The 55,504-nt window shown below is 64.6% G+C and carries 55 protein-coding genes, 1 tRNA gene, 1 pseudogene and 1 riboswitch (1 of these 58 cut by a window edge); of the genes and pseudogenes, 32 read left to right on the top strand and 25 right to left on the bottom strand.

The annotated features are described in order from the left end of the window. Positions 1–836 carry the 3' portion of an aminotransferase gene (locus JQ633_RS30965; protein ID WP_211989300.1) on the top strand. It extends 334 nt beyond the left edge of the window, so 836 of the gene's 1,170 nt are visible here — the last part of the coding sequence; the start codon falls outside the window, past its left edge; its stop codon occupies positions 834–836. A gap of 6 nt (positions 837–842) precedes the next feature. After that, entirely contained in the window at positions 843–1,952 is a 1,110-nt protein-coding gene (locus JQ633_RS30960; protein ID WP_211989298.1) for a polyamine ABC transporter substrate-binding protein, read from the top strand. Between the two features lie 119 nt (positions 1,953–2,071). On the opposite strand, the gene JQ633_RS30955 is transcribed toward JQ633_RS30960, so the two are convergent. The 6 genes from JQ633_RS30955 to JQ633_RS30930 form a co-directional block, all read right to left on the bottom strand. Further along, positions 2,072–3,007 (bottom strand): lipid A biosynthesis lauroyl acyltransferase, encoded by a 936-nt coding sequence (locus JQ633_RS30955; protein WP_211989295.1) that lies wholly within the window; start codon positions 3,005–3,007, stop codon positions 2,072–2,074. A gap of 21 nt (positions 3,008–3,028) precedes the next feature. Beyond that, positions 3,029–4,309 (bottom strand): beta-ketoacyl-ACP synthase, encoded by a 1,281-nt coding sequence (locus tag JQ633_RS30950; protein WP_211989293.1) that lies wholly within the window; start codon positions 4,307–4,309, stop codon positions 3,029–3,031. 27 nt (positions 4,310–4,336) lie between these two features. After that, the gene (locus JQ633_RS30945) at positions 4,337–5,518 is read right to left on the bottom strand and encodes a beta-ketoacyl-ACP synthase (protein ID WP_211989291.1); all 1,182 of its coding nucleotides are present in this window, start codon (positions 5,516–5,518) and stop codon (positions 4,337–4,339) included. Continuing rightward, entirely contained in the window at positions 5,518–6,003 is a 486-nt protein-coding gene (locus tag JQ633_RS30940) for a 3-hydroxyacyl-ACP dehydratase FabZ family protein (protein WP_211989289.1), read from the bottom strand. The genes JQ633_RS30945 and JQ633_RS30940 overlap by 1 nt, the downstream gene beginning before the upstream one ends. Before the next feature lie 9 nt (positions 6,004–6,012). Then, a complete protein-coding gene (locus JQ633_RS30935; RefSeq protein WP_195789506.1) occupies positions 6,013–6,312 on the bottom strand; it encodes an acyl carrier protein in 300 nt (99 codons plus the stop codon). A gap of 203 nt (positions 6,313–6,515) precedes the next feature. Then, positions 6,516–6,854 (bottom strand): hypothetical protein, encoded by a 339-nt coding sequence (locus JQ633_RS30930; protein ID WP_211989444.1) that lies wholly within the window; start codon positions 6,852–6,854, stop codon positions 6,516–6,518. A gap of 342 nt (positions 6,855–7,196) precedes the next feature. Here JQ633_RS30930 and JQ633_RS30925 point away from each other — a divergent pair, with 342 nt between their 5' ends. Next, positions 7,197–7,823: a ParB-like protein gene (locus tag JQ633_RS30925; RefSeq protein ID WP_211989288.1), complete on the top strand. Its 627-nt coding sequence runs from the start codon at positions 7,197–7,199 to the stop codon at positions 7,821–7,823. A gap of 33 nt (positions 7,824–7,856) precedes the next feature. Here the strand turns inward: JQ633_RS30925 and JQ633_RS30920 are convergent, their stop codons facing one another. Next, on the bottom strand, positions 7,857–8,435 hold the full coding sequence (locus JQ633_RS30920) for a peroxidase-related enzyme (RefSeq protein WP_211989286.1): 579 nt from the start codon (positions 8,433–8,435) through the stop codon (positions 7,857–7,859). A gap of 99 nt (positions 8,436–8,534) precedes the next feature. Next, the gene (locus tag JQ633_RS30915; RefSeq protein ID WP_211989285.1) at positions 8,535–10,298 is read right to left on the bottom strand and encodes an ATP-binding protein; all 1,764 of its coding nucleotides are present in this window, start codon (positions 10,296–10,298) and stop codon (positions 8,535–8,537) included. Positions 10,299–10,833: 535 nt separating this feature from the next. On the opposite strand from JQ633_RS30915, the pseudogene JQ633_RS30910 reads away from it, so the two are divergent. The 9 genes and pseudogenes from JQ633_RS30910 to JQ633_RS30870 form a co-directional block, all read left to right on the top strand. Continuing rightward, positions 10,834–12,582 (top strand): annotated as a pseudogene (locus JQ633_RS30910) (putative bifunctional diguanylate cyclase/phosphodiesterase); the annotation flags it as partial. Between the two features lie 147 nt (positions 12,583–12,729). Then, positions 12,730–13,686 carry a catechol 2,3-dioxygenase gene (locus JQ633_RS30905; protein ID WP_211989283.1) on the top strand — a complete coding sequence of 319 codons (957 nt, stop codon included), beginning with the start codon at positions 12,730–12,732 and terminating at the stop codon, positions 13,684–13,686. Between the two features lie 153 nt (positions 13,687–13,839). Then, a complete protein-coding gene (locus JQ633_RS30900) occupies positions 13,840–14,346 on the top strand; it encodes a DUF1801 domain-containing protein (RefSeq protein WP_211989279.1) in 507 nt (168 codons plus the stop codon). 111 nt (positions 14,347–14,457) lie between these two features. After that, positions 14,458–15,666 carry a cytochrome P450 family protein gene (locus JQ633_RS30895; RefSeq protein WP_211989278.1) on the top strand — a complete coding sequence of 403 codons (1,209 nt, stop codon included), beginning with the start codon at positions 14,458–14,460 and terminating at the stop codon, positions 15,664–15,666. Positions 15,667–15,804: 138 nt separating this feature from the next. Then, positions 15,805–17,079, top strand: a complete 1,275-nt coding sequence (soxC, locus tag JQ633_RS30890) for a sulfite dehydrogenase (protein ID WP_211989277.1) — start codon at positions 15,805–15,807, stop codon at positions 17,077–17,079. A gap of 34 nt (positions 17,080–17,113) precedes the next feature. After that, the gene (locus JQ633_RS30885; protein ID WP_249159777.1) at positions 17,114–17,611 is read left to right on the top strand and encodes a c-type cytochrome; all 498 of its coding nucleotides are present in this window, start codon (positions 17,114–17,116) and stop codon (positions 17,609–17,611) included. Between the two features lie 165 nt (positions 17,612–17,776). Further along, positions 17,777–18,076 (top strand): BA14K family protein, encoded by a 300-nt coding sequence (locus JQ633_RS30880; protein WP_211989275.1) that lies wholly within the window; start codon positions 17,777–17,779, stop codon positions 18,074–18,076. A 160-nt stretch (positions 18,077–18,236) separates the two neighbouring features. Next, positions 18,237–18,509 carry a DUF3551 domain-containing protein gene (locus JQ633_RS30875; RefSeq protein WP_211989274.1) on the top strand — a complete coding sequence of 91 codons (273 nt, stop codon included), beginning with the start codon at positions 18,237–18,239 and terminating at the stop codon, positions 18,507–18,509. Positions 18,510–18,661: 152 nt separating this feature from the next. Beyond that, positions 18,662–18,877, top strand: a complete 216-nt coding sequence (locus JQ633_RS30870; protein WP_211989273.1) for a hypothetical protein — start codon at positions 18,662–18,664, stop codon at positions 18,875–18,877. 46 nt (positions 18,878–18,923) lie between these two features. Here the strand turns inward: JQ633_RS30870 and JQ633_RS30865 are convergent, their stop codons facing one another. Next, positions 18,924–19,169, bottom strand: coding sequence for a DUF6894 family protein (locus tag JQ633_RS30865; protein WP_349631633.1), 246 nt, complete (start codon positions 19,167–19,169; stop codon positions 18,924–18,926). Between the two features lie 235 nt (positions 19,170–19,404). On the opposite strand from JQ633_RS30865, the gene JQ633_RS30860 reads away from it, so the two are divergent. Together JQ633_RS30860 and JQ633_RS30855 are read left to right on the top strand one after the other, a co-directional pair. After that, positions 19,405–20,136: a Crp/Fnr family transcriptional regulator gene (locus JQ633_RS30860; RefSeq protein WP_249159766.1), complete on the top strand. Its 732-nt coding sequence runs from the start codon at positions 19,405–19,407 to the stop codon at positions 20,134–20,136. Positions 20,137–20,144: 8 nt separating this feature from the next. Next, positions 20,145–20,375 carry a DUF6894 family protein gene (locus JQ633_RS30855; RefSeq protein WP_211989270.1) on the top strand — a complete coding sequence of 77 codons (231 nt, stop codon included), beginning with the start codon at positions 20,145–20,147 and terminating at the stop codon, positions 20,373–20,375. A 3-nt stretch (positions 20,376–20,378) separates the two neighbouring features. Here JQ633_RS30855 and JQ633_RS30850 read toward each other — a convergent pair whose 3' ends face one another. After that, the gene (locus JQ633_RS30850) at positions 20,379–20,687 is read right to left on the bottom strand and encodes a hypothetical protein (protein WP_211989268.1); all 309 of its coding nucleotides are present in this window, start codon (positions 20,685–20,687) and stop codon (positions 20,379–20,381) included. Between the two features lie 558 nt (positions 20,688–21,245). Between JQ633_RS30850 and JQ633_RS30845 the strand changes: the two genes are divergently transcribed. Both JQ633_RS30845 and JQ633_RS30840 read left to right on the top strand, forming a co-directional pair. Continuing rightward, complete coding sequence (locus JQ633_RS30845; protein WP_211989266.1) at positions 21,246–23,726, top strand: penicillin-binding protein 1A; 2,481 nt, start codon at positions 21,246–21,248, stop codon at positions 23,724–23,726. A 258-nt stretch (positions 23,727–23,984) separates the two neighbouring features. Then, a tRNA-Gln gene (locus JQ633_RS30840) sits at positions 23,985–24,058 on the top strand. A gap of 38 nt (positions 24,059–24,096) precedes the next feature. On the opposite strand, the gene JQ633_RS30835 is transcribed toward JQ633_RS30840, so the two are convergent. The 5 genes from JQ633_RS30835 to JQ633_RS30815 all read right to left on the bottom strand — a co-directional run bounded on the left by JQ633_RS30835 (position 24,097) and on the right by JQ633_RS30815 (position 31,574). Then, positions 24,097–26,076, bottom strand: a complete 1,980-nt coding sequence (locus tag JQ633_RS30835) for a serine hydrolase (protein WP_249159765.1) — start codon at positions 26,074–26,076, stop codon at positions 24,097–24,099. Positions 26,077–26,123: 47 nt separating this feature from the next. Further along, complete coding sequence (locus tag JQ633_RS30830) at positions 26,124–26,516, bottom strand: hypothetical protein (RefSeq protein ID WP_211989265.1); 393 nt, start codon at positions 26,514–26,516, stop codon at positions 26,124–26,126. 121 nt (positions 26,517–26,637) lie between these two features. Next, positions 26,638–27,207 (bottom strand): invasion associated locus B family protein, encoded by a 570-nt coding sequence (locus JQ633_RS30825; RefSeq protein WP_211989264.1) that lies wholly within the window; start codon positions 27,205–27,207, stop codon positions 26,638–26,640. A gap of 57 nt (positions 27,208–27,264) precedes the next feature. Continuing rightward, positions 27,265–30,411 carry an efflux RND transporter permease subunit gene (locus JQ633_RS30820; RefSeq protein ID WP_211989262.1) on the bottom strand — a complete coding sequence of 1,049 codons (3,147 nt, stop codon included), beginning with the start codon at positions 30,409–30,411 and terminating at the stop codon, positions 27,265–27,267. After that, positions 30,408–31,574: an efflux RND transporter periplasmic adaptor subunit gene (locus JQ633_RS30815; protein WP_211989260.1), complete on the bottom strand. Its 1,167-nt coding sequence runs from the start codon at positions 31,572–31,574 to the stop codon at positions 30,408–30,410. Before JQ633_RS30815 ends, JQ633_RS30820 begins: the two co-directional genes overlap by 4 nt. A gap of 189 nt (positions 31,575–31,763) precedes the next feature. Here JQ633_RS30815 and JQ633_RS30810 point away from each other — a divergent pair, with 189 nt between their 5' ends. The 7 genes from JQ633_RS30810 (at position 31,764) to JQ633_RS30780 (ending at position 38,491) form a co-directional block, all read left to right on the top strand. After that, positions 31,764–32,225 carry a MarR family winged helix-turn-helix transcriptional regulator gene (locus tag JQ633_RS30810; RefSeq protein ID WP_211989258.1) on the top strand — a complete coding sequence of 154 codons (462 nt, stop codon included), beginning with the start codon at positions 31,764–31,766 and terminating at the stop codon, positions 32,223–32,225. A gap of 267 nt (positions 32,226–32,492) precedes the next feature. Continuing rightward, positions 32,493–32,732, top strand: coding sequence for a hypothetical protein (locus tag JQ633_RS30805; RefSeq protein ID WP_211989256.1), 240 nt, complete (start codon positions 32,493–32,495; stop codon positions 32,730–32,732). Positions 32,733–32,934: 202 nt separating this feature from the next. Beyond that, a complete protein-coding gene (locus JQ633_RS30800) occupies positions 32,935–35,472 on the top strand; it encodes a TonB-dependent receptor (protein WP_211989255.1) in 2,538 nt (845 codons plus the stop codon). 1 nt (position 35,473) lies between these two features. Beyond that, positions 35,474–36,163: a Fe2+-dependent dioxygenase gene (locus JQ633_RS30795; protein WP_211989254.1), complete on the top strand. Its 690-nt coding sequence runs from the start codon at positions 35,474–35,476 to the stop codon at positions 36,161–36,163. Between the two features lie 3 nt (positions 36,164–36,166). Continuing rightward, positions 36,167–37,219, top strand: a complete 1,053-nt coding sequence (exbB, locus tag JQ633_RS30790) for a tonB-system energizer ExbB (protein ID WP_211989252.1) — start codon at positions 36,167–36,169, stop codon at positions 37,217–37,219. Positions 37,220–37,222: 3 nt separating this feature from the next. Continuing rightward, complete coding sequence (gene exbD / locus JQ633_RS30785) at positions 37,223–37,684, top strand: TonB system transport protein ExbD (protein WP_211989249.1); 462 nt, start codon at positions 37,223–37,225, stop codon at positions 37,682–37,684. 12 nt (positions 37,685–37,696) lie between these two features. Next, positions 37,697–38,491 (top strand): energy transducer TonB, encoded by a 795-nt coding sequence (locus JQ633_RS30780; protein WP_211989244.1) that lies wholly within the window; start codon positions 37,697–37,699, stop codon positions 38,489–38,491. 265 nt (positions 38,492–38,756) lie between these two features. Here the strand turns inward: JQ633_RS30780 and JQ633_RS30775 are convergent, their stop codons facing one another. The 4 genes from JQ633_RS30775 to JQ633_RS30760 form a co-directional block, all read right to left on the bottom strand. After that, positions 38,757–39,977: an ABC transporter substrate-binding protein gene (locus JQ633_RS30775; protein WP_211989243.1), complete on the bottom strand. Its 1,221-nt coding sequence runs from the start codon at positions 39,975–39,977 to the stop codon at positions 38,757–38,759. A 344-nt stretch (positions 39,978–40,321) separates the two neighbouring features. Then, on the bottom strand, positions 40,322–40,732 hold the full coding sequence (locus JQ633_RS30770) for a hypothetical protein (RefSeq protein WP_211989435.1): 411 nt from the start codon (positions 40,730–40,732) through the stop codon (positions 40,322–40,324). A 96-nt stretch (positions 40,733–40,828) separates the two neighbouring features. After that, positions 40,829–41,509, bottom strand: a complete 681-nt coding sequence (locus JQ633_RS30765; protein WP_211989242.1) for a site-2 protease family protein — start codon at positions 41,507–41,509, stop codon at positions 40,829–40,831. An 82-nt stretch (positions 41,510–41,591) separates the two neighbouring features. Then, positions 41,592–42,506 carry a DMT family transporter gene (locus tag JQ633_RS30760; protein ID WP_211989241.1) on the bottom strand — a complete coding sequence of 305 codons (915 nt, stop codon included), beginning with the start codon at positions 42,504–42,506 and terminating at the stop codon, positions 41,592–41,594. A 91-nt stretch (positions 42,507–42,597) separates the two neighbouring features. On the opposite strand from JQ633_RS30760, the gene JQ633_RS30755 reads away from it, so the two are divergent. From JQ633_RS30755 to JQ633_RS30730, 6 genes are all read left to right on the top strand, one after another. Then, on the top strand, positions 42,598–43,467 hold the full coding sequence (locus JQ633_RS30755; protein ID WP_211989240.1) for a LysR substrate-binding domain-containing protein: 870 nt from the start codon (positions 42,598–42,600) through the stop codon (positions 43,465–43,467). Between the two features lie 33 nt (positions 43,468–43,500). Continuing rightward, positions 43,501–43,580, top strand: a riboswitch (ZMP/ZTP riboswitch). A 16-nt stretch (positions 43,581–43,596) separates the two neighbouring features. Continuing rightward, positions 43,597–44,460 (top strand): bifunctional 5,10-methylenetetrahydrofolate dehydrogenase/5,10-methenyltetrahydrofolate cyclohydrolase, encoded by an 864-nt coding sequence (locus JQ633_RS30750; protein ID WP_211989238.1) that lies wholly within the window; start codon positions 43,597–43,599, stop codon positions 44,458–44,460. 219 nt (positions 44,461–44,679) lie between these two features. Further along, a complete protein-coding gene (locus JQ633_RS30745) occupies positions 44,680–45,009 on the top strand; it encodes a PadR family transcriptional regulator (protein WP_211989236.1) in 330 nt (109 codons plus the stop codon). Further along, on the top strand, positions 45,006–45,578 hold the full coding sequence (locus JQ633_RS30740; RefSeq protein WP_211989234.1) for a DUF1700 domain-containing protein: 573 nt from the start codon (positions 45,006–45,008) through the stop codon (positions 45,576–45,578). Before JQ633_RS30745 ends, JQ633_RS30740 begins: the two co-directional genes overlap by 4 nt. Positions 45,579–45,605: 27 nt before the next feature. After that, a complete protein-coding gene (locus tag JQ633_RS30735) occupies positions 45,606–46,721 on the top strand; it encodes a serine hydrolase domain-containing protein (protein ID WP_211989232.1) in 1,116 nt (371 codons plus the stop codon). Between the two features lie 146 nt (positions 46,722–46,867). Next, the gene (locus JQ633_RS30730) at positions 46,868–47,161 is read left to right on the top strand and encodes a hypothetical protein (RefSeq protein WP_211989230.1); all 294 of its coding nucleotides are present in this window, start codon (positions 46,868–46,870) and stop codon (positions 47,159–47,161) included. A gap of 101 nt (positions 47,162–47,262) precedes the next feature. Here the strand turns inward: JQ633_RS30730 and JQ633_RS30725 are convergent, their stop codons facing one another. After that, positions 47,263–47,676 (bottom strand): hypothetical protein, encoded by a 414-nt coding sequence (locus tag JQ633_RS30725; protein WP_211989229.1) that lies wholly within the window; start codon positions 47,674–47,676, stop codon positions 47,263–47,265. A gap of 236 nt (positions 47,677–47,912) precedes the next feature. Between JQ633_RS30725 and JQ633_RS30720 the strand changes: the two genes are divergently transcribed. Beyond that, a complete protein-coding gene (locus JQ633_RS30720) occupies positions 47,913–48,281 on the top strand; it encodes an SANT/Myb-like DNA-binding domain-containing protein (RefSeq protein ID WP_249159764.1) in 369 nt (122 codons plus the stop codon). Positions 48,282–48,359: 78 nt separating this feature from the next. Here the strand turns inward: JQ633_RS30720 and JQ633_RS35275 are convergent, their stop codons facing one another. Beyond that, positions 48,360–49,274: a right-handed parallel beta-helix repeat-containing protein gene (locus tag JQ633_RS35275; protein WP_249159763.1), complete on the bottom strand. Its 915-nt coding sequence runs from the start codon at positions 49,272–49,274 to the stop codon at positions 48,360–48,362. A gap of 350 nt (positions 49,275–49,624) precedes the next feature. Between JQ633_RS35275 and JQ633_RS30710 the strand changes: the two genes are divergently transcribed. Further along, positions 49,625–50,506: an AraC family transcriptional regulator gene (locus JQ633_RS30710; protein ID WP_211989434.1), complete on the top strand. Its 882-nt coding sequence runs from the start codon at positions 49,625–49,627 to the stop codon at positions 50,504–50,506. A 375-nt stretch (positions 50,507–50,881) separates the two neighbouring features. Here JQ633_RS30710 and JQ633_RS30705 read toward each other — a convergent pair whose 3' ends face one another. Beyond that, the gene (locus JQ633_RS30705; RefSeq protein WP_211989224.1) at positions 50,882–51,958 is read right to left on the bottom strand and encodes a hypothetical protein; all 1,077 of its coding nucleotides are present in this window, start codon (positions 51,956–51,958) and stop codon (positions 50,882–50,884) included. A 924-nt stretch (positions 51,959–52,882) separates the two neighbouring features. On the opposite strand from JQ633_RS30705, the gene JQ633_RS30700 reads away from it, so the two are divergent. Beyond that, positions 52,883–53,098 carry a dodecin family protein gene (locus tag JQ633_RS30700; protein ID WP_211989222.1) on the top strand — a complete coding sequence of 72 codons (216 nt, stop codon included), beginning with the start codon at positions 52,883–52,885 and terminating at the stop codon, positions 53,096–53,098. An 87-nt stretch (positions 53,099–53,185) separates the two neighbouring features. Here JQ633_RS30700 and JQ633_RS30695 read toward each other — a convergent pair whose 3' ends face one another. The 3 genes from JQ633_RS30695 to JQ633_RS30685 all read right to left on the bottom strand — a co-directional run bounded on the left by JQ633_RS30695 (position 53,186) and on the right by JQ633_RS30685 (position 55,015). Beyond that, the gene (locus tag JQ633_RS30695) at positions 53,186–53,413 is read right to left on the bottom strand and encodes a hypothetical protein (protein WP_211989449.1); all 228 of its coding nucleotides are present in this window, start codon (positions 53,411–53,413) and stop codon (positions 53,186–53,188) included. 351 nt (positions 53,414–53,764) lie between these two features. Beyond that, positions 53,765–54,232, bottom strand: coding sequence for a peptidoglycan-binding domain-containing protein (locus JQ633_RS30690; protein WP_211989220.1), 468 nt, complete (start codon positions 54,230–54,232; stop codon positions 53,765–53,767). A gap of 306 nt (positions 54,233–54,538) precedes the next feature. After that, a complete protein-coding gene (locus tag JQ633_RS30685) occupies positions 54,539–55,015 on the bottom strand; it encodes a hypothetical protein (protein WP_211989219.1) in 477 nt (158 codons plus the stop codon). Positions 55,016–55,504: the final 489 nt, after the last annotated feature.

Below are 55,504 nucleotides of genomic sequence, written 5' to 3'. Positions count from 1 at the left end.
ACGAGGTGGTGTGCTTCCAGCCGGTCTACGATTCCTATCTGCCGATCATCCGCCAGGCCGGCGGCATCCCGCGGCTGCTCCGGCTGGAGCCGCCGGAGTGGCGGCTGAACGAGGAGATGCTGCGCAGCGTCTTCAACCACAAGACCAAGGCGGTGCTGTTCAACAACCCCCTGAACCCGGCCGCCGTGGTCTATCCGCGCGAGGACCTCGAATTGCTGGCGCGGTTCTGCCAGGAATTCGACGTGGTCGCGATCTGCGACGAGGTCTGGGAGCACGTCACCTTCGACGGTCGCGAGCACATTCCGCTGATCACCATTCCCGGCATGCGCGACCGCACCATCAAGGTCGGCAGCGCCGGCAAGATCTTCTCGCTGACGGGGTGGAAGATCGGCTTCGTCTGCGCCGCGCCGCCGCTGCTGCGCGTCGCCGCCAAGGTGCACCAGTTTCTCACCTTCACGACGGCGCCGAACCTGCAGGCAGCCGTGGCCTACGGCCTCGGCAAGCCGGACGACTACTTCATCAACATGCGCAAGGATATGGCGCGCAGCCGCGACCGCCTGACCAAGGGACTGGAGAGCATCGGCTTTCCGGTGCTGAAGTCGCAGGGGACCTACTTCCTCACGGTGGACCTGTCGCCGCTGGGGCTCAACGAGACCGACACGGAATTCTGCTGGAGAATCGTGCAGGATTACAAGGTCGCGGCTATTCCCGTCTCGGCGTTCTACGAGCAGGATGCGGTGACGTCGGTGGTGCGGTTTTGTTTCTCGAAGAGAGATTCGACGATCGACACCGCGCTGGAGCGCCTGTCGGACGCCGTCCACCATCGCAAGAGGTAGGCCGGAATGGGCAAGCAGAACGGCCGTCTCGTCAGCCTCATTGGTGCGGTCGCCGCGGTTCTGCTGGTCTCGGCTCCCGCCGGTGCCGAGGAGCGCACGGTCAACTTCTACAACTGGTCGAACTACGTGGCGCCGGGAGTCCTCGAGGACTTCACCAAGGAGACCGGCATCAAGGTCGTCTACGACACCTTCGATGCAAACGAGACGCTGGAGACGCGGCTGCTAGCCGGCAAGTCGGGTTACGATGTCGTTGTGCCGACCGGCTATTTCCTGCAGCGCCAGATCACCGCGAAGGTGTTCCTCAAGCTCGACAAGGCGAAGCTGCCGAACCTCGCCAATGCCTGGCCCGTGGTGATGAACCAGCTCGCGACCTACGACCCGGGCAACACCTACGGCGTCAACTACATGTGGGGCACCACCGGCATCGGCTACAACGTCAAGAAGGCGGAGCAGATCCTCGGGCGGGATGCGAAGATCGACAGCTGGGACATGGTGTTCAAGCCGGAGAACCTCGCCAAGTTCAAGGATTGCGGTATCCACATGCTGGATTCCGCCGACGACATCCTGCCGGCGGCGCTGAGCTATCTCGGCCTCGATCCGAACTCGACCAAGCAGGCCGACCTCGAGAAGGCGGCCGATCTCGTCGGCAAGATCAGGCCCTATGTGCGCAAATTCCACTCCTCCGAATATCTCGGCGCGCTGGCGTCGGGCGAGATCTGCTTCGTGGTCGGATGGTCCGGCGACATCATGCAGGCGCGCAGCCGTGCGGCCGAGGCCAACACCGGCATCGAGATCGGCTATACGATCCCGAAGGAGGGCGCGCAGATGTTTTTCGACAATCTCGCGATCCCTGCGGACGCGAAGAACGTCGCGGAAGCCTATGAGCTGATCAACTACCTGTACCGCCCCGAGATCGCGGCGAAGAACTCGAACTTCCTGTCCTATGCCAACGGCAATCTGGCGAGCCAGAAGCTGATCGATCCAAAGATCCTCGGCGACAAGAATATCTACCCGGACGAGGCGATGCAGAAGAAGCTGTTCGTGATCACAGCGCGCGATCCCGCGACGCAGCGGATCATCAACCGGCTCTGGACGCGGGTGAAGACGGGGAAGTGACGCGAAGCGTCATTCCGGGATGGTGCGCCAGCACCAGACCCGGAATCTCGAGATTCTCGGTGCGCAATTACGCACCTGAGGGTTCGATGCTTTCGCATCGCCCCGGAATGACGGGGCTCTCACCGCCACCTTCGGTGCAGCCAGAGCCATTGATCCGGATATTCGCGAACCCAGCCTTCGACGACGTCGGTGACCGCCTGCATGGTGCCCTGGATGTCGACCTGGCCGGACGCATCGAACACCGGCTTCACCTCTTCGGAGACCTCGCCGCGGAAGCGGCCGTCGGGCAGGCGGATGATCCTCGTGCCGTGGATCGGGCAATCGACCTGCCGGCGCAGCCGCGCCAGCAGCGGGTTGGCGGTGGTCTTGCGGCCGAAGAAGGTGACGGGAACGCCGTTGGTGAGATACTGATCGACCAGCATCGCGACGTGCTGGCCCTTCTGCAGCGCCTGCGCCAACTTCAGCGGCGCATCGCGGCCGGCCGGCACCAGCGTGCCCATCTTGACCGCGCGGATGCGTTCGATGGCGCGGTCGGCGGCTTCGATGTTCGGGCGGCGGAACAGGATCGTGGCGTCGAGCCCGTGCGCGACCGCGGCGAGCGCGGGAAGCTCCCAATTGCCGAGGTGCGCGGCAAAGAACAGCGCGGGCTTGCCGTCATCGCGCAACTGGTCGAACAACTCCTTGCTGCGCCCGGAGAATTCGACGCGGCCCGGCCTGTCGGGATCCGCGGGATCATGATCCCAGATGTGGTCGAGATTGGCGAACTCGGCGCCGAGACGCCCGAGATTGTGCCAGACCCCGGTGAGAATGGTCTCGATCTCCTCCGGTGACTTCTCGGGGAACGCCGCCCTGAGGTTCTCGCGACCGATGCGATCTTCGCGCAGCCGTCGGCCGACAAAATGCGCGGCGCGGCCGAAGAACCTTGCGGTCGTGTCCGGATCGAAAATGCGTGCGGTTCGCAGCAGGCCGATCGTCAGTCCACCGATGGCAGCATCGGTGACGGGCTTCGCGGCGTTGCGCAAATGCGCCCTGGTGCGCAGGAGCAGACGTTTCATCGTGCGAAGCGAGGCGCTGGCTTAAGCGGGTTCGCGGGTCAGGATCAGCGAGGCGTTCTGCCCGCCGAAGCCGAACGAGTTCGACATCACGGCGGTCACCTTGGCGTCGCGCGCCTTGTTGCCGACCACGTCGAACGGGATCGCGGGATCCGGCACCTCGTAATTGATGGTCGGCGGAATCCGCTGATGCTCGAGCGTGAGCAGCGAGTAGATCGCCTCGACCGCGCCGGCCGCCGAGATGGTGTGGCCGACCATCGACTTGTTCGACGACACCGGGATGCTCGCGGTGTGCTCGCCGAACACCGCCGACGTCGCAAGATATTCCATCTTGTCGTTTTCCGGCGTCGAGGTGCCGTGCGCGTTGATGTGGTCGATCTGGTTCGGCTCCATGCCGGCGTCCGCAAGCGTCTTGCGCACGCAGCCGATTGCCGGCTTGCCGTCGGGCGCCGAGCGGGTGCGGTGGAAGGAGTCGGTTAGCTCGCCACAGCCGGCGACGACGCCGAGGATGCGTGCGCCGCGCGCGATCGCGGCATCATAGCTCTCCAGCACCAGCGTGCCGGCGCCTTCGGCCATCACGAAGCCGTCGCGGTTCTTCGAGAACGGCTTCGAGGCGCCCTGGGGCGGATCGTTCTGGGTCGAGAGCGCCGAGAGCAGGGAGAAGCGCACCATGGCTTCGGGATTGACCGAGCCGTCGGTCGCGACGCACAGCGCTGCATCGGTCTCGCCGCGGCGGATCGCCTCGACGCCGAGCTGGATCGCGGTCGCGCCGGACGCGCAGGCCGTCGACAGCGAGATCGGCGATCCCTTGGTGCCGAACGTCTCGGCGAGGTGCAGCGCGACCGAGCCGAAGGTGAAGCGCCGGTGAAAGTGAGTGAACTTGCCGCCTTCGCTGCAGGTCGCCAGATAATCGATGATGTTGAAATCGGTCTTCGGCACGGCACGCGCGACTTCCAGCCGTTGCGGCCATTCGGTCTCGATCGGGGCGACGGCCAGGAACATCGGGCCGGGGAAGTCGCCCTTGCTGCCGATGCCGGACTGCGCGAGTGCCTCTTCGGTGGCGATCTCGGCCAGGCGCTGCGACAGGCTGGTCGAGGAGAACGGCTCGACGGTGACGAAGTCGACCGCGCCGGCCATCGTCGTCTTCAGGCTGTCGATCGGGAAACGGGTCACGGTCTTGATGCCGGACTCGCCCGCGGTCAGCCGCTTCCAGTTGTCGTCCTTGCCGGCGCCGAGCGACGTCACGATGCCCATGCCGGTTACGACAACGATCGGCCGGCCGAATTTATCGCGTGCTGCTGCCATGGTGTCCCCGTCGATAAATAGTCGGATCTACTCGGCAGCCTCGACCAGCGCCATGCCTTCGCCCTGCCAGTGTCCGACCCCCATCACGACAATCTGGGTGGGCGCGCCGGGCTTTTCAACCTCGAAGCCGGCCGGATCGTTGCCGGGGTAGAGCTTGCCGCGCGAGATCGACAGCGCCGCGAGCGCGAGCCCGAGCGGAAACTGCGCTTCCATCGTATGGCCGAAGGTCGTGCCGGGGGCGCGCACGGCAAGCCCGGGATGCTGCTCCAGGAAGGCGCGCTCCTCCGAGGTCGCCGGCTCGGCGCCGGTCGCACCCGTGATCAGGACCGCATCGTCGCCGACCCCGAGCTTGGGCCACATCGCCTGCAGCGATTTGGTCACCGCACCCGGCTCCTTGCGCCGGGCGAGATCGGCAACCACCTTGGTCAGCCTGGCGAACGGCTTGGCGCCGCGGGCTTCGGCATGCTCGCGCGATTCCATCACCAGGAAGGCACCGGCGGAGCCGATCGCAAAGCCCGGATTGTTCCGGCGCGACCAGATCGAGCTGTGCTGATTCTTGAGCGCGAAGTCACCGAACGCGTAGAGCATCAGCAAATCGCCGCGATCGCCATTATGGGCGGCGCCGACGAGCGCGATGTCGCTCTGGCCGGCTCCGATGCGCGCGACCGCGATCCGCGCCGCGTCGATGCCGGAGGCTTCCTCGCCCATGAAGGTACGCGAGGTCCCGCACACGCCGTGCACGATCGCGATGTTGCCGGCGAGCAGGTTCGACAGCTGCGCCAGGAACAGCGTCGGGCGCAACTCGTTCATCAGCTTCTCGTTGAGCAGGGCGGGCGGCAGCTTGCCCTGCGCGTCGGCGTTCATGATCGCCATGTCGACGGTGAGATCACGCTCGCCGCCGCCGGCCGCGATGATCATGTCCATCCGCGACAGGATTTCCTGATTGCCTTTGACGCCGGCGGAATCCAGCGCGAGCCCGGCAGCATAGGTGCCGATGCGCTGCCAGGTTTCCATCTGGCGCTGATCGCCCTTCTTCGGGATCTGGGCGTCGAAGCTGACCGGACCGATCGGATGGATCACGTAGGGCGCAAGGCGTGTCTCGTCGGCATTGACGCGCTTGTCGCCGAGCGCTTCCCAATGCGCATCCAGCCCCTCGCCGAGCGAGGAGAGCAGGCCGATGCCGGTAATCCAGACTTCCTTCTCAGCCATTACTCATTGCCTGCTGCGGAAAGCGCCTGCTGCGGAAAGCCGATCCTGGTGGCCATCGCATCCATGTGCACGCGCAAATCCGGGCTGGGGAACGGGACGTGGCGGAACGTCAGCTCGGCGTTGCATTTGACGTCCTTGCCGATGCGGACCTTCGCCGAGGTCACCGCGAAGCCCGAACCCTCGTGCTCGATCTTCGCCTCGATCGTCAGCAGCGAGCCGGGCGGGACGAAGCCGCGCATCTTGGCTTCCCTGACCATGGCCAGGAAGGGCATGCGCTCGAACTTCGTGAGGCCGAGGATCAGCCAGCCCGAGCTCTGCGCCATCGCTTCGGTGAGCAGCACGCCAGGCATGATCGGATAGCCCGGGAAGTGTCCCGAGAACACCGAATGGCACTCCGGCGGCACGTCCGCCTCGACCACGATCGTCTTCGTGTCGAGGTTGAGGTCGACGATCCGATCGATCAGCTGAAACGTTTCAAGCTTCATGGCGGGCGATTACGAGCCCGTGCCCGCGCCCGCGTTCTTGGCCGCGACGAGTTCGTCGATCCGGTCGGCGAGATTCTTCAACACGAAGTACTGCTCCGTCGTCGCCTTGCCGTCGTTGACCTCCTGGGTCCACTTCTCGAGCGGCATCTTGATTCCAAAGGCCTTGTCGATGGCGAATGCTATGTCGAGAAAGTCGAGGCTGTCGATCCCCAGATCGTCGATAGCGTGGCTCTCCGGCTTGATCGTGTCGCGCGGGATATCGCACGTCTCAGCGATAATGTTGGCGATCTGCTCGAATGTGGAAGACATCATTAAGCCTTTGATATATTGAAGGTTATTCCGGGTAGGCTCAGGAGGACGCGGGCGCTTCGCCCCGGAATGCCCTGGTTCTGGTGCCGGAGTCGTGTGCCCGTATATCGGAGCGGGGCCGTTAGTTCAATGGAGCTTGGCCGGTCCGGCGGGACGGCTGGGGGCAGCCTTGGGGGCAGCCCTGGGGACGGGGTTCCGGCCGGCTAGGTGCGCGGCATCACAGTAATCTTCGCGCAATCCCGGCGGCCCATCAGCACGCAGTCCTGAGTCTTGCGCAGGTCGGCGATGCTCATGGCCAGCCAGATGCCGATCGCGGTCAGCGCCACGGTGAAGGCGAAGGCGGCGATGTTGGCGAGCATGCGCTGACGGAAATCGTCCGGCTCCTCGCGCGGCTTCTCGTAACGGGAGAGGTCGTTGGCGACGGAGGCGGGCTGTGGCCGGGCGGGCTCCTCGCGCTTGCCGGGCGGCTGCGCCGAGGTACGCGGCCGGAATTTGAGCACCACGTGCTCGCTATCCGTGGAAATTGGCCGCTGGGTTTTCACTGCTGTCAGTCCGGTCGCCTCGTCATGATGTTTAGCATGTTCGCTGCGCTTCACACCTAAAATCTTGGTGCGCGCGGAGGTGGTATTCATATCGCTCGCGTGTCCCGCGGAACTGACCGTCGTCGACATCGAGATCGCCGTCGTGTCACGCGGCATCTCGCTGCGTGGCCATGCCGTGGTTGGCTCGACTTCGCGCATGCACAGTTTGCGCTGCAAACGCCGGGAGCTGCTTGTCGTTCGAACACGACTCGCGGAGGTGCGGGCTGGCGCTCTTTCACCCGTCCGTGGCCTCATGTCATAGTGGAACTCATTCCGGCATGCCGGTGGAAGGGAGCACACATCATGGCCCATACGCGCGAGCCCTATGTCAAACCGGTCCCGATCCTGTCGCTGCGGCCGACGCAGATGACGGTCGGCATGCAGGAGGTGAAGGAGAAGCGGCGGCGCTGGCGCGAGCACAAGTCGGACAAGAAGCGCGCCGAGCTGCTCGGCAAGCACATGATCCCGGTGGTCCATGGGCCCGATGACCGTTACTACGTGGTCGATCACCATCACATGGCGCGTGCGCTGCACGAGGAGGGCGTCAAGGACATCCTGGTCACCGTGATCGGCGACCTCACGATGGTCGAGCGCGACGTGTTCTGGGGTGTCATGGACAACAAGCGCTGGGTCTATCCCTACGACGCCAAGGGCGAGCGCCGCCATTTCCGCGACATTCCGAAGTCGATCAAGGATCTCAAGGACGATCCGTTCCGCAGCCTCGCCGGCGAGATGCGGCGGGCCGGCGGCTTCGCCAAGGACACGACGCCGTTCAGCGAATTCCTGTGGGCCGATTTCCTGCGCCGGCACATCCCGCGCAAGACCGTGGAGAACAGCTTCGCCAAGGCGCTGGAGAAGGGCCTGGCGCTCGGCCGCAGCAAGGACGCGGTCTACCTGCCCGGCTGGTGCGGGCCGGCGTCGGACGACTGATCCGCAGCCGCTTTCCGGGCTGCGGGAAGCGCGCTATTTCGGCTGCCGCCCGAGCATGTAGAACTCCTCGTTCGGGCGCATCGCGGTGACGTTCGCGAGCCGGTTCGAGAGCGCGAAGAAGGCCGCGACCGCGGCGATGTCCCAGACGTCGTCGTCGCTGAAGCCGTGGGCCGCGAGCGCGGCGAAATCCGCCTCCGAGACTTCCTCGGCGGCGCGGCTCACCTTCATCGCGAAGTCCAGCATCGCGCGCTGCCGCGGCGTGATGTCGGCCTTGCGGTAGTTGATCGCGATCTGGTCAGCGACAAGCGGATTCTTGGCGCGGATGCGCAGGATCGCGCCGTGGGCGATCACGCAATACTGGCACTGGTTGGCGGCGCTGGTCGCCACCACGATCATCTCGCGCTCGGCCTTGGAGAGGCCACTGTCCTTCTCCATCAGCGCGTCGTGATAGGCGAAGAACGCGCGAAACTCGTCCGGACGATACGCCAGGGTCAGGAAGACGTTTGGCACGAAGCCGGACTTCTCCTGCACCGCCAGGATGCGGCTGCGGATGTCCTCGGGCAATTTATCGAGAGCGGGCGTCTGGAAGCGCGTTGCGGCGGGCTGCGTCATGACATGGTTCCGGCATGCCGCGGAAGCGCGGCGTTACGCGAGACCATAGTGGATGACGGTGCGGGCGCAAGGCGCAGTGGCGCCTTGCCGCGATGGGGCTCAGCGCAGCGGCTTCTTCAGCAGCGAGAAGCGATCCGGATCGAGCCCCAGCGAGGGCTGCAGCATCGGGGCCTCTGCCGGTGCCATGGTGCGTGGCGGCGGCGGTGGCGGGTTGAAGCCCCGGTCGTTGAGGCCGGGATCGTTGGGCGAGTCGCGATGCGAGGTGGCGCCGCGCCAGCGTTCCAGCACGGCGCTGACGAAATGCAGGTCATGGCCGGCGGTGACCGAGGGCACCGTGGCGATGGTGGCTTCGCCGCGCGGCAATTGATGAGGCGGCACCTCCTTGAAGCGCAGCCGCGTCGGCAGCGCGACGCCTTCGCCGAACGCCAGCACCTCGCGGGTGCCGAGCGAGGGCACGAACGACAACAGGTTGGCGGCGGCGTCCGAGACCGCCGAGCGCAGCAGCGCCTGGTCGCGGTCGTTGGCGAGGCGCATCGTGAACAGTGTGTTGCACTGGGAGATGATGGTGGCGTCGAGCTCGGCCGGGCGCTGGGTGATGAGGCCGAGATAGACGCCGTATTTGCGGCCTTCCTTGGCGATGCGCGATACCGCCTTGCGGGTCGGCCCGAAGCCGATGTTGCGGTCGGCCGAGGCGTAGCGGTGCGCTTCCTCGCAGACGAACAGCATCGGCGAGACGCCGTCGCTCCACAGCCCGAAATCGAACGCCATGCGGCACAGCACCGACACGACGGAATCGACGACTTCGACGGGGAAGCCGGCGAGCTGCATGATGGTCATCGGCCTGCCGTTGGCGGGCAGGCGGAACAGATAGCTGATCACCTCGGCCATGGTGTCGCCGCCGACATTGGCGTTGTCGAACATGAAGGCGTAGCGCGGATCGTTGCGCACCGCATCGATGCGCGAGATCAGCTTGTGATAGATGATGCGCGAGGAGCGGTTCTCGAGCTTGCCCATCCGCTCGTCGATCAACGACAGCAGGTCGACGAGGCGATAAGGCACCGGAGTGTCGACGGTGTAGCCGATCTGCTTGGGATCGACACGCTTCAGCCCGAGGCCGACCCGGTCGGAGTTCTGGTACTGGGTATAGATGCCCTTGGCGATCGGGATCACTTCGGCGAGGATGTCGAGCTCTTCGGCAACGCCAGGACGGCCGCCGAACAAAACGTCGACGATCTCTTCGAAGTTGAAAAGCCAGAACGGCAGCTTCAGGTTTCGCGGATTGAGCACCTGGGCGCGCTCGCCGAAGCAGCGGCCATATTCGTTGTGCACGTCGAGCAGGAAGATGCGCAGGTTCGGGCGCGATTTCAGGATCTCGTTGAGCAGCAGCGACACGCCGGTGGATTTGCCGACGCCGGTCGAGCCGAGCACCGCGAAGTGCTTGGAGAGCATTTCCTCGACGTCGACATAGGCGATCACCGAGCGGTCCTGCTGCAGCGTGCCGACATTGATCTGGTCCGAGCCGCTCGGCGCGTAGACCGTGCGCAGCTCCTGGTTGGTGATCAGCTCGGTGGCGTCGCCGATGGTCGGATAATGGGTGACGCCCCGCTGGAATTTCGGCCGATCGCCGCCGAGGATCTCGCCGAGCAGGTCGACCGAGGCGGTCGCGATATACTCGTCCGAGGGCGGCAGGTTCTCGCACGACACTTCGGTGATCATGGCGACGATGACCGAGCTCGCGCAGCGGATGCTGACGAACCGGCCGACGGTGGCACGCATTTCTGAAAGCGGCATTTGTCCGCCGGCCAGCAGCCCCACCCGGGCCTGCGAACCGCGCACAGAGATCACACGTCCAAAGGAAGTCACGCTATGGCCTGGTTCGTTTCTGGAAAATGTCCGGACCAATATGCCCGGCCGGGGTTGGAAAAACCGTTAAATCGCGGCAGTTCCGGATCGGCTAAATCTACACCTTCCAAGTGACGATTTGTTTCTGTAGCGCGGCGAACCATTGCGACTTCGTGCGCTTCCGTGGCCAAATCGTCGCTTTCCGGCACGGCTTTGGATATTTCCGGACGTGTCCGTTAACGCCGAATTCACCATGTCCGAGGAGAGCGTTCGTCAGTCCGTAAGTCTGCGGACGTGACGCGCGATCGCTTGCGCCAAGTACCCTGGTATCTTGTAACCGATCGTTCACTGCAAGTCGTAACGCCCTTTCCATTTGTGCCGCGTAACGATGCCGCGCCCCGGGGAGACCAGCGTGAGTATCGAACAACGCAATGCATCATCCGCGAGCGCCGAGATCGGCTCGTCCAAGGGGCTGGCCTTCGGCGCGGGCCTGTTGGTGGGAAGCCTGCTCGGCAGCGCGTCGGCAAGCCTGAGCATGCGCGAAGGCCTTTTGATGTCGGCCGTGGTCGTTCTCGCCGTCATGATCCTGCTGCTTCTGAAACGGCATCAAGTCTCGGACGAGCGGCTGGTCGTCGAACGCCGCAACCTCGAGACTGCGGTGAACAATATTCCGCAGGGGCTCGTGCTCTACGATGCGTCCGCGCGCATCATCATCTGCAACCGGCCCTATATCGAGATGTTCGGGCTCTCGCCTGACGTCGCCAAGCCGGGCTGCACTATGCAGCGGCTGATCGCGCACCGTCAGGAGACCGGCTCGTTCGACGGCGATGTCGACGCGTTCTGCAACGCCATCATCAACAACGTCCGTCTCGGCAAGGGCACGCGTCAGCTGACGGAGGCGCCGGGCGGGCGGGCGATCGAGATCGTCAACAAGCCGCTGCGCGACGGCGGCTGGGTCGCGACCATCGAGGACATCACCGAGCGCAGCCGCACCGAGAAGAAGATCGCCCACATGGCGCATTACGATGCGCTGACCGAGCTGCCCAACCGCGTGCTGTTCCGCGAGCGCCTGGAGCAGGCGCTGCAGGCGGTCCGGCCCGGCGAGCAGGTCGCCGTGATGTATATCGACATCGACGAGTTCAAGAGCGTCAACGACGCGCTCGGCCATCAGATCGGTGACGAGGTGCTGCGGGCGATCGCCGATCGCCTGCGCTGCTGCGTCGGCGATGGCAACGTCGCGGCGCGGCTCGGCGGCGACGAGTTCGCCGTGATCCAGACCGCGATCCGCAGCCAGACCGAGACCATGCAGTTGCTCGCTGCGATCTATCAGGAGATCCGCCGGCCGGTCGACTGCACCGGACATCTGATCTCGACCGACGCCAGCATCGGCATCGCGATGGCGCCCGGCGACGGGCTCGATCTCGATCAGTTGCTGCGCAACGCCGACCTCGCGCTGTACGGCGCGAAGAGCGACGGCCGCCGCACCTACCGCTTCTTCGAATCCGGCATGGATGCGCGGGCCAAGGCGCGGCGCAGCCTCGAGTTGGAGCTGCGCCAGGCGATCGCCGACGGCGGCTTCGAGCTGCACTATCAGCCGCTGCTTCACCTCGAGCATGACAAGATCAGCTGCTGCGAGGCGCTGCTCAGGTGGCGGCATCCCGAACGCGGCACCATCTCGCCGGCGGATTTCATTCCGGTCGCCGAGGAAACCGGCCTGATCAACGAGCTCGGCCACTGGGTGCTCCACACCGCCTGCCGCGAGGCGGTGAACTGGCCGGACAATGTTCACGTCGCGGTCAACGTGTCACCGATCCAGTTCAAGAGCCAGACGCTGGCACTGAACGTCGCCGCGGCGCTGGCAGCGTCGGGACTTGCCGCCTCGCGGCTCGAGCTCGAGATCACCGAGGCCGTGCTGATCCGCGACGACGATGCCGCGCTCGACATCCTGCATCAGCTGCGCGAGCTCGGGGTGCGGATCGCGCTCGACGATTTCGGCACCGGCTATTCCTCGCTGAGCTATCTGCAGCGCTTCCCGTTCGACAAGATCAAGATCGATCGCGCCTTCATCGAGGACCTCGGCGGCACCGGCGCCTCGTCGACCATCGTCCAGGCCGTGGTGAACATCGCGGCCGCAAGCGACATGACCACCACGGCCGAAGGCGTCGAGACCGAGCAGCAGCGCAACATGCTGCGCATTCTCGGCTGCACCGAGATGCAGGGCTATTTGTTCAGCCGGCCGGTGGCGGCCGCCGACATCCGCAAGCTGCTGTCGGCGCATCGCGAGAGGTCGGCCTCGGTCGCCTGATCACCGGCGTCTCGCCGGCTTCGAGGGCTTACCCAATAATTTGTTGACGAGACCTAATCATTTGTACAGTAGTACAAATGTGCGCAACGCCGCTTGTCCGCGCGGGAATGACGCCGAGGCGGCGTCGCCGCGCAAGGAGACCGTCTGATGCAGCCGGAACCGATCTTTGATCTCGCTCACCTCGGTCATATGGAGCTGCTGACGCCGAAGCCGGACGAGAGCCTGGCTTTCTTCGTCGACGTGATGGGCATGACCGTCAGTGGCCGCAAGGGCGAGTCGGTCTATCTGCGCGGCTGGGATGACTATGAGCGCTATTCGCTGAAGCTGACCGCGTCGAAGACGTCGGGCATGGAGCACATGGCGCTGCGCGCGCGCAGTCCGCAGGCGCTCGAGCGCCGCGTCGCGGCGCTGACGGGCTCCGGCTTCGACATCGGCTGGGTCGACGGCGACATGGGGCAGGGGCCGGCATTCCGCTGCCGCGATCCCGACGGCCACGTCATCGAACTCTATTACGAGACCGAGTGGTACCAGGCGCCAGCCGAGCTGAAGCCGGCGCTGAAGAACCAGGCGCAACGCTTCCCGGCGCGCGGCGTCAACGTCCGCCGGCTCGATCATCTCAACTGCCTCGCGGTCGATATCAAGGCCAACCGCCTGTTCTTCGAAAACTATCTGGGATGCCGCACCACCGAGCAGATCGTGCTCAACGACGGTACCGAAGCTGCGATGTGGATGACGATGTCGAACAAGAGCTACGACTTCGCCTATACGCGCGACCATTACGGCAAGGCCGGCCGCTTCCACCACGTCACCTATGCGCTCGACAGCCGCGAGGAGATCCTGCGCGCCGCCGACATCTTCCTCGAGCACGGCGTGCACATCGAGACCGGCCCGCACAAGCACGCGATCCAGCAGACCTTCTTCCTCTATGTCTACGAGCCAGGCGGCAACCGCGTCGAGGTCGCCAATGCCGGCGCGCGCCTGATCCTCGCGCCGGACTGGAAGCCGATCGTGTGGACCGAGGAGGAGCGCAAGAAAGGCCAGGCCTGGGGCCTGAAGACGATCGAGTCGTTCCACACCCACGGCACGCCGCCGGTCACCGGCTAGTCGCTGGCTGCAATCCAACACCGGGATACGCGTCGATACGCCGCCGCGAATCCGTGCCGCCGATGACGACAATCCGGCGGCATCATCGATATGATCCGGTCCGAGCGCTGACACAACGCTGCGCTCGATGCGCGTACCGTTGGGAATAGTGACATGGCGGGAAAGACGCCCAAGACGCCGACGAAGAGCGCGAGGAAGACGGCAAGGAAACCGGCAAGGAAAGCCGCAAGCAACAACGCTGCGAAACGCAGCATAGCCAAGCCGCGGCTGCTCTCCGGCGGCAATCCGCAGATCGCCAAGGGTTATGGTGACGGCCCTGTGCTGGCCTATATCGCGGCGATGCCGGGGTGGAAGGGCGAGGTCGGGCGCAGCCTCGACGCGCTCATCGTGCGCGCTGTCCCGGGCTTGCAAAAGGCGGTGAAGTGGAACTCGCCGTTCTACGGCATCGAAGGTCAAGGCTGGTTCCTCAGCTTCCATGTCTTCGCGCGCTACGTCAAAGTGGCGTTCTTTCGCGGCGCCTCGCTGCTGCCGGTGCCGCCGGGCGAGTCCAAGCAAGAACATGTGCGTTATCTCGACATTCATGAGGACGACGAGGTCGACGAAGCGCAGTTCGTCGATTGGGTGAAGCAGGCCAGCAAATTGCCCGGCGAACGGATGTAAGCCAGCACGAGTGGCCGTCGGATTTCGATCGCGGCCGACGCGCCCCAGCCTTGCATGCGCGGCGTTCCACACCATGTTCGGGAGGCCCAATCGGCAGCGTGAGGTGATGCCATGGCATCGCAACCGGACTTTTCCAGCGAAACATTCAATCGAGACCCCGCCGCCGGCATCGCCGCGTTGCGCGCCCGCGGAGAGGTCGTCGAGGTGAAGTTTCCGATCGTCGGCCGGGTCTGGCTGACGACCACCTATGACACGACATCCGCCATCCTGAAGGACAGCACGACGTTCACGCTGCGCAAGGAGGACGGCGAGGTCGCCGGCCTGCGCTGGTGGATGCCGAAATCGATCGCGACCGTCGCCAACAACATGCTGACGATGGACGAGCCGGACCATACGCGGCTGCGCAGCATCGTCGACGAAGCGTTCCGCCGCCGCGCCGTGCTCGGCATGGAGCCGCACATCCGCGCCATCGCCGACGGTCTGGCCGATGACCTGTTCGCGGCGGGTAGCCGGGCCGATATCGTCCAGCGCTATGCCCGCATCCTGCCGCTGTCGGTGATCTGCGAGCTGCTGGGCCTGCCGATGGCCGACCGGCCGAAATTCATCGCCTGGGCCAATGCGATGACGCAGCTTCGAAGCCCGATCGGCTTTCTGCGCATCATGGTCTCGCTGTCGAAGATGCGGAAGTATCTCGCACAGCAATTGCAGTCGGCGCGCGAGCACGGCGGCGAGGGCCTGATCGCCGAGCTGGTGCAGGTCGAAAAGGAAGGCGGCCGCATCACGCCGGACGAGATGGTTGCCATGGTATTCCTGCTGCTCGGCGCCGGCTCGGAGACGACCACGCATCTGATCAGCGGATCGGTGTTCGAGCTGCTGAGGGATCCCGCGCGCCGCGACTGGCTTGCGGCCGATTGGGGCCGGCTCGGTCTCGCCGTCGAGGAGTTTTTGCGCTTCGTGTCGCCGGTGCAGTTCACCAAGCCGCGCTATGTCAGGCGCGACATCGAGCTCGGCGGCGTGCCGCTGAAGAAGGGCGACCGCGTGATGGCGATGATTGCGGCCGCCAACATCGATCCCGATGCGCATGACCATCCCGAACGGATGGATCTCGAACGCAAGCCGAACCGGCATGTCTCGTTCGGAACCGGAATCCATTTCTGCCTCGGGCATCAGCTCGCGCGGATCGAGGCAGCCTGCGCCTTGCAGGCGCTGTTCACGCGCTGGCCCCGCCTCACACTCGCCGTCAAGCCCGAGCAAATCCGTTGGCGCGGCCGGCCCGGCATCCGCTCGATTGCTGCATTGCCGGTCGTCGCGGGCAGTTGAGCGGATGCTGTGAGCCCGCGCCTCAGCGGTTCGTTCGAGCATGATCTGTGCGCAAACGCGTCCCGCGTTTGTCGGAGGGGACACTCGTCCGGATCATGCTCTAGGCTGTGCCGACACGAACGGCGGAGGAAAACGTCGATGGGCGAAAAGACGGGCAAGCGCGTGCGAGAGGCGTCTCGCAGGCATTTCCTTCAGGCAGGAGCTGCATTGGCCGGCGGCTCTGCGGCGGCAGGGCTCGGCGCTTCGCGTGCGCTTGCCGAATCCGGCAATAATCTTCCACCCAACGTGCCGGATTGGATGAAAGCACCCGGCGATCCCATGGGCAGCCAGCCTTACGGCGCGCCATCGGTGCATGAGAAGGGCGTCGTCAAGAACATCTCGAAGACGCTGCAGCAGTACATCTCGGCTTCGGGGCGCACGCCGCTGCAGGAGCTCGACGGCATCATCACGCCGAACGGGCTGTTCTACGAGCGCCACCACGGCGGCGTGCCGACCATCGATCCGGCCGAGCACCGGCTGATGCTGCACGGCATGGTCGACCGTCCGCTGGTGTTCACGATGGAGGACATCCGCCGCTTCCCGTCGCAATCGCGCATCCATTTCATCGAGTGCTCCGGCAATCCGGTCTACACCAAGCCCTATGGCAAGACCGCCTCCGACCTGGTCGGTCTTGTGAGCTGCGCCGAATGGACCGGCGTACCGCTCAAGATACTGCTGAACGAAGCCGGCCTGCAGCCGGGCGCCAAATGGATCGTCGCCGAGGGCGCCGACGCCGCAGCGCTGACGCGCAGCATCCCGATCGAGAAATGCCTCGATGACGCGATGCTGGTCTACAGCCAGAACGGCGAGCGGCTGCGGCCGCAGCAGGGCTATCCGCTGCGCCTGCTGGTGCCCGGCTTCGAGGGCAACATGAACGTGAAGTGGCTGCGCCGTCTCAAGGTGGTGGCCGAGCCGGCCTATTCGCGCGAGGAGACCTCGAAATATACCGACCCGATGCCCGACGGCACCGCGCGCGAATTCACCTTCACCATGGAAGCCAAGTCGATCATCACGCGGCCCTCGGGCGGGCAGAAGCTGAACGGGAGGGGGTTTTGCGAGATCACCGGGCTGGCCTGGAGCGGCCACGGCAAGATCAAGCGCGTCGATGTGTCGGTCGATGACGGCAAGAGCTGGCAGGCGGCCGAATTGCAGGATCCGGTGCTGGCGCGGGCCCTGACGCGCTTCCGCCTGCCATGGCACTGGGACGGTGCGCCTGCGGTGATCCAGAGCCGCGCCACCGACGAGACCGGCTATGTGCAGCCGACGCTCGCCGAACTGGTGGCGGTGCGCGGACTGAACTCGTTCTACCACAACAACGCGATCTGGCCGTGGCGGATCGATGCGAATGGCGAGGTGAGCAATGCGCAGGCTTGACCTCAACGCCGCGCTGCTCGCTGGCGCGATCGCGATGATCGGCGTCAATGCGCAGGCCGAAGAGCGCTTCGGCATCGGGCGGCCGGCGACGCCGGCGGAGATCGCCGGCTGGAATATCGATATCGGCCGCGACGGCGCCAACCTGCCGCCGGGCAACGGCAGCGTCGAACGCGGCCGCACCGTGTTCGCCGAGCAATGCGCGGCGTGTCACGGCGACAAGGGGCAGGGCGGTGTCGGCGACCGCCTGGTCGGCGGGCAGGGCACGCTGGCGAGCCCAAAGCCGATCCGCACCGTCGGCAGCTACTGGCCGTACGCACCGACGCTGTTCGACTACATCCGCCGCGCCATGCCGCAGAACGCGCCGCAGTCGCTCAGCAATGAGGATGTCTACGCGGTCTCCGCCTACGTGCTCAGCCTCAACGGCGTCGTTCCCGAGGATGCCGTGCTCGATGCCGGATCGCTCGCGGCGGTCAGGATGCCGAACCGCGACGGCTTCGTCTCCGATCCGCGGCCGGACGTGCATAACCACTGACGCACCGGGGAATCCGCTGCGGGCCGCCGTTATGCTGCCTCGCAGCATTGTGACCCGTTCTGCCCCTGTGCCCGAACTTGGCTCGTGACTAGATCGATTGGATGCAGGGGCGGCGCCGTCGTCTCCTGAATCCACTTTCATTTGAATGCATCGGAGAGAAGTCCTATGGCCGGATTCAAGGCTGTTGCAGCCGCTATGCTGCTCGTGGGAATGACGCTTGCGCCTGCCGCCGCCCAGATGTCTGAGCCGGCGTTTTTTGATGCCCAGAATCCCGGGCGCAGCGCCATCAACGGAGGCGCCCTGACGCCCTGGGGCGAGGCCCAGGCCGCGCAGCGCGGCAGCCCGGCCAGCGCCTATGGCGCGATGCCCCCGCCTGCTTCGCCCGTCTGTGCTCGATATCACTCATTCGATCCGGCTTCGGGGACATATTTGGGCCGTGACGGCCGGCGGCACGCTTGCCAGTGAGTTCGCCCTCCGCGGAAGCGGCAGGCGTTGTCACTGCTCGCTCGCGGGTCGATCCACGCCGGACTTGGTTATAGTGTCGCAGTTGTGAACGCCGGTCGGGCTGGATGCACAAACTGACTGTAGCTACGCTCGATAAAGAGCAAAACTCGAGGATTCGACTATGAGCCGCCTGCTTCTCATCATGTTGTCCGCCACTGCGATCTCGGTTGCGGCCGGTTCGGCTGCGTCCGCCGGCCCTCGGCACCATCATCATGAGCGCGCCGTCGCCTACGCACCGAATGATCTCTACTGCCTGCAGGGGCGCCCCTGGGGCTATCCCGGTAACTGCCAGTTCGCGACTTACCAACAATGCGCGGTGACGGCTTCGGGGACCGACGCCTATTGCGGAATGAATCCGCAATACGCCTTCGGGCCGCCGCGATACTACCGCTGAAAACCGCCCGGCTCCGCGAGAGCCTTCGCTGCACCGCGCAGGCAGCTTGAGCTGCCTGCTGGTATCGAGCGGGACGACGTGCCGGGAAGAGCATGGCAGGTCTGATGCCCTGCGAGATAGGAACGGCGGTCCAGCGGGCGCGTTGAAAGCGCATGACCGATGGTGAGTTGCGCGCCCAATCCCTCGAGATCGCGTTTTCCGTGCTCCAGAAATCAGGAGATGTCGGAGACACGCTGGAGGCGGCGCATTTTCTGCTGCACACGATCGATGACTTGATGAGCAAAGGCGAGCGGCGCCGGCTGCTGCTCTCCAACGCCGCGATCGACGCCTACCGATTGAGATATCAGCCGCTCGTTCTCGCCTCCTGATCGCTCGCGATGGCGCGGCCGGATGGCGTCTGCCGAAACAGGCTGACTAAACGGTCGTCGAGGCGAGGGCGATCTGGAAGATCTCCTCACCGGCCTCGTTCAAGACCGAAATGAAATTCTCCTCGCGCACCATCTCCGGTTTTTCGCTCCCGATCCGGTGTGCGATGAAGCTGCCGTGAGCCTTTGCGTCATCGTCGTCAGCGCAGGCGTGGCCGATCAGGTCGCGCGCGGGAAACTGGCCGGCCAGATTGAAAAAGTAGCGGGGCATGCGGGCCAACATCTTCAGGGCCACCTTGTTCCTTGGGCTGCAAGCGGCGGAGCAACATGCTCGCCGGTCAAGGCTTTTCACGATGTGATGCCGATCAGGGAACGCCGCCGGTATTCGTGGATTGCCTCATGTCACCTGACGCATGTCCGTGGGCAACGGGCGAAGATGACCTCGGCGGAAAGATATTGTCGATCATCCGCCCTTGAGAAGCTGGGGACCGCTCATTTCGGCCGCTCCCGGCTCGAATTCAGGGAAAAGGATGATGGCTGGCAATCTTTCGAAAGCACTGCTCAGAAAGATCACCGTATCGAACAAGCTCGATGAGGAGGACGTCGGATCACTCGAAAAGCTGCCGATCGAACGTCGCATGATGGGGCCGCGCGAAATCGTCGTGCGAGATGGCGAGCGGCCGACGCAATGCTGTCTCGTCGTCGAGGGGTTCATGTTCCGGGCCAAGACGACGTTCGACGGCCAAAGGCAAATCCTGTCGCTGCACATTCCGGGCGAGATCCCCGACCTGCAGAGTCTTCATCTCGGCATCATGGATCATGATCTCGTGACGCTGACCTCCTGCACCCTGGGTCTCATCCCCCACGATGTGCTGAAGCAGTTGAACAGCGTGCGCCCCAACGTGGCGGCGGCGCTGTGGCGGGAGACGTTGATCGACGCCGCGATATTCCGGGAATGGATCGTCAATGTCGGGCGGCGCACCGGCCTCGCACGGATGGCCCATCTACTTTCCGAGCTCCGCCGCCGCCTCGAGGCGATCGGCCGGGCGTCGGACGGCGCGTTCAGGCTGCCGATCACGCAGGCTGAATTGGCCGACTGCCTCGCGATGTCGACGGTGCACGTCAACAGGGTGCTGCAGGAGCTCCGGCGCGAAGGATTGATCGAGGTCGAGCGGTCCGCCTTCCGTCTGCTCGATCAGCCGAAGCTGGAGGACCTCGGTCAGTTCGACCCGCATTACCTGCATCTGACTCCCGTGACGTAGAGACTGCCTTGCCCAGGTTCTTCTTTGATCTCCACGAAGACGGCAGCGTTCTTCCGGACGAGGACGGCGTCGAACTGGCCGATGAACGTTCGGCCGAGTTTCAGGCGCGGCGCACCGCGTGCGACGTCACCAAGGACAGTTCTGGGCAGCGCGACACGATCGTGAAGGTTCTGGTGCGCGACGAGCAGGGTGCGGTGCTGGCGGTCGAGGTGAGCGCCAAGGTCAGCAGCGAGAGCTGACCGTCAGGCGACCGCCGATCCGCTGGCGTCGAGCTGGTCCGCGGTGAGCAGCAGGCGCCTGCGGATCGCGTCCTCGACCAGCGCCAGCGACTGCCTGGCTTCGCGGGACTCGGCTTCGGCGACCTGAGCGCGGAATTCGAGTGCCTCCAGCTGCTCCTGCTGGGACTCGATCCGTCGCCGCGCCTCTTCCAGCGCTCTGGCCGCGTCGCGCAGCTTGCGCTCGGTGGCGTTGATGATCTCCAGCTGGGCCTGCTCGGCGGCCTCGGCGCGCGCCTCGCTCGCGCGGGCCCGGTCCTCGATGCAGCGGAACATGTCCGCGGCCTGATAGACCAGATCGAGAGCCAGTGCGCCCGCGCCGGGGGCAGGGGGTCTTGGAAATCCCAGAACATTCTCGCCGGCCGTAAAAGGCCGTCTGAAACCGCGCGGTGCCATTCCAAATAAGCCCTTCGCGAGTCGGCTGTATGAGATCAACTTGCGGTAGTTATAGTTAACAATTTGTTAATGGTGCCATGCCCGCGCCACTATCCACCGGTTTCTGCTGGCGCCGAGAAGGGGGCGAGCGACCGCTCGTCGGATGGACTCGCCGGGCGGCAGCGCGGCGGTACGCACGCGAATCAAGAACGGGCAAAGCAGCGCCGGGCGCGGTCTCGCCGTGGCCGGATCGATCGCGTCGCCGGGGCGTTGCAGCCTGCGGAACCACTGATTTGGACGACGGCGCGAGCCGGGCTCTATGGCATAAGTTTGGCGTCTCGCCCGCTATAATTCTCCAGTGTCGAATTGCAGGTCCATGGAGCGATCGATATACCGACGCCCTATGTGGCAGTGCAGCGGGCTCAGAATGAACCACGCAATCGCCACCGGACTTCGTCAATGAGATTGCTGTTACGGTTCTTCGGATTTCTGTTCACTGCAGGGTCGATCCTGTTCCTGGCTGGCCTCGCCGCAGTGGCAGGATTGTTCTGGCACTTCTCGAAGGACCTGCCGGACTATTCGCAGCTGCAGAACTACGAGCCGCCGGTAATGACCCGCGTGCACGCGGTCGACGGCTCGCTGCTCGGCGAATACGCCAAGGAGCGCCGGCTCTATCTGCCGATCCAGGCGGTGCCGAAGCTCGTGATCAACAGCTTCCTGGCGGCCGAGGACAAGAATTTCTACGAGCACGGCGGCGTCGATTATACCGGCATGGCGCGCGCCGGCGTCGCCTATATCCAGAACTTCGGCTCCAACCGCCGTCCGCAGGGCGCCTCGACCATCACCCAGCAGGTCGCCAAGAACTTCCTCTTGACCAACGAAGTCTCGTTCTCGCGCAAGATCAAGGAAGCCCTGCTCGCGATGCGCATCGAGCGGGCCTACTCGAAGGACAAGATCCTCGAGCTCTATCTCAACGAGATTTATCTCGGCCTCGGCGCCTATGGCATCGCGGCCGCCTCGCTGGTCTATTTCGACAAGTCGGTGAACGAGCTGTCGATCGCCGAAGCCGCCTATCTCGCGGCGCTGCCGAAGATGCCGGCCAGCCTGCATCCGGTGCGCAACCGCGCGCGCGCCATCGAGCGGCGCAACTACGTGATCGACCGCCTGCAGGAGAACGGCTGGATCACCGCGGCCGATGCCGAGAAGGCGCGCAAAGAGCCGCTCACCGTCACCACCCGCGCCAACGGCGCGCACACCTTCGCCGGCGAATATTTCTCCGAGGAAGTCCGCCGCGACATCTTCGAGCGTTATGGCGAGAAGAAGCTCTATGAAGGCGGCCTGTCGATACGCACCACGCTGGATCCCAAGGTTCAGGTGATGGCGCGCAAGGCGATGGTGACCGGGCTCGTGAATTATGACGAGCAGCAGGGCTATCGCGGCGCGATCCAGAAGCTCAACATCTCCGGTGACTGGGGCGTCCAGCTCGCCGAAATCAAGTCGCTGACGGACGTCTCGCCGTGGCGCATGGCGGTGGTGCTGGAAAGCAACGACCAGTCGGCGCGGATCGGTTTCCAGCCGGGCAGGGAGCTGGGAGGCGCGATCAGCAAGCAGCGCGACACCGGCATCGTCACGCTCGAGGGCGTGCGCTGGGCGAAGAACGGATCCACCAAGGGCAGGCCGCCGACCTCGGTGGCGCAGGTGCTGCAGCCGGGCGACGTGATCTACGCCGACCCGCTGTTCAGCAAGGACGGCCAGCGTATCGAAGGCCAGTACCGGTTGCGCCAGATCCCGGAGATTTCGGGCGCGATGGTGGCGATGGATCCGCGCACCGGCCGCGTGCTCGCGATGGTCGGCGGCTTCTCGTTCGACCAGAGCCAGTTCAACCGCGCGACCCAGGCCTACCGGCAGCCCGGCTCGACCTTCAAGCCGATCGTCTATTCAGCGGCGCTCGACAACGGTTACACCGGCTCGACCATGATGATCGACGCGCCGATCGAGATCGACATGGGGCAGGGCAATGTCTGGCGCCCGGAGAATTTCTCTACCGGCCGCTATCAGGGCCAGGTCACGCTGCGCAACGCGCTGCGGCTGTCGCTCAACACCGTGACGGTGCGGCTGGCGCAGGAGATCGGCATGCCGCTGATCGGCGAGTACGCCAAGCGCTTCGGCGTCTATGACGAGCTGCCGAACTATCTGTCCTACGCGCTCGGCGCCGGCGAGACCACGGTGATGCGCATGGTCACGGCCTATTCGATGATCGCCAATGGCGGCCGCCGCGTGAAGCCGACCCTGATCGACCGCATCCAGGATCGCTACGGCCACACCATCTTCAAGCACGACCAGCGCGAATGCCTGCGCTGCGACGCGCCGGAAGGATGGAAGAACCAGCCGGAGCCGCAGCTCGTCGACCATCGCGAGCAGGTGCTCGACGCGATGAGCGCCTACCAGATCACCTCGCTGATGGAAGGCGTGGTGCAGGCCGGTACCGGCACCGCGCTGAAGGAGGTCGGCAAGCCGATCGCCGGCAAGACCGGCACCTCCAACGAGGCCAAGGATCTCTGGTTCGTCGGCTTCTCGCACGACCTCGTGGTCGGCCTCTATGTCGGCTACGACAAGCCGCGCTCGCTCGGCCGCAACGCGCAGGCCGGCCACACCGCGGCGCCGATCGCGCGCGACTTCATGAAGCTCGCGCTCGCCGACAAGCCGCCGACCCCGTTCGACAAGCCGGTCGGCATCCGCCTCGTCCTGGTCGACGCCAAGACCGGCATGCGCGCCGCTCCCGGCCAGAAGGGCGTGGTGCTCGAAGCCTTCAAGCCGGGCTCGACGCCGCCGGCCTATGACCCGCTTGCCGGCACCGACACGATCGACGGCACCCAGCAGGGCATCACGCCGGACGCCGATCGCGCCGTGATGCGCTCGGGAACGGGCGGGCTGTATTGAGGCTCGGGCTATCGTAGCCCGCATGAGCGCAGCGATATGCGGGGCCAAAGCCCCGGATGTCGCCGCGCTCATCCGGGCTACGGACTGGAGGTTGGTTGGGCATCGAATTTCGCGCCCATCGCCGCCATCAACGCTTGCCAAGTCCGGGACCAAGCAGGTAGAAGGTCGCACTTGCGCGGGACGCTGATTTGGGACGCGACCCAGTGCATCAAGATTGTCCAGACATCCAGCTAAGCTGTTGATATCGTGGATAGTTCTTGGGGAATGGTGTAACGGTAGCACAACAGACTCTGACTCTGTTTGTCTTGGTTCGAATCCAGGTTCCCCAGCCAGTTCTTATGCTCTCGAAAAGCTGAACCTTCCGCATCGGCTATTTCGGCTGCGGCGCGATCAGCGCCGCCTTCTGCGCCCACGGTCCGGGATTGAGGATCAGCCCGGAGACCTTGCCGGCCGCATCCCTGACGAACTCGATCCTGGTGCGATCGTCATCATCGACGACAAAGTCGCCGTTTGATGTCGCCAGCAGCGGCGTTGCCTTGGCTTTCTCGAATTCGAGGATCGGCCAGGCGCCGGTTGCTTGCGCGACGAGTTTGCCTTGCTCGACGCGAAGCTGGAGCTGCACCGCATTGGCGCGGCGGGCGGCTCTGACGATGCTGAGCTCGCGGGCGTGATCCTGACCTTCGTGGACGATCTTGATCCTGATCGGCGTGTTGGCCGGTCCGCGCAGCTTCGCCAGCACATCGGCGAGCGTGTTTCCCTTGAGTGGCGCGCTGTCGAGTTCGGTGATGAGATCGCCCGCGATCACGCCGGCCCTGATGGCGGGGCTGCCGGGAGTTGGCTTGTTAATCCTCAGGCCCTCCGGCTCGATACCGACATAGGCCTCGATGCCAAGCCATCCGGTGTTGCCGTCGGCGAGGCCCTGGATGTCGCGCGAACTCACCGTGTCGGCGAAATCGTAGGTCCCGGCATATTCGCCGAGCGCTTCGGAACTCAGCGTCACCGGCACCGAAGCCGGGGACGGCTGAGGGACCGTCAACGCGCCATAGGTCAGGTGAGCGATCCCCGCGGACAGCACCGCCGCGCGGCCCTTGCTGCCGGGCGTTGCCTGAACCATCTGCACGCAGATCAGCCTCTCCGCCGGATCGACCCAGAAAAACGTGCCCCAATATCCGGCCCAGGCAAAGCTTCCGGCCGCTCCCGGGATCCAGCTGTGGACGGGATCGGTGCGGATGCCGAAGCCCAGCCCGAAGGTCGTTCCGGCGCGCGCGCCGACCTCGTCGCCGCCGAAGATGCGCGTGTCCGGCGGCAGCGCGTTGGTCGTCATCTGCTGCACCGCCTGCGCGGAGAGGATGCGCACGCCGTCGAGTTCGCCGCCGTTCAACAGCATCTGGCTGAAGCGCAGATAGTCGGGCGCGGTCGAGACGAGGCCGCCGGCACCGGAAAACAGTTTTGCGGGCGTGGTGACATTCCAGATCGGCGGCCGCTCCGGCATCGGAGAATCGACGAGGCGGTCGAGCTTCTCCTTCGGCACGTCGAAGCCGGTGTCGACCATATGCAGCGGCGTGAATATGCGGCTCTGCAGGAACTGATCGAAGGGCTGACCGGACGCTACTTCGACGACCCGGGCGAGCACGTCGGTGCTCGAGCCATATTCATGGACCTCGCCGGGCTGATGCACCAACGGCAAGCCCGCCAGGCTCGACACGAAATCCGCCAGCGTCCGGTCGCGCCGGTACACGGTCCTCCAGCCGTAGATCATGTGGATCGCACGGATGGCGGACTCGGCGGTCGCGTTCGTAATGCCGCGTTCCGGAAACGCAAAATCCATTTCCGGCGCGATCACGCCGGAGGTATGGCGCAGCAGGTCCCGGACCGTCATCGCCCGTTTCGGCGGATCGAGCCCGGGCATGCCGGTGGCCGGGTCGAATGTCGCGACCCGCATGTTGCCGAGCTCGGGTAGATAGCGGGCGACCGGCGTGTCGAGCTCGAGCTTGCCGTCATCGACCAGCATTATGGCGGCGACGCTGGTCACCGGCTTGGTCATCGAGGCGATCCAGAAGATCGAATCCGTCTTCATCGGGACCGTTTGGGCGCGGTCCTGAGATCCGATCGCCTGCAGGTAGGCAAGCTTGCCGTCCTTGGCGATCGCGACGACGGCACCGGGGAGGAGGCCGTCCGACGGCGGGAAGGAATTGAAACGCGCCTGATACCACGGCGCGATCCGCGCCAGCCGCGCGGTGGAGAAGCCGAGGCTTTTCGCATCGCCCGGTGTCGTGAGGTCATCGGCGAACGCGGGCGTCCCCGACAGACAGAGCGCGACGGGAATTGCCAGCATGGTCGTGAGTTTCATTTTGACAGCTCCGCCATGGCTTCAGCGCATCAAGCACTGGGCCGCGCCTATTGTCGATCCGCAGGCGGACGCAACGTCTGGAGAGCGGGAACGGGCTCGCCGGTCGCGTGCTCGCGTGTTGTGCGAACCCACTTCGCGTCGGGCGTGGCCCATTGCCTCTCGACACGCGGTGCCGGCGGAGTCACCGGCTGTGGTGTCGAGCTTTCATGCGTGGTGTGGACATGTTTCACGTCGGAAGCGGGCAAGGATTTGCCGACATATGGCACCGGCGGCGCCGCGACGTCGGTTTGCTCGTTCCGTGGCCGGACTCTAACGTCGCGGATCGTCGGCTGGTCCGTCGGGGCGCTTTGCGGCTGGGCCTCCGCGCCGGCGGCCACCCCAATCGCTGCGAGCAGGATCGCCACGAGACGAAGCCGATTGCGACCGGACTTGAGCGTCATGCTCCACCTCCGACGCCGGCGAGCCGGCCATCGCGGTAGAATAGACCAGCCTGCGGCGATCCGAAAGATGCCCGCGTGTGGCCGGACGCGAACGCAACCGCAAAGACGAAGGAGGAGGCGACTACTTGATCTTGTCGTACACCGTCGCGAAGTCGGCAAGCGGCATCGGGATGGTGATTGTTTCCTTGGCGAGATTCTGGAACGACACTTTCAGCTGCTTGCCGGTGCGCAGCTGCGCCAGGATATCGGCGGCGATCGGGGCATTGATGTAGCAGCCGCGGGCCTCGCAGGTCTGGATCGCGACGTCGACGGGCTTGCCCTCGTCGACCTGCAGCTTGGCGCCGACCGGCAGGTTCAGCCCGAGCGGCAGCTGGATCAGCGCGACCGGCGCGCGGGTGTCGCCGGCCACGCGGATGTTGACCAGCACGATGAGTTGGCCGGTCTTGCTGAGCACCGCGGTCTGTTCCATCGCGCATTCGAGCGGCGCCTCGCGGCTCGCTGAGGTGCAGCGCGCCACCCAGCCGGCGTTGTTTGCCGGCGCGGCGTCAGCCTGTGGCGCGGCGGAAGGGGCGGGCGCCGGATGCTGCTGCGCCGTGGCGGCGTTCTTGGGCTTTGGGGCCTGGGCATGGCCAAGGCCGGCCACGCCGAATACGGTCAACAGGACGACGAGCGACTTTGCGACAATCTTCACGGCACCGGCTCCGAAATTTACGCCTTTCGGATGTGCCGTCAGGTCGGCAAAGTCAAGTCACTCGGCGGCCTCCTTGACCGAGCCGTCCTCGCCGCTATGCGTAGCACGACCCGGCGGCTGCGAGCGGCCCCAGTTCGAGAAGGCGTTGGAGAGCTTGTCGAGATAGAGATAGACGACGGGCGTCGTGAACAGCGTCAGCGCCTGGCTGACGATCAGGCCGCCGACCATGGCGTAGCCGAGCGGCTGGCGGATTTCCGAGCCGGTGCCGGTGCCGAGCATCAGCGGCACGCCACCGAGCATCGCGGCCATCGTCGTCATCATGATCGGGCGGAAGCGCAGCAGCGCGGCCTGCCGGATTGCCGCCACCGGCTCCATGTGCTGGTCGCGCTCGGCGGCGATCGCGAAATCGACCATCATGATGCCGTTCTTCTTCACGATGCCGATCAGGAGGATGATGCCGATCAGCGCGATCAGCGAGAAGTCGAAGCCGGCCGCCATCAGGATCGCCAGCGCGCCGACGCCGGCCGACGGCAGCGTCGACAGGATCGTGATCGGGTGGATGTAGCTCTCGTAGAGGATGCCGAGGATCAGGTAGACCACGACCAGCGCGGCGAGGATCAACAGCGGCACCGTCGACAGCGATTGCTGAAACGCCTGCGCCGTGCCCTGGAAGCTCGAGCTCAGGGTCGGCGGTGCGCCGAGGTCGACCATCGCCTTCTGCACGGCTTCCGTCGCCTGGCCGAGGGCGACACCTTGCGCCAGGTTGAACGAGATGGTGATCGCCGGGAACTGGCCCTGGTGGCTGATCGAGAGCGGCCGCACCGGCACGCTGGTCCACTTCGCGAAGGTCGACAGCGGCACCTGGTCGCCGGTCAGCGGCGACTTGATGTAGATGTTGTTCAGCGTGTCGATCGAGGCCTGCAGCTCCGGCAGCACCTCGAGGATGACGTGGTAGCTGTTGAGCTGGGTGAAATACTGCGTCACCTGGCGCTGGCCGAACGCGTCATACAGCGTGTCGTCGATCATCTGCGGCTGGATGCCGTAGCGCGATGCGGTGTCGCGGTTGATCTGCAGCTCGAGCGTGGTGCCGTTGGTCTGCTGGTCGGTCGCGACGTCGCGCAGCTGCGGCAGCGTCTGCATCTTGCTCAGGATTTTGGGCGCCCACTGGTTCAGCTCGGCGAGGTTGGCGTCCTGCAGCGTGAACTCGAACTGGGTGCGGGTCGGCCGGCCACCCAAGCGGACGTCCTGCGCCGCCTGCATGAACAGCCGGGCGCCCTCGACCTTCTCGAGCTTCGGCCGCAGCCGGGCGATGACCTGCTGTGCGTTGGCGTCGCGGTCCTTCAGCGGCTTCAGCGTGATGTACATCGCGCCGTTGTTGCCGGCGCGGCCGCTGCCACCGATCGCCATCGCCACCGTCGCCACCGCAGGGTCCTGCAGCACGATCTTGCCGAGCGCTTCCTGCTTGCGCTTCATCTCGGCGAACGAGATGTCCTGGTTGGCTTCCGAGGTCGCAGTGATCAGGCCGACGTCCTGCTGCGGGAAGAAGCCCTTCGGGATGATCACGAACATGTAGACCGACAGCGCCAGCGTGCCGAAGAACACCATCAGCGTGGTGAACTTCCAGCGCAGCGCGAGGTCGAGGCCGGCGCGGTAGCCGTTGAGCATCGCGTCGAAGCCGCGCTCGCTGATCTGGTAGAAGCGGCCGTGCCGCTCCTCGTTGTGGGCGCGCAGGAAGCGCGAGGCCATCATCGGCGTCAGCGTCAGCGACACGAACATCGACACGAAGATCGTCATCGCCAGCACGACGGCGAATTCGCGGAACAGGCGGCCGATGATGCCGCCCATCAGCAGCAGCGGGATCAGCACCGCGACCAGCGAGATGCTGATCGACACGATCGTGAAGCCGATCTCGCTGGAACCCTTGAAGGCGGCCGCCATCGGCTTCTCGCCTTCCTCGATGTAGCGGCTGATGTTCTCCAGCATCACGATGGCGTCGTCGACCACGAAGCCGACCGCGATCGTCAGCGCCATCAGCGACAGATTGTCGAGCGTATAGCCGAACACCCACATCAGCGCGCAGGCGCCGAGCAGCGCCAGCGGCACGGTCACCGCGGGGATCACCGTCGCCCAGAAGCTGCGCAGGAAGACGAAGATCACCATCACCACGAGGAAGATGGTCAATAGCAGGGTGAACTGGACGTCCTCGACCGCGGCGCGGATCGTCGTGGTGCGGTCCGAGATGACGTCGATCTTGATCGCCGGCGGGATCGCGGCGACCAGCCGCGGCAGCGTCGCCTTGATCTTGTCGACGGTGTCGATGACGTTGGCGCCGGGCTGCTTGAAGATGACGAGGAACACGCCGCGCTTGCCGTTGGCCCAGGCGGCCTGCTTGGCGTCCTCGGGTCCGGTGACGGCCCGGCCGATGTCGCGGATGCGCAGCGGCCCGCCGTTGCGGTAGGCGATGATGACGTCGTTCCAGGGATCCGCCGTCAGCAGTTGGTCGTTGGCGTAGATGGTGTAGGCGCGCGTCGCGCCGTCGATATTGCCCTTCGGGCTGTCGACGGTCGCGATGTTGATCGCGGCGCGGACGTCCTCCAGCGACAGGCCCTTGGCGACCAGCTTGGCCGGATCGATCTGGACGCGCACCGACGGCTTCTGCTGCCCGCCGATGATGACCTGCGCGACGCCGGAGATCTGGCTGATCTGCTGCGCCAGTTGGGCGTCGACCGCATCGCTCACCGTGGTCAGCGGCAGAGTCTCCGATGTCGCCGACAGCAGCATGATCGGCGAGTCCGCCGGGTTGACCTTGCGATAGGTCGGCGGCGAGGGCAGGGTCTTCGGCAATTGCCCGCTGGCGGCATTGATGGCGGCCTGCACGTCGTTGGCGGCGCCGTCGATCGAGCGGTTGAGGTCGAACTGGATGGTCACCGACGCGGTGCCGAGATAGCTCGTCGAGGTCATCTGCGCGATGCCGGGAATCTGCGCGAACTGGCGCTCCAGCGGCTGCGCGACCGAAGTCGCCATCGTCTCCGGGCTGGCGCCCGGCAGCGTTCCGGTGATCTGGATGGTCGGGAAGTCGACCTGCGGCAGCGGCGCCACCGGCAGCAGCGGATAGGCGACGAGACCGACAAACAGAATGCCGGCCATCAGCAGCGAGGTGCCGATGGGGAAGCGAATGAAGGGGGCGGAAATTCCGTCGCTCATTCCTGCGTGACCTTCACCTGCTGATCCGAGTTCGCCACCGCCGTCGTCACCAGGGTTCCCGGCGAGACCTTGTACTGGCCCGAGGTGATCACCTGCTGTCCGGGCGACAGGCCATCCTCGATCACCGACTTGCCGTCGATCGACTGGCTGACCTTGAGCTTGCGGAGCTCGGCCTTGCTCTCCTGGTTTACTGAATACGCGTAGAGGCCGTCAGTGCCATGCTGCACCGCGTCATCGGGGACGACCGTGGCATCCTTCAACGTCCTGACCAACAGCCGGGTCGAGACCGACTGGCCCGGCCAAAGCGCATGGTCCTTGTTGTCGAACACCGCCTTCAGCCGGACAGTCCCGCTGGTGGTGTCGACCTGGTTGTTGATCAGCTGCAGCGTGCCGGTCGACAGCACCTTCTTGCCGTCGGTGGTCAGCGCAATGGTCTTCGGCGGCGCCACTGCGAGGGCGGCCTTGATGTCCGGGAGCTGGTCTTCGGGCGCGGTGAAGATCACCGTGATCGGCTCGATCTGGGTGATGGTCACGATGCCGGTCGCGGTCGCGGCATTGACGATGTTGCCGATGTCGACGAGGCGCAGGCCGACGATGCCGTCGATCGGCGACTTCACCGTGGCGTAGTCGAGCTGGGTCTGGGCGTTGAAGATCGCCGCATCGTCGGCCGCGATCTGCGCGGTGAGCTGGGCCACGGTGGAGCGTTGGGTGTCGAGCTGCTGGCGGGTGGCGAATTCGCCGAGCTTCGTGAAGCGCTGCAGGTCGAGATTGGCGTTGGCGATGTTGGCTTCATCCTGCGCCTTCTTGGCCTTGGCCTGGTCGAGCGCGGCCTGGAACGGCCGCGGGTCGATCTCGACCAGCGTGTCGCCGGCCTTGACGAACTGGCCCTCCTTGAAGGCGACCTTGATGATCTGGCCGTCGACCCGGGTGCGGACCTGGACGGTGTTGAATGCCTGCACGGTGCCGAGGCCGGTCAGATAGACCGGGAAGTCGGCCTTTTCGACCGCCGCGATCTTGACCGGAACCGCAGGCTTCACAGCGGCGCGGTGCTGCGCGGCTGCGGCAGCCTGCTTGTTGCCCTCGTATTTCTGCCAGCCGTAATAGCCCGCTGCGCCAACCGCAGCGATCAGCAAGACCCAACCAATTGTGCGTGACGTGGACATGCGAGCTCTTGGGTTCGAACGGACAATCTTGGGCTGGACCAACAATAATGGGTCATCAAATCGGTTCCCAGAGCTTGCGGATATAATATGCGTGCACTTAATGTGTAAACACACTACGGCTTGAGAATCCTAAACATTTGGAAAGGTTTAGGTCAGCAACAAACCGAAACGAATCGACCGGGAAACGCCATGTCGTTCGATCTCAAACGCCAGTATATCGCCCAGCTCGTCGAGAGCTCGCGGCTGCTGCGCAACTATATCGACCACCGCGCCAAGACGCGCGGCACCACGCGTGCGCAATGGATCGTGTTGTTTCGGCTGCGCCAGCAGGAAGGCCTGTCCCAGGTCGATCTCGCCGACGTGCTCGAGCTGCAGCCGATCTCGCTGGTGCGGCTGCTCGACCGCCTCGTCGAGCATGGCCTGCTCGAACGCCGGCACGACCCGAGGGACCGCCGCACCAACCGTCTGTTCCTGACCAAGAGCGGCCGCCAGCTCGTCGACGATCTCGACAGCCTGCGCGATGAGATCGCAAGCGACGTGCTGCGCGATGTCCCGGCCAAGCATGTCGAGAGCGGGCTCGCCACGCTGCGCGAGATCAAGGATCGCATCAAGGCGCTCGGCGAGGAATCGGAGCAGATCGCCGCGAAGTAGCGCGGCTGCGTTGCCGCGCGCAGGCGTAACGCTGAATACGATCCACATACTCGGTTACGCCCCACATACTCGGTGTCGTCCCCCGGCTTGACCGGGGGACCCAGTACGCCGCGGCCTCTCCATCGCCACTGCTGCCTCTGGAATACTGGATCGCCCGGTCAAGCCGGGCGATGACGGCTGAGATTGTGTCGCCCCGCGCAGCGGTTGAAACGCCGCTTGATGTCGTTCATATCGCGGCTCGACGATGCATGACTAGGAGGGGCTGCGATGGACGAGTTGAACGGACGCATGATGGCGTGTCAGATCCTGATCACCGGACTGATCGCGCGCGTCGCAAGCGAGCAGCGCGATCCGGTGCGCTTCCTCACCGATTTCCGTGACGAGATCAAAGCCGTCGTCAACGGCGTCAACATCGCCGGCATGGAGAACTCCGATCGCGTGCGTCAGGTCGCGCAGCGCACCGTCGATGAGCTGTTTTCGCTGATGAAGCCGCCGAGCGCGGAGTGATTGTTTAGAACGATTAAAAAGATCAGTTTAGAACCGTTACAGACTGCAGATTAGAATCCCTTTGAATCGGCACGATTCAAGCGCGCTGTTGCAGCGTTCGCATTGACCGAAAATTTCACGCTCGATAACCGAAGGAAGACAGTTCGTCGCACCCAATGACTGGTTGTTGCGGGTCGGCCTGTTTTCTTTGGGGGCGTGTCAAATGAGCAATGTAAAGGCGCCGCGATCGCTGCGGTTCGAGGCTGCGGGCGGTTCGGCCGATAGTGCAAGTCATTCCGGGAAGGTTTCCGCGGTCGCGGGACTGATCGCGGTGGCGTCGTTTTCGGGCGCCGAGGCGCAGCAATCCAACCTGCCGCCGGTGACGGTCGATGCGCCGGTCGCGCGTCCGCGTCCGGCCGCGTCGAAGCCTTCGCCGGATCATGTCCGCGCCCGCAGCGCGCTGCGCCGCGCCGCGCGTCGCGCCCAGCCGGCGGCTGTGCCGTTTCAAAACGCCGGCGGCCTGCCGGCCGATCGCGACCCCTATGCCGATCCGGCCGCGCCGTACAAGGGCGACCGGTTGCAGTCATCAGGCAAGTTTCCCGAGCCGATCCTGAACACACCGAGGTCGGTCACCGTGCTGACCAAGGACGTGCTCGAGGACAAGAACGCCACCTCGCTGAAAACGGCGATCCTGTCGACCGCGGGCGTGACGCTCGGCACGGGCGAGGGCGGCAACGCCTTCGGTGACCGCTTCTTCATCCGCGGCTTCGACGTGCGCAACGACGTCTTCATCGACGGTGTGCGTGATTCAGGCGTGAGCGTTCGCGAGAACTTCTTCACCGAGCAGGTTGAGATCCTGCGCGGGCCCGCTTCGTCCTTTGCCGGTCGCGGCACTGCCGGCGGCGCCATCAACATCGTCACCAAGCAGGCGACGACGGAGAAGAGCTTCTACAACATGGACACCACGTTCGGCACCGACCGGACCAAGCGTGTCGTGCTTGATGTCAACCAGGTGATCAGTCCGACCCTGGCCTTCCGCGCGGGCGGCTTGTTTCAGGACGCCGGCGTCGCCGGTCGTGACTACGTGCAGGACAACCGTGACGGCGCCTTTGTTGCCGGGACCTGGAAGCCGGTGGATGCCGTCAAGATCACCGGCAACTACATCCACACCGAGTTGACCGGCCTCCCGGATTTCGGCGTGCCTTACTACCGGCCGAACCCCGCAACCACTGCCGGCGGTCCATTTCCGGACTTCGGCTCCAACCGAAACAACTGGTACGGTTTCACCAATCGCGACTTCTATCGGACGGGGCAGGACATCGGCTCGCTCAACGCCGAAGTGCAGGTCACGCCCGATCTCTTGATCACGAACAAATTCCGCGACTCCTACTCGACGCAAAACTACATCGGAACGCTGCCTGAAGCGCCGGTCATCAAGGATCCGCTCTCGGCCTCGACGCTCAGCGCCAATCCGCAAAGCCGATTCCAGGCAACGAGCGTGATCGCGAACCAGACCGAAGCCACCTACAAATTCAACGACGGCGTCGGGTTCAAGCATACGGCACTTGCCGGCTTCGAATACGACCAGGAGAGGTCATCGATCGACAGATATATCGGGTTGAGTTCGGAAGCATTGCCCGGCGGCTTCAGCGGCACCGGATCCTTGACGGGCGTCAGCGTCTTCAACCCGCAATTCACGAACATTCCGTTCGGAATACCCTCGGGTCTGTCGGGACTGCCGACCAAGATCAGCATCGATACGAAAAGCGTCTACGCCGTCGACACGGCGAACTACAACGACCTGCTGATCCTCAATGGCGGCATTCGCTATGACGACTACAACATCAAGACGAGCGGGTACGGCACGGTCAACGGCGTCGCCAACGTCTTCGGTCAGCAACAGCAGGATTACGGGCTGCCGAACTTCAACCTCGGCTTTACGATTAAACCGTTGCCGAACGGCAGCGTTTACGCGGCCTATGCGACATCCTCGAACCCGGTCGGCGCGGAGTTTGACGGCACTAGCATTCAATATGGCGGTCTTTCTCCGGTGCTCAACGGTAACCCGAGTCAGATCTTCGGTCCGGAGAAGAACAAGGCGATCGAAGTCGGCACCAAATGGGAGCTGTTCGATCGGCACCTGCTGGTCACAGCAGCCGTGTTCCAGACAGAGAAGGACAATGCCCGGGAGTCCCGCAACGTTACGCCCACAACGCAGACCGCGGACTGTCCATATCCCGCCGGCACGACCGGTACGGTCTCCTGTATCAGTGCGGGTGCGGCCTATCGTATCCGCGGCATCGATCTCGGAGTGGGCGGCAAGATCACCGACAAGTGGAGCGTGTTCGGCGGCCTCGTGTTGATGCAGTCGGAAGTGACCAAATCGAACATTCCGCCGGCGAACACGGCGCTTTACACCTCGAACGTCGGCCTGCCGCTTGCCAACGTCGCGCACCAGTCGTTCAGCATGCTCTCGAAGTATCAGCTCACCGACATGTGGGAGATCGGCGGGCAGGCGGTGTATCGCTCCAAGGTGTATGGCGGCACCTTCCTTGCGGCCAACCAGGGCACGTCGATCCCGAGCTACTGGCGCTTCGACACCTTCGTGGAAGCGAAGATCGACAAGAACTGGACCGCGAAGCTGTTCGTCAACAACATCTTCGACAAGCGCTACTACGACGCGCTGTACCAGAGCGCCGCACCCTTCGTGCTCGAGGCTCCGGGACGCGCTGCGTATCTGGTCATTTCCGCGCGTTACTGAGATGCTGGTCTGTGTTCCCAATGTGTTGAGCAAAGACGATGTGGCGGATTTCCGCCGCATCATGGATGCCGGCGATTGGGAGGATGGCCGCTCCACCGCGGGCGCTGCCTCCGCGATGGTCAAGCGCAACGAGCAGCTGCCGCCCGACAGCGAGGTCGCGCGGCAGCTCGGCAACCGGGTGCTGTCGGCCCTGTCGGCGAGCCCGCGCTTCATCTCGGCGGCGATCCCGCTTAGAATCTTTCCACCTTTGTTCAACCGCTACGCCGCGACCGACGGGCACCATTTCGGCCTGCACGTCGACAATGCGGTGCGCGGCGACCACCTGACCGGCCTGCGGATCCGCACCGACCTGTCGGTCACGCTGTTTTTATCGGAGCCGGAAGACTACGACGGCGGCGAGCTCGTCATCGAAGACCTCTACGGATCCCATGAAATCAAGCTGCCGGCGGGCGATCTCGTGGTTTATCCTGCTTCCAGTTTGCATCTGGTGACGCCGGTCACCCGGGGGACGCGGGTTGCGTCTTTTTTCTGGCTCCAGAGCATGGTACGGGATGCTCATGCCCGCAGCCTGATCTTTGATCTCGATACTGCGATCCAGGCCCTGGTGGAACGGCTAGGGCGCGACGACCCTGAAACGGTCAAATTGACCGGCATCTATCACAACCTGATCCGTCACTGGGCTGAAGTGTAAGTAATGAAGACATCCCTGTTCCGCGCTGCATCCGCCATGATCGCCTCGCTGGCGATGCTCACGCTCGCCGTGCCGTCTTCGGCGCAGCAGCAGGCAGCGCCGGCGGCGCCCGCCGTCCAGTCCCGGCCCGCGCCGGTGGCCCAGCCTGCCGCGCCCGCGGCTCAGCCCACTGCGCCGGTGGCTCAGCCGGCACCCGTCGCCCAGCCGGCTGCCGCCGCGCCGCAACCTCAGCCTGCGCCCGCCGCAGCAGCGGCAGCACCGGTCCAGACGCCGGCCGCGGTCGATGCATCGACTGCGCCTGCGACAAGCGACGGCAAGCAGCTGAAGTCGAGCAGCACCGGGCTGCATGAGTTGTCGCCGTGGAATATGTTCCTCAACGCCGACATCATCGTGAAGGCGGTGATGCTCGGTCTCGCCTTCGCCTCGCTCGTCACCTGGACCGTGTTCATCGCCAAGATGATCGAGCTGACCGTGGTGCAGCGCAAGCTGCGCGGCGCGCTGACCAAGATCGCTGAATCGCGCTCGCTGGCGGAAGCGCAGTTCGCGCTCGGCGCCAAGGGCAGCGTGCTGTCGTCGTTCATCGCGGCCGCGATGCGCGAGGGCCGGCTGTCGGCGGGCATCTCCAGCGATACCGGCATCAAGGAGCGCGCCGCCTCGAGCTTCGCCGAGATCGTGCGCGCCGAGGCGCGCCGCATCCGCACCGGCATGGGCCTGCTCGCGACCATCGGCGCGACGTCGCCCTTCGTCGGCCTGTTCGGCACGGTCTGGGGCATCATGAACAGCTTCATCGGCATCTCGAAGTCGCAGACCACGAACCTCGCCGTGGTGGCGCCGGGCATCGCCGAAGCGCTGCTGGCCACCGCGATCGGCCTGGTGGCGGCGATCCCCGCGGTGATCATCTACAACCACTTCTCGCGCGTCACGAAGGGCTATCTCGAACTCGTCAGCCGCGCCTCGGGCGCCGCCGGACGGCTGCTGTCGCGCGATCTCGATCGCACGCACGGAAGCATTCCCGGCAGCGTTCCGCACGGTGCGCGCGCCGCGGCGGCGGAGTAGGCGATGGCGGTCTCGCTCTCAGAGAACGACAGCGACGACGATTTCGCGGAGTCCCACGAGATCAACGTCACGCCGTTCATCGACGTGATGCTGGTGCTGCTGATCATCTTCATGGTGGCGGCGCCGCTGTCGACCGTCGACCTGCCGATCGATCTGCCGACATCCTCGTCGACCCCGCAGAAGAAGCCGGACAAGCCGACCTATCTCAGCATCAAGCCCGACCTGACGCTCGCGATCGGGGAGAACCCGGTGAAGCGGGCCGAGCTGGTCGGCGCGCTGGATGCGGTGCCCGACATGACCAAGGACAAATACGTGTTCCTGCGCGCCGACAAGGTCGTCCCCTATGGCGAGCTGATGGGCGTCATGGAGCTGCTGCGTGCCGGCGGCTACACCAAGGTGAAGCTGGTAACGCTCGAGGGCGTTCCGGGCGCACCCGCGGCGCCGGCCCAACCGGCCCAACCCTAGAGGCGCACGGCGATGTCCGATCCCGCACTCGATCTGCGCTCGTCAAAGTCGCTCTGGATCATGGCCGCGGTGATTGCGGTCGGTCTGCATCTCGGCGGTGCGGCGCTGGCGCTGGCGAATTTGCGCGCCGATGACGAGGGCGAGGGACTTGGCGCCGCCGGCGCGGAATATGCCGTCGAGCTCGCCACCGCGAGCGTGGAAGACGATGCGGCGCCGCCCGCGCCTGTTGCCTCCGACGAGCAGCAGGCCGTGCAGGAGATGGCGCAGCAGAAGGCGGAGGTGAAGGAGACCGACCTCCCGCAGGCGCAGCCGACCGAGGCCGAAGATCCCGATCGCGTCGTCACTGAGGACAACAGCAAGAAGCCGACCGAGGAGGAAGCCAAGGTCGCCAAGGTCGAGACCAACGCGCAGCAAGCCCAGCAGGAGTCGGTGGCAGCCGCCCCCACCAAGCTCGACGACGCGACCCGTCAGTCGGAGACGACGAAGGCGCCGAATCCCGGCATCGGCAAGGACCGGCTGGCATTGACCGCCAAATGGGGCAAGAAGATCAGCGCCTATTTCGAGCTGCACAAGCGCTATCCGGAGAACAAGAACAAGGCAACCAAGGTGATGCTCGCCTTGGTGCTCAACCGCCGCGGCAACGTGCTGTCTGTCAATGTGACGGAATCCTCGGGTGACACGGCGTTCGACGATGCGGCGGTCGCGATGGTCCGCCGCTCCGACCCGGTCCCGCCGCCGCCCGCGGATCTCACGGACGATCAGTTCGCGTTCAGCCTGCCGGTCAATTTCACCAAGCCGAAGAAGTAGCGCGCGGCGACTTTCGTCATTCCCCGGTGCGCAATTGCGCACCTGAGGGCCTGTGAGGCTGTTGCGACGACGGGACTAAGAAAACCACCCACGGTGTCGTCCCGGCGAAAGCCGGGACCCATAACCACCAAAGGTTATTGCTGCGCAACGCTGGGGCCCACAGCTCGTTTCAACAACCTGACCCTGTGGTTATGGGTCCCGGCTTTCGCCGGGACGACGCGCGAGGGGCCTCTGAGGGCTTCGCGAGCCTCGGAATGACGCCGCGTCAGCTCTTCTTCACCAGCGAACAGACGCTCTTCTCCAGCGGCAGGAACGCCTCGTCCGCGGGGATGGTCGCGATCAGTTTGTAATAGTCCCACGGATATTTCGATTCCGACGGCTTCTTCACCTCGAACAGATAGGCCGGGTGGATCTTGCGGCCGTCGGCGCGGATCGAGCCCTTGCCGAACAGCGGATCGTCCGTCGGCAGCTCCTTCATCTTGGCGACCACGGCGCGGCCGTCATGCGGATTGCCGCCGAGCGCTTCCAGCGCCTTGAAGTAATGGATCAGCGACGAATAGACGCCGGCCTGCACCATGGTCGGCGGGTTCTTCTTGAACCGCTCCATGAAGCGCTTCGAGAAAGCGCGGGTCTGGTCGTTCATGTCCCAGTAAAAGGTCTCGGTGAAGTTGAGGCCCTGCGCGACGTTGAGGCCGAGTGCGTTGACGTCGGTGAGGAACATCAGCATGCCCGCGAGCTTCTGGCCGCCGGCGACGATGCCGAATTCGGCGGCCTGCTTGATCGCGTTGGTGGTGTCGCCGCCGGCATTGGCGAGCCCGACGATCTTCGCCTTCGAGCTCTGCGCCTGCAGCAGGAAGGAGGAGAAGTCGGCGTTGTTGAGCGGGTGCTTGACGCTGCCGAGCACCTTGCCGCCGTTCGCGGTGACGACCGCCGCGGTGTCGCGCTCCAGCGCCTGGCCGAACGCATAGTCGGCGGTGAGGAAGAACCAGGTGTCGCCGCCGGATTTCACCAGCGCCTTGCCGGTGCCGTTGGCGAGCATGTAGGTGTCGTAGACCCAGTGCACGGTGTTCGGCGAGCACTGCGCGCCGGTGAGGTCGGAGGACGCCGAGCCGGAGTTCAGGTTGACGACGTTCTTCTCCTTGGCGAGGTTGGCGATCGCAAGGCCGACGCCCGAGCTTGCGAGATCGACGAACACGTCGACCTTCTCGACGTCGATCCACTGCTTGCCGATGTTGACGCCGACGTCGGGCTTGTTCTGGTGATCGGCCGCGATCACGTCGATCTTCCAGCCCTTCTTGAGCAGCCCGGAATCCTCGATCGCCATCTGCGCTGCGACCGTCGAGCCGGGGCCGCCGATGTCCTGGTACAGGCCGGACTGGTCGCCGAGGCTGCCGACCCGCACCGTCTTGTCCATGGTCTGCGCCAGTGCGCTGCCTGACAACACCAGGCTCGTGGTCACGACAAAGGCTGCGATGAAACGCTTCATGTCTCCTCCGGTATGATTTGTGCGCTGAATTGTTTTTTTGGCATTATGCCCGGCAACCGTCGTGCCGCCTAGGCGGGGACGCGCGGACATCCGAAGGTCTTATATTCCGGGGCGCGGGCGCACCACGAACTGCGTGCAACGAATTCTCGGCGCGCAACCACCCACGGTGTCGTCCCGGCGAAGGCCGGGACCCATAACCACCGAAGGTTATTGGTGCGCAACGCTGGGGCCACAGCTCGTTTCAACAAGCTGACCCTGGTTATGGGTCCCGGCTTTCGCCGGGACGACCGTGGAGAGTTGATGCTACGCTGCGCGTCGCCCCGGAATGACGATCGGAGGAGGCGCTACTTCCAGTAGTAGCGGATCGCGACGTAGACCACGACGAGGCAGGCGAAGATCAGCGCGACCGGCATCGGGCGCTTGGCGTTCGGGTCCGACGGGGCCGCCTTCGGCTTGGCCGGCAGGCGGCGGAATGCGGTGACGTTGCCGCTCTCGGTGGCCGGTTCGCGCGAGCGCGCCGGAACCTCCGGCGGCTTGCCGGCGCCGCCCATCTCCGAATAGTAGCTGCGATACATCTGCTGGATGGTGGCTTCGCTCGCATCGGCGTCGGCCATCTGCTCCAGCAGCTTCCTGTAGCTGGCGAGGAAGTTCTGCGCCTCGGGCGGCAGCGCCGAGGCGCCGTTCAGCTTGGCCATCATCTTCCAGGTGGCGAAGTCGGCCCGCGCGCGGGTGTCGGCGCGTCGCGCAATCAGCATATCGGCAGCTTTGATCACCATGGCCTCGAGGTGTTCCCGCCCGTATGATCCGGAGAATTGGATCCCGGTTCTCCGATCCCGATCAATGCGGAAACTCTAAGTGTTTCCGGTTATGAAAAGAAGAGCCTGGATCACATAGCCGGTCAGTGTTCGCAGTATCGTTGAAATAACATCAAGATTTTGGCCGAGTTGGGCGCCGATCATAGGCAGCAGGATCAACAGCCCGATCAGGATCAGCATGCCGTAGGGCTCGAGGCGGGACAGCGGATAGGCCAGCGGCCGCGGCAGCAGGCCGACCGCGACCCGGCCGCCGTCCAGCGGCGGGATCGGCATCATGTTGAAGATCGCGAGCACGATGTTGATCAGGAACGCGTTTTTCAGATTGTCGAAGGTCCATTGCGCGGCGCCGGCCGGGACGAATGGCATCGCGTGGAATGCCAGCGCCGCCGCGGTCGCCAGGATGATGTTGATGACCGGGCCGGCCAGCGCGACCCACACCATGTCGAGCCTGGGATGCCTGAGGTTGCGGAAGTTCACCGGCACCGGCTTGGCGTAGCCGAACAGGAACGGCGACTGCGCGAGCAGCAGCACGCCGGGCAGGATGATGGTGCCGAACGGATCGATGTGCTTCAGCGGGTTGAAGGTGACGCGGCCGAGCTTCCAGGCGGTGTCGTCGCCGAGCCGGCGCGCGACAAAGCCATGCGCGGCCTCGTGGAAGGTGATGGCGATGAGGACCGGCAGCACCCAGACGGAGATGCCGTAAAGAGAGACGTTCAAAATGCGTACCGCCTGTTGGCTCGGGACCGGGCCGCCACGCTAGCACGAATTTGCGAACGTCTTTGCCTGACCGCACGGCCGGTCAGCGCGGCTCCGTTGCCGTGGCCGCTGCGGCGGTGTGCCGCGCCCGAGGCTCGGTGGTCGCGATCCAGATGCCGGCGAACACGGTGACGATCCCGGCCATCAGATTCCAGCTCAGCGGCTCGCCGAGCAGGCTCGCCCCGACCAGCGCCGCCGCGATCGGATTGACGGTGACCGAGATCGCAACCCGGGTCGGCGTCGTCCGCTGCAGCGCGAAAGCCCAGAGCCAGAAGGTGAGGGCCGCGCCGAACGCCCCCAGATAGATCGCGCCGAACCATTGCGCCGCGCCGAAATCCGCGACCGGCGCAAAACTGCCGCGCAGCAGCGCGCCCAGGATGAGGACCGCGCCGCCGGCCGCCATCGCCAGCGTCGTAAACGGGATCGGCCCGGAGCGGCGGATATAGGGGCGTGACCAGATGCTGTAGAGCGCCATGCAGAGGGCCGCCGCGACCATCAGCAGATCGCCGCGCCAGGCGCCCGGCGGCGCCGTGGCAAGGCCCGAGAGCAGGGCGATCGAGACGCCCATGATCGTGACCAGCACGCCGGCGCTCTTGCGCGCCGTCAGCGGCTCGGCGCCGAGCGCGGCCGCGACCAGCATCGTCAGCAGGGGCAACGTCGAGAGCGCCAGCGCGCCGCGCGCCGCCGTCGTGAAGATCAGCGAGGCGTTGAACAGGATCGGAAACGCGGCGAAGAACAGCAGGCCGAGCCCGGCGACTCCGGGCCAGTCGCGCCGCGGCGGCCAAGCCCCCCGCTGAAGCAAAGCCAGCGGCAGCAGCAGCAGGACGCCGATGCCGAAGCGGAACGCGCCGATCGCCAGCGGATCGATGGCGCCGACCAGAAACCGCGTCGCGCCGATCGAGGTGCCGCCGAGCGCACTCGACAGCACCGCGGCCAGCACCCCCAAGATCTCGCCCATCGCGTCGCTCCCCGGTTTCGCTTGTGCAATCTAGGGAAGCGGAGATAATCAAGAAATCGAATATATTTGATATATCAGATCACGCTTCGTTATGGCCCTGCCCACCCTCGATCCCGATCTGTTGCAGGCCTTCGTCGCGGTGGCGGAGCATCGCTCCTTCACCCGCGCCGCCGCGGCGCTGAACCGGACGCAGTCGGCGGTCAGCATGCAGGTGAAGCGGCTCGAGGAGCGGTTGCAGGCCGAGCTGTTCCACCGCAGCAGGACCAATGTCGATCTCAGCGCGGCAGGCGAAGGACTGCTCGGCTACGCCCGTCGCATCCTCAGCCTCAACGAGGAGGCAGTCGGCAGGGTACGCGCGCACGGCATGGAAGGGCGCGTTCGCCTCGGCGTGATGGACGATTACGGCACCATGATCGTGCCGCCGCTGCTGGCCGGCTTCGTCGCCCGCTATCCGCTGGTCCATGTCGAGATGGAGACGGGGCTGACCTCGACGATGACCGACCGGCTCGGCGAGGCCTATGACCTCGTGATCGCGATGCATCCGGAAGGGCGCGGCGAGGGCGAGCTGCTGCGCATCGAACAGGCGGTGTGGGCCGCCAGCACCGAGCATCGGGTCGAAGAGACCGATCCGCTTCCCGTCGCGCTCTATCCGCAGGGCTGTCTGTTCCGGAGCTGGGCGATGCAGGCGCTGGATCAGGCGAAGCGGCCGTGGCGGCTCGCCTTCGTCAGCCACAGCCTGTCGGCGGTGGAGGCGATCGCGGCACAGGGTCTCGCGGTGACCGTGGTCAAGTCAGGCACGTTTCCGCCGACCCTGCGTCGGCTGACGGCACGCGACGGCCTGCCGCGTCTGCCACGAGCCGAAATCCGGCTGCACCGCGCGCAGAACCTGACGCGCGCCGCCTCGCTGCTCGCCGATCATCTGGTGACCGCGCTGCGGCAGCCGGCGGGCCGGAAGCGCTAGCATTGCCTTTGTCCGACTGAAGAGCTACAAGCCGCGCATCTGCGCGACTGGCGCTTGGATGGGCCACCATCGGGGAGCGCAGAGACTGAACGCCGCGCGCCTGGGCACCGCTTCGAAACCGGAGGTGCCATGACGGCGAATATTCTCGATGGGCACGTGCATGCCCAGATTCTCATCGATAAAATTGCTAGCGAACTGGACCGGCTGCCCCGCGCGCCCGGGCTCGCGGTCGTGCTGGTCGGCGACGACCCCGCAAGCCAGCTCTACGTGCAGAGCAAGGTCAGGATGGCCGGACAGCTCGGGCTGCGCGGCGAGGTCGTGCGGCTGCCCGACGATGCCTCCGAGGACGATCTGCTGGCGCGGATCGAACTGCTCAACGCGCGTGACGAGATCGACGGCATCCTGATCCAGCTGCCGCTGCCCGCGCATATCGACGCGCTGCGCGTGATGGCGGCGGTCGATCCGGCGAAGGATGTCGACGGGCTGCACGCGCTCAACGCGGGCCGCCTGTTCCATGGCGACGACGCGCTGGTGCCGTGCACGCCGCTCGGCTGCCTGCGGCTGATCAAGTCGATCCGCCCCGATCTCACCGGTGCCCATGCCGTCGTGATCGGCAGCTCCAACATCGTCGGCAAGCCGATGGCCGCGCTGCTGCTGCGGGAGCACGCGACCGTCACGCAGGCCCACATCCACACCCGCGGCATCGAAGCGATCTGCCGCCAGGCCGACATCCTCGTCAGCGCGGTCGGCAAGGCCGGCCTCGTGCGCGGCGACTGGATCAAGCCGGACGCCATCGTCATCGACGTCGGCACCACTCGCGTCGAAAAGCCCGAAGGCGGCTATGCGGTGCGCGGCGACGTCTCGTTCGACGAGGCGGTCGAGATCGCCGGCGCCATCACGCCGGTGCCGCGCGGCGTCGGCCCCATGACGATCGCCTGCCTGATGGAGAACACGGTGAAGGCCGCGAAGGCGAGGGCCGCGCGGCTGCAATAGCGATGCGATGCGAGCGGCCAAGCCGCTCGCAATGTCGCTGCAAATTGACGCGTAGCTCGGATGAAGCGAAGCGCAATCCGGGGCGGTCTTGCGACCGGGTGATATGGTCCCGGATTTCGCTGCGCTGCATCCGGGCTACGCAGCAAGGGTGTCCGGCCAATGTACCTTGCATTACATGGTACCTTGCTATATATAGCTCTCAACACTCGCAGGAGTTCGATGGCGGAATCGACGATCCAGGTTCAGCTCAAGAAGGGAGCGCTCGAGATGTGCGTGCTGGCGCTGCTGGCCCGTGGGGAAAGCTATGCCTATGAGATCGCGAGCACGCTCGCCGCGGGCATCGGCATGGGTGAGGGCACGATCTATCCCTTGATGCGCCGCATGCAGGATGACGGGTTGGTCGACACCCGCCTCGTCGAATCGAACAGCGGCCCGCCGCGCAAATACTATCGGCTGACGCCGGCCGGCCGCACGGCACTCGCCGCCCAGAAGCGCGAATGGCAGGCCTTCACCGGCGCGGTCGACCAACTGCTCGGAGGCCGCAAATGACCAGGGACGCCTTCCTGCGCGGACTCTCCGACGGGCTGGCCGGCCTTCCGGCGCGCGAGGTCGAGGAAATCCTCGACGACTACAGCGCCTATTTCGACGAGGGCCTTGCGGACGGACGCAGCGAACACGATGTCGCTGCCGCGCTCGGCGATCCGGCGCGGCTGGCGCGCGAGCTGCGCGCCGAGACCGGACTGCGGCGTTGGGAAGACGACCACAGCCTGCGCAATTCCGCATCCGCGCTGCTGGCGCTCGGCGGTCTTGCCGCGGTCGACATCGTGCTGCTGCTGCCGCTGCTGTTCGCCGCAACGCTCACCGTGCTCGTGCTCGGCCTCGTGATGTTCGTGCTCGGCATCGTCGGGATCGGGCTGCTCGTGAGTGTCTTCAAGCTCGCCGCGGTCGCCTCCATCGCAAAGCTGGTGCTGCGTGCGGCGGCGGGCGTCGGGTTGATCTGCGCCAGCGGCGGCATCGCGCTGCTGCTGCTGTTCGCCGTCAATGCGGCCGTCGGCAAGCTCGGCAGCTACGCGCGCCTGCATTACCGGCTGCTCAAGCCGAAACAGCACGCCGGCTGAAGCGCCGGGGCCGGAGGAGGGCTGAAGATGCGCAAACTGCGGATGCTCGATCGCCGCTGCGTGCTGACAGGGCTTGGTGCAAGCCTGATCGTGCCGTCGGCCGCGCTCGCGGCGCCGTCGCCGGACGAGATCGGCCGCCGCCTCGCGGATGCCGAGCGCGCCGGCCGGATCGGCGGCCTGCATGCGCTGCTGATCAGCCGCGGCGGCACGCTGCTGCTCGAGCATTATGGCAAGGGCGACGATGAATCGGAGATCAAGGGCGAGCTTCATGACGTCGCCTTTGCTGCCGACGTGCCGCACGATCTGCGCTCGGTGTCCAAGAGCGTGGTCGGTCTAGCGTATGGCATTGCGCTCGCGGACGGCAAGGTGCCGCCGCCGGAGGCGCGGCTGTACGAGCAGTTTCCGGAATATGCCGACATCGCGCGCCAGTCGGGCCGCGACCGCATCACCATCCATCACCTGCTGTCGATGACGCTGGGTCTCGACTGGGACGAGCTGACGATCCCGTACGGAAGCGATCTGCGCAACTCCGAGATCGCGATGGAGGCGGCGCCCGATCGCTTCCGCTTCATCCTGGAGCGGCCGATCGTCGCGGAGCCCGGCACGGTCTGGACCTATTGCGGCGGCGCCACCGCGCTGCTCGGCCATTTGATCTCAAAGGGCACCGGCGAGGCGCTGCTGCCCTATTGCCGCCGCGTGCTGTTCGATCCGTTGGGGTTCGGTGCGGTCGACTGGGCGAAGGGGCGGCGCGACGGCGAGTATCGCGCGGCATCCGGCCTGCGGCTGCTGCCGCGCGATCTCCTGAAGATCGGTGAGCTCGTCCGCGCGGGTGGCGCGTGGACTGACCGGCAGGTGGTGCCGCGCGACTGGCTGAAGCGCTCGGTGACGCCAGCGGCGGTGAGCAGTGTCGGATTTCGCTACGGCTATCACTGGTATCTCGGCGCGGCCCTCGCCACGGCACTGCCGCGCCCGGAACCCTGGATCGGCGGCATCGGCTGGGGCGGCCAGCGCCTGTACGTGTTCCCCGCGCTCGACCTCGTCGTCGCACAGGTCTGCGGCAATTACGACAAGCCGGCGGCGGAACAGCGACGCATCAATGACGCCATCCTCAACGACGTCGTGCTGCCAGGTTTTGTCCAGTAAGGCGAGCGGAACAAGGAACGTTTCGCAGCGCGATCGGTTCGAAAGAAAGCCCGGAGGTTTTGAGGGCGGGCGGGAGCGTGCGCATTCCTGTCGTGCGTGCACGATCGGGAGCGCCAACACCGGAACCGAAAAGGAGCAAGCAGCTCATGAAGTTGAATTCCGAGCAGGTCAAAACGACGATGACACAGATGAACGCTCAGGTGCTACCCGAGGATCACCCGGCGGTCGCACAACTGAACAGCGTATTCGGCGAGCACACTTTCTTCGTCGACACCGCCGGCCTCAAGGTGCTCGAACCTGCCGAGACCGCGGACAAGCAGGGGCAGGCGGGCGAGGTGGTGAGTCTTGCCGAGTGGAGCGATCCGGAGCTCACCAGCCTTCGGCCGCACGAGCCCGAGCCGACCGGCGTGCTCATCATGCTCGAGCCGAGCAAGCATTGATCGCATGAGGGGAAGCCCGCGAACGGCCGGTTGCGGCCGCTCGTGGGACGACCCTCGCGAGATAAGGAACCTTGTCTGCGCGCGCGGCAGTGTGTCGCGCGCTACTGCTCGCGCCGTCGCGGAACCGGCGAGGCGCGCCGCGGCACCAGCGTCACGAAGGGCTTCAGAATCTGCTGCTCGCAGGAGCAGCCGCCGAAGCCGTCCTCGTGCGGCGTGCTGCCGTCGGAACACGTGAAGGCACTGCAACCCTTCGGCGGCGGCGGCGGCTTGCGGATCTCACAGGTGCATCCCGTCCATCCTCCGGCAATCGGCTGCCAGGAGCAGAACCAGTTCTGCGGCGCGCAGGACTTCGGCTTCGGGCAGGTGCAGCCATTGCTGCCCCAGAACGGCGCCGCGCCATCGGGGCAGGGCGGGAAATTGGCCTCGCAGAATTCGTCGGCCCGCGCGGCATCCGCAAAAGCCAGCAGGCCGATCACCATGGCGAAGAGAACTGCAACAATCGAGCGTACACGCATGAATATATCTCTCTTCTGAAATCGTGGTGAGATTGTAGCGCGGTTCACCGCGGTCGGCCAGCGCGGAAATCAGCTGCAATACACGCGGAGCGTGCACCATCCGCTGCAGGTGGCTCGTTGCCGGCGGCCGACAGTCCCGAAGGTCACGGCGACAGGTGCCGAAAGTCACATGGCAAATCGGTCTCGCCTGCGTATGCAGGTTCCCACTGCACAGGTGATGAGGGGAAATGGGGAGCATGCGGCGCTGGACCTCGGAGGAGGATGACAAGCTCAGGCAACTCGCCAAGGACGGCAAGAACGCCCTCGAGATCAGCAACGAATTGACCCGCAGCGCCTCGGCGGTGCGGCGCCGCGCCGAAGTCCTGTCGGTCATGATCATCGCAAAGGCCTATCGCGCCCGCCCGTCGCACGTCGCCACCCATCTCGAACGGGTCGGGATCGACGCGATCAAGAACCGCCGTCCGTTTCCCGCGGGCGTCGGGCCGAGCACCATCGCCGGCATGATCGAGAAGGGCTGGATCATTCCGGAGGGAACGACGGGGCGGAGATATCTCGTCACCGACGCCGGCGCCGAGGCGGTGCGGCGAAAAATTCCGAGCGGCTGACCGGCGCGGTCGGAGGCGAGATGAAAAAAACCTCGGGCCGTGGCCCGAGGTTGCGGTCTCGCAAATCGCGATCGAGCGTTATTGCTGACCGAGATCCGGGCTCGCGCCGCCGGCGGGCGTGATCGCACCCGAGGTCGGCGTGTTGGTCCGGTTGTTGCCGAACGAGATCAGGCTTCCGGAAGAGTTGTTGAGCGAGGTCGTGTTGAACACGACGTCGTTGTTCGCCAGCCGCGTGATGCCGCCGCCGGTGTTGAGCACACCAGTTGCGTTGTTGGCGATCGCATTGCCGCTTGCGACGATGTTGCCGCCCTCATTGTCGATCCCGGCATTGGTGTTGTTCGAGAGAACCGAGCCCTTGATCATGATGAAGGAATTCGGGCCGGTCGCGATGCCGTGCCCGTTGTTGAGCAAGCGCACACTGTCGATCACCACCTTGACGGTGGCTCCGGTCGCAATTCCGATGCCGGCGATCGCGTTGTTGCGGGACACCGTATCGGTGATGGCGAGGGTGCCGCCGGCGGTACGCGTATCGGCGATGCCCTGCTGCGAGAACCCGAACACCCTCACATTCTCGACCGTGACGCTCGCGCCGGCAAGGATGTTGATTCCCCGGAGACCGAGGGTCGTGCCCGCACCGTTGATGCTGAGGCCGCGAATAACGACCTTGTCGTTCGCGCCAGCATTGACGTTGATGCCGTTGGTTCCGGACGCCAGAATCGAGGCGAGGATATCCTGGCAATCGAGCGTGATCGACTTGGTGATCGTGACGGTGCCGAAGCCACCCGGATCGAGGCAGTTGATCTCGCCGCCGGCGGCGGTCTTCGAGATGGCGCCGGCGAACGTCTTGCAGGGCGCGGTGCGGCTGCAAGGATTGACGTCATCGCCGACACCGGAGATCCAGGTCCGGGTCGCCTGGGCGTGAGCCGAGCCCGGTGCGAATGCGAGAGTGAGAAGTCCTAGAATAACGGCAAATGAAAAAGTGTTACGACGCACAGTCAGCCTCCATGTTGATGCGCGCGCCCTATCAGCCATGCCGCCGTCCGCAAGACAATGAAATTCATCCGTGACCAACAACCGCGATCGATATCTGCTCTCATTCCGTGCACGAATCGCCTCACCGAAACGGCTAAGTGTACGATTCGGGTGAGGGCAGCACTCTCAATGGTTGCAACGAATCAGGAGCGATTCGCGGCCGGAGCTTGCAACGGCATCGCCGATGAAGCTCTTGCGCTGCTGCACGACATGTCGGCGCGAAAATGAAGTCCGAGCAGCAAGACCGCAAGATCGGTCGAGCGCGTCACGCCTGCGCGCGGCTATCTGGTGCCGCCACGGAGAACGGAACGGTGAAGGCGGCGCTGCAAGACTACCATGCCCGGATGCTGCGGGTGCTGGATCACATCGACCGGCATCTGGACGATGATCTGGACCTGGACACGCTGAGCGGCGTCGCAGCCTATTCGAAGTATCATTTCCACCGGCAGTTCACGGCGACCTTCGGGCTGTCCGTGCATCGCTATATCCAGCTCGCCCGCATGAAGCGCGCTTCATATCGGCTGGCCTACCGCGACGCCGAGAGCGTCACGGAGATAGCGATGGATGCCGGCTACGATGCACCGGATGCCTTCGCCCGCGCCTTTCGGCAACGGTTCGGGCAATCGCCGTCGTCGTTCCGGAAGTCTCCCGACTGGGAACCGTGGCTTGCGGCCTTCGGGCCTCTCGACAACGCGAGGAGCAAGCTGATGCAGAAGACCTTTACGACCGACGACGTGACGATTCGCGATGTGCCCGCGACGCCGGTGGCGATCATGGAGCATCGGGGCGACCCGGCGACGCTCGGCGTCACCATCCAGCGCTTCATCGCGTGGCGCAAGGCCGCCGGCCTGCACCCGAACACAAGCCCGACCTTCAACGTCTGGCGTTCCGAGCGGCGTCCGGCGTCGCCAGCCGATTACAGCGTCGACCTTTGTGTCGGCACCGACCGGCCGATCGCCGCGAACGGCGAGGGGATCAAGGCCGGCGAGATTCCCGGCGGACGCTGTGCGGTGCTGCGCGTCGTCGGCAACACCGACAATCTGGAGCCCGCGGCACTCTATCTGTATCGCGACTGGCTTCCCGCCAGCGGCGAGGAAACGCGCGACTTCCCGATCTACTGCCAGCGGCTGAGCTTCTTCCCGGAGGTGCCGCAGCACGAGACGGTCGCGGACTTGTTCCTGCCACTGAAATAGCTATTCCGACCTCTTGCCGACCACGCCGTTGCCTCGCCCGCTGCCGCACAATAGAAAAGGCCTCAGCGCTGGGAAAAGCGCTGAGGCCAAGTTTACACTTTGGTCGTCGGACACCGCGCGAACAGTGCCCTTGCGGCACAACGTGATGCACCGCATCGACAAGCGTTAACGCGCGCAAGCGCCATGACAACATCGCGCTTTGCAACGCTCATGTGCCTGACTTTGCGGGCGTTATAGCCCGTTTGGGTGATGCAGGCGCGATCGGTCCGCCGCTAGAGACTCGTGGTAACCAGGAGCATGAGGGCACCCGGTCCTCGACGGACATTGCACGGTCCGTCTCCTGGTGTGTGCGAACGGAAGCCGCTGCACTGTACCTTACGGTACGACAGCCCAATAAACTCGCCCGTTGGTGTTGGGGTCGCTGCCGTCGCTGCTGGAGAAAGTGATGCCGTTCGGCAAATGAGCGAAGCGACCTCCGCCATGCTCGTCGATGTCGCGGAACGATGCGTGTCCGGGTCCGAGCGGGGTATTGTCTTCGTAGACCACGACCTTTGACGTGTGATCATCCGGAATGGTCGGGCTGTCGGCCTGGGCCGCCAGTCGCCGCGGCCGGAAATGGTACGCCACGTTGGCCTGCTTATATCGCTCGAAGGGCCCGATTAGCTGCACGACCTCTTGTCCCGGCGGTTTCGTCGGAGCAACGGGGACCACGGCCCAATATGTGCGACCGTTGGTGTCCGGGTCGGTGCCATCGCTGGTCGAGAAGACGATTCCGCTAGGCAAGTGGGAGAACCGGCCGCCGCCGAGCTTGCTGATATCGCTGAATGCAGCATGGGCCGGGCCGAGTGGGCGACCTTCCTCGTAAATCACGACCCTCGACGTTCGATCGCTCTCGACGGCCGGGTCATCGGCTTCGGCTCGCAGTTTGCGCGGCCGCGTCACGTAGGCGAGCCCAAACCGCTCGAAGGGGCCGCGCAATTGAACAACCTCTTCGCCTATTGGCTTTGGCGGAGCAGGCGGGACGACGATCCAGTAATTTCTGCCATTCGTATTTGGATTGGTGCCGTCGCTCGTCGAAAACAGGATGCCGGTTGGCAAGTGCGCGAACCGGCCACCGCCTAGCTTGTCGATGTCTTGAAACGAAGCGTGTGCAGGGCCTAGCGGATGATCGTCCTCGTAGACAACGGCTCTTGACGTGCGATCCCCTTCGACAGCGGGGTCGTCTGGTTCCGCTTGGAGGTTGCGCGGTCGCGCCACGTAGGCGTGGTCGTAGTAGCCTCCGAATGGTCTTTCCAGTTCGACGACTTCCTCACCCTTCGGCATCGGATTGACGTAAGTCTTATCCAGGTAATTGGCAGCGACGAGGTAGGCGGCGAAAACGGACGCCGCAAGGAGCCACATGGATTTTCGGTCTGGTCGCGAGCGGTTACCGCCAGCGGACGAAATGGTCATCTTGTAATAGCCTCGGCCAACTACCACCGAGCGGAGCTCCATCAAGAGGAATCAGCTCTGCGATCAAATAATCCAGTCAAAAAATGAGATCGACGGTCTCGTGTCAACCTATACTTGACCCGTCGATACCAGGTCTATTCAGACCTGCGGCGGTCGCGTTCCAGCGGGTTGCGCCTTGATCGGTGCCAATCCGAACCTGACCTGACAAGTGAACGGAGTGGCTCGCCTCAGGTCGCGAAGAGCGCGCGATTATCCAGCGCCAATACTGCTTCCGCGTTGAGCTCCGGTGCCGCCTTCCAATCGACCGTTTCCTCATGCTGCTCGAGACGATCTCGAGCCCTTTGAGCACATCCACAGCCTAACGTGCTGCACGGTTAGGGAAGAAGGGCAATCTGAGAGGGAGATTCACGTAGGTTATTTTTCGAGCCTTGAGACACGAATGTGTGTCGCGCTCGCAACGTCACAATAGTTCCACATAGTGCCGAGCCCGTTTGGACTTCACGGCCTGGCGGATCCATGTCTAATAACGATGGACCATTGACTACCATTTCATCGCAAGACGTTCATTTCAAATCGGGTCCAGGAGGCCGCTGTCCAGCGCCAGCGGCCTCCTCGTTTTGCTTTCCTCGAATTGCAAGGGAACAGTCTGATGCCGGTGCAGGTGTGGGCCGTTGCCGCTTCGATCGGGTGGACAGCCGTCGTCGGAACGATGCTGCTCTACATGATCTTTGGCCCCAGTTGACGTCGCCCAGCCGCGTTTCATCGCTCTCCCGGCTGACGGAATTGATGGCCATCCGGCCGGAGTAAACAGCTCTGCATGTCGCAGGCTGCCGGCCGCGTCCTTTCCAGCGGCCTTGCCATAATGCTAGGTTGGTACCCGCAGGGAGGACCTGCTCCCTGTTTCATACCGAACGGGAGAACGACATGGCTGAGAGCGTCTACAAGGTCATTGAACTGATCGGCACCAGCAGCGACTCCTGGGAAAAGGCCGCAGCTAAAGCGGTCGAACAGGCCGCCAAGTCTCTCCGGGATCTTCGTGTCGCGGAGGTCGTCAAGCTCGACATGCAATTGGACGAAAAGGGCAAGGTCGAGGCCTATCGCGCCAAGCTGAACGTGTCGTTCAAGTTCGAGGGCACCTGAGCTTGATCAGCCTCGCCCTGCTTGCGGGGCGAGGCTGGCTCAGGGAAGCGATTAACACAGCGGTGCCGGTCCAGAGTCCGCGAAGAATCAAACCACAAGCCGATTTCGATGCTTGGCTCGCCATTTCGGACCCGGGCCACGCATGTAGTGCAACTCGGGCCGGTAGCTATCGCGGACGTCCAGAACCAGATTCTGGATGACGCAGGCAAGGTCGGACAATGTCTCGACCGAGTTGCGGGCAAAGCTCGTCATTGCGGACCAGCGCGCAGAGGCCGGTACTGTCGCATGCGCACTGAAGATGCTTTTCCAGATCATCTTCCGTCTCCATCCGGTTGGATGTGGGCACCGTGATGATCTAGCGGATCGGAGCCACGGCTGCGCCAGAGCAATTGCCGCCGGTGAAGAGCGATTGCTGCCATCGTTTGCGCTTGGGCCAATGGGCGTGGAGATTCCGCGGCGCCAGCCATGCCGGCTCATTTCACGGGGAGCCGTGAGATGAAACTATAGAGCACAAGCCGCTGCGGGTATCGTAAGAGGAAGCAGTCGATAGCTGCATGTGTGTGCGCAGCTCGGCGCACACACATGGCGCAGATCGAACTCGCTATTCACTCAAATCCCATTCACTCAAATCAGGAGTGGCGTTGAACGGTTCGACCTTGGGCTTGGTCAGCTCCAGAGGGCGGTCCACGTCTTCGGGCCAACAATGCCGTCGACCGTGAGCGGATTCCCATCGAAATCGACGGCAAACCCTTGGAACGCTTTCACGGCGGTCTCAGTGAGCGGGCCAAAATCGCCGTCTATGGGTCCAGGGTCAAGTTGAGGATCCGCGAAGGATTTCAGCAGCTCCTGAAGGAGCCTTACGCCGCTGCCCTTCGAGCCCTTCTTGACCGTGTCCGGTGCCAGCCTGCTCCAGGTCTGCTGACCCACGATGCCGTCAATGACAAGCGGAAACGAGAAGGCGTTGAAGTGCCCTACGGACCGGTCATTTTGGTAGCTTCTGACCGCGAAATCGGTGACATGACCAAAAATGCCGTCATCTGTTCCGACGGCGAGATAGAAACGTTGGATGAGCGCCTTCTGCGCCTTTTTTACTGCATCTCCTGTTGAGCCAAGCTTGATGATGGGATCGGCCATAGCAATCACTCCGTTGTGTTAACTGGTGCATGATTGGTATTTCAGCCAACTTGCGCGTGCGTAATGCGCACGCACTATCATCCTAGCGTGGGCAATTGCGTGCCGCGCTCATGAGCTTTGCGCATAGTTAAGGAAGGGCCAGCGGGATTACGCTGTTTCTAACACGACAACATCTCTGTCCGACGCAGCGTCACTGTCCGAAGCAGCATCTCTGTCCAAACTACCAAACAGGCATCCAAGAGAGTGCACTCACGACTTCAGTTTGACGAAGGAGCGTCGCTCGTCACCACCGTTGGTCGGTTGCAGTCAGACTGCCCCGCTCATTTCGCGCCTCGAAGCGCAACCGTACTTCGCGCGTACTCTTTCAAGCAGCGCGCCGTCCGTTCGGCATTGTTCGAACTCTTCACCGGTGAGCCATTCATCGATCGTCCGCACGCGTCCGAACTCAGCGCGGAAACCGTGTTCATGCTCCCAGACCGTTCCCCACAGCGAGACGGTGCCGACGACGAGTGCCACTGAGGCGCTGTGATCAGGCGATGGAAGGAGAGGAGGCGAGCGCCACATCCTGGCAAGCTCTCTGCGTGCCGACGCGCTGGCAATGAAGCTGCTGACCAACTTCCTCGACTTGAGAGCATACACACCGGGATGACCGCCACGGCTCGTATTGCCCGACATTGGTTCATCAGGATGCCAATGACGCCAACTGTGCGGGCCGAACAGATTCTCATCCCACGACACGACCCAATACCGATGACCAACGATCTCGCCGATGGCAAAGCTCATGCCGGCTCCTTCTCTGGCACCTTGTTCGGGGCGACGGGAGACTCCGGCTGTTCCGGGTTGATCACGGGTTCGTTCAAAGGGATCACTTCATGCCGCCTGACGGGCTCACCAATATCCGGTTCCATCGCTACGACCCTCGAAAGCCGCCCCGACAACAATGCCTGGAGGCGTCATTGGTTCTTGGTTTGAAGGCTATTAGTACGCCAAAAGGACGTCGAATGCTCCAGACCTTCTGCTTCCCATGAGGCGGTACCCCGAAAGAGGGGGCGAGATTGGTGTCGCTATCGTGGACAGGGTACGTTCGCAATCTGCCGACGGGGCATCCCAGGCACGCCGTCTAGCGCTATCAGTGCAGCGACATCCTCTAGCTGCTTGCTCTGGTGGCTTGGCCCCGTTTATCGGCATCGAAAGTCACCACTAACCGCCCCGATCACTCTCTCGTATCCGACGAAATCTGGGGACGCACTCCGTGCGATTACGGGATCGGGA

The organism is Bradyrhizobium tropiciagri (genome assembly GCF_018130505.1).
GTDB classification, from domain to species: domain Bacteria; phylum Pseudomonadota; class Alphaproteobacteria; order Rhizobiales; family Xanthobacteraceae; genus Bradyrhizobium; species Bradyrhizobium tropiciagri_B.
Note: the sequence above shows the minus strand (reverse complement) of the source record. Positions and strands in the feature narration are given on the sequence as shown.

What these genes read in the sequence shown, in the direction of transcription:
- JQ633_RS30895 (WP_211989278.1), top strand. Translation starts at nt 14,458, where the DNA reads ATGGCATCGCAACCGGACTTTTCCAGCGAAACATTCAATCGAGACCCC.
- JQ633_RS30920 (WP_211989286.1), bottom strand. Translation starts at nt 8,435, where the DNA reads ATGACGCAGCCCGCCGCAACGCGCTTCCAGACGCCCGCTCTCGATAAA.
- JQ633_RS30955 (WP_211989295.1), bottom strand. Translation starts at nt 3,007, where the DNA reads ATGAAACGTCTGCTCCTGCGCACCAGGGCGCATTTGCGCAACGCCGCG.
- JQ633_RS30725 (WP_211989229.1), bottom strand. Translation starts at nt 47,676, where the DNA reads ATGCGTGTACGCTCGATTGTTGCAGTTCTCTTCGCCATGGTGATCGGC.
- JQ633_RS30935 (WP_195789506.1), bottom strand. Translation starts at nt 6,312, where the DNA reads ATGTCTTCCACATTCGAGCAGATCGCCAACATTATCGCTGAGACGTGC.
- JQ633_RS30720 (WP_249159764.1), top strand. Translation starts at nt 47,913, where the DNA reads ATGCGGCGCTGGACCTCGGAGGAGGATGACAAGCTCAGGCAACTCGCC.
- JQ633_RS30690 (WP_211989220.1), bottom strand. Translation starts at nt 54,232, where the DNA reads ATGGCCGATCCCATCATCAAGCTTGGCTCAACAGGAGATGCAGTAAAA.
- JQ633_RS30705 (WP_211989224.1), bottom strand. Translation starts at nt 51,958, where the DNA reads ATGACCATTTCGTCCGCTGGCGGTAACCGCTCGCGACCAGACCGAAAA.
- JQ633_RS30925 (WP_211989288.1), top strand. Translation starts at nt 7,197, where the DNA reads ATGGCCCATACGCGCGAGCCCTATGTCAAACCGGTCCCGATCCTGTCG.
- JQ633_RS30780 (WP_211989244.1), top strand. Translation starts at nt 37,697, where the DNA reads ATGTCCGATCCCGCACTCGATCTGCGCTCGTCAAAGTCGCTCTGGATC.
- exbD (WP_211989249.1), top strand. Translation starts at nt 37,223, where the DNA reads ATGGCGGTCTCGCTCTCAGAGAACGACAGCGACGACGATTTCGCGGAG.
- JQ633_RS30950 (WP_211989293.1), bottom strand. Translation starts at nt 4,309, where the DNA reads ATGGCAGCAGCACGCGATAAATTCGGCCGGCCGATCGTTGTCGTAACC.
- JQ633_RS30770 (WP_211989435.1), bottom strand. Translation starts at nt 40,732, where the DNA reads ATGCTGATTGCGCGACGCGCCGACACCCGCGCGCGGGCCGACTTCGCC.
- JQ633_RS30760 (WP_211989241.1), bottom strand. Translation starts at nt 42,506, where the DNA reads ATGGGCGAGATCTTGGGGGTGCTGGCCGCGGTGCTGTCGAGTGCGCTC.
- JQ633_RS30960 (WP_211989298.1), top strand. Translation starts at nt 843, where the DNA reads ATGGGCAAGCAGAACGGCCGTCTCGTCAGCCTCATTGGTGCGGTCGCC.
- JQ633_RS30735 (WP_211989232.1), top strand. Translation starts at nt 45,606, where the DNA reads ATGCGCAAACTGCGGATGCTCGATCGCCGCTGCGTGCTGACAGGGCTT.
- JQ633_RS30850 (WP_211989268.1), bottom strand. Translation starts at nt 20,687, where the DNA reads ATGTTCCGCTGCATCGAGGACCGGGCCCGCGCGAGCGAGGCGCGCGCC.
- JQ633_RS30775 (WP_211989243.1), bottom strand. Translation starts at nt 39,977, where the DNA reads ATGAAGCGTTTCATCGCAGCCTTTGTCGTGACCACGAGCCTGGTGTTG.
- JQ633_RS30905 (WP_211989283.1), top strand. Translation starts at nt 12,730, where the DNA reads ATGCAGCCGGAACCGATCTTTGATCTCGCTCACCTCGGTCATATGGAG.
- JQ633_RS30815 (WP_211989260.1), bottom strand. Translation starts at nt 31,574, where the DNA reads ATGTCCACGTCACGCACAATTGGTTGGGTCTTGCTGATCGCTGCGGTT.
- JQ633_RS30860 (WP_249159766.1), top strand. Translation starts at nt 19,405, where the DNA reads ATGATGGCTGGCAATCTTTCGAAAGCACTGCTCAGAAAGATCACCGTA.
- soxC (WP_211989277.1), top strand. Translation starts at nt 15,805, where the DNA reads ATGGGCGAAAAGACGGGCAAGCGCGTGCGAGAGGCGTCTCGCAGGCAT.
- JQ633_RS30805 (WP_211989256.1), top strand. Translation starts at nt 32,493, where the DNA reads ATGGACGAGTTGAACGGACGCATGATGGCGTGTCAGATCCTGATCACC.
- JQ633_RS30820 (WP_211989262.1), bottom strand. Translation starts at nt 30,411, where the DNA reads ATGAGCGACGGAATTTCCGCCCCCTTCATTCGCTTCCCCATCGGCACC.
- JQ633_RS30795 (WP_211989254.1), top strand. Translation starts at nt 35,474, where the DNA reads ATGCTGGTCTGTGTTCCCAATGTGTTGAGCAAAGACGATGTGGCGGAT.
- JQ633_RS30835 (WP_249159765.1), bottom strand. Translation starts at nt 26,076, where the DNA reads ATGAAACTCACGACCATGCTGGCAATTCCCGTCGCGCTCTGTCTGTCG.
- JQ633_RS30685 (WP_211989219.1), bottom strand. Translation starts at nt 55,015, where the DNA reads ATGAGCTTTGCCATCGGCGAGATCGTTGGTCATCGGTATTGGGTCGTG.
- JQ633_RS30845 (WP_211989266.1), top strand. Translation starts at nt 21,246, where the DNA reads ATGAGATTGCTGTTACGGTTCTTCGGATTTCTGTTCACTGCAGGGTCG.
- JQ633_RS30880 (WP_211989275.1), top strand. Translation starts at nt 17,777, where the DNA reads ATGGCCGGATTCAAGGCTGTTGCAGCCGCTATGCTGCTCGTGGGAATG.
- JQ633_RS30745 (WP_211989236.1), top strand. Translation starts at nt 44,680, where the DNA reads ATGGCGGAATCGACGATCCAGGTTCAGCTCAAGAAGGGAGCGCTCGAG.
- JQ633_RS30810 (WP_211989258.1), top strand. Translation starts at nt 31,764, where the DNA reads ATGTCGTTCGATCTCAAACGCCAGTATATCGCCCAGCTCGTCGAGAGC.
- JQ633_RS30945 (WP_211989291.1), bottom strand. Translation starts at nt 5,518, where the DNA reads ATGGCTGAGAAGGAAGTCTGGATTACCGGCATCGGCCTGCTCTCCTCG.
- JQ633_RS30885 (WP_249159777.1), top strand. Translation starts at nt 17,114, where the DNA reads ATGATCGGCGTCAATGCGCAGGCCGAAGAGCGCTTCGGCATCGGGCGG.
- JQ633_RS30755 (WP_211989240.1), top strand. Translation starts at nt 42,598, where the DNA reads ATGGCCCTGCCCACCCTCGATCCCGATCTGTTGCAGGCCTTCGTCGCG.
- JQ633_RS30900 (WP_211989279.1), top strand. Translation starts at nt 13,840, where the DNA reads ATGGCGGGAAAGACGCCCAAGACGCCGACGAAGAGCGCGAGGAAGACG.
- JQ633_RS30870 (WP_211989273.1), top strand. Translation starts at nt 18,662, where the DNA reads ATGACCGATGGTGAGTTGCGCGCCCAATCCCTCGAGATCGCGTTTTCC.
- JQ633_RS30830 (WP_211989265.1), bottom strand. Translation starts at nt 26,516, where the DNA reads ATGACGCTCAAGTCCGGTCGCAATCGGCTTCGTCTCGTGGCGATCCTG.
- exbB (WP_211989252.1), top strand. Translation starts at nt 36,167, where the DNA reads ATGAAGACATCCCTGTTCCGCGCTGCATCCGCCATGATCGCCTCGCTG.
- JQ633_RS30700 (WP_211989222.1), top strand. Translation starts at nt 52,883, where the DNA reads ATGGCTGAGAGCGTCTACAAGGTCATTGAACTGATCGGCACCAGCAGC.
- JQ633_RS30730 (WP_211989230.1), top strand. Translation starts at nt 46,868, where the DNA reads ATGAAGTTGAATTCCGAGCAGGTCAAAACGACGATGACACAGATGAAC.
- JQ633_RS30875 (WP_211989274.1), top strand. Translation starts at nt 18,237, where the DNA reads ATGAGCCGCCTGCTTCTCATCATGTTGTCCGCCACTGCGATCTCGGTT.
- JQ633_RS30750 (WP_211989238.1), top strand. Translation starts at nt 43,597, where the DNA reads ATGACGGCGAATATTCTCGATGGGCACGTGCATGCCCAGATTCTCATC.
- JQ633_RS30800 (WP_211989255.1), top strand. Translation starts at nt 32,935, where the DNA reads ATGAGCAATGTAAAGGCGCCGCGATCGCTGCGGTTCGAGGCTGCGGGC.
- JQ633_RS30695 (WP_211989449.1), bottom strand. Translation starts at nt 53,413, where the DNA reads ATGATCTGGAAAAGCATCTTCAGTGCGCATGCGACAGTACCGGCCTCT.
- JQ633_RS30940 (WP_211989289.1), bottom strand. Translation starts at nt 6,003, where the DNA reads ATGAAGCTTGAAACGTTTCAGCTGATCGATCGGATCGTCGACCTCAAC.
- JQ633_RS30740 (WP_211989234.1), top strand. Translation starts at nt 45,006, where the DNA reads ATGACCAGGGACGCCTTCCTGCGCGGACTCTCCGACGGGCTGGCCGGC.